This window comes from Bradyrhizobium sp. NC92 (assembly GCF_025200865.1).
GTDB lineage: Bacteria > Pseudomonadota > Alphaproteobacteria > Rhizobiales > Xanthobacteraceae > Bradyrhizobium.
Window position 1 is genome coordinate 1303513 of record NZ_CP104171.1, and the last position, 56657, is coordinate 1360169.

54 protein-coding genes and 1 other RNA gene (2 of these 55 only partly in view) are annotated in these 56657 nt (G+C 65.5%); 28 read left to right on the forward strand and 27 right to left on the reverse strand.

All coding sequences use genetic code 11. The annotated features are described in order from the left end of the window. Nucleotides 1–119, reverse strand: partial view of a lytic murein transglycosylase gene (locus tag N2602_RS06120; RefSeq protein WP_260382063.1) — the 5' end (the start) only. It extends 1264 nt beyond the left edge of the window; only the first 119 of its 1383 coding nucleotides appear in the window; the start codon lies at nt 117–119; its stop codon lies off the left edge, out of view. 207 nt (nt 120–326) lie between these two features. On the opposite strand from N2602_RS06120, the gene N2602_RS06125 reads away from it, so the two are divergent. Then, nucleotides 327–1202, forward strand: coding sequence for a UTP--glucose-1-phosphate uridylyltransferase (locus tag N2602_RS06125; RefSeq protein ID WP_172784861.1), 876 nt, complete (start codon nt 327–329; stop codon nt 1200–1202). A 111-nt stretch (nt 1203–1313) separates the two neighbouring features. Here the strand turns inward: N2602_RS06125 and N2602_RS06130 are convergent, their stop codons facing one another. Continuing rightward, nucleotides 1314–2810, reverse strand: coding sequence for a diguanylate cyclase (locus N2602_RS06130; RefSeq protein ID WP_260382064.1), 1497 nt, complete (start codon nt 2808–2810; stop codon nt 1314–1316). Between the two features lie 146 nt (nt 2811–2956). Between N2602_RS06130 and N2602_RS06135 the strand changes: the two genes are divergently transcribed. Next, on the forward strand, nt 2957–3220 hold the full coding sequence (locus N2602_RS06135; protein ID WP_212254195.1) for a hypothetical protein: 264 nt from the start codon (nt 2957–2959) through the stop codon (nt 3218–3220). A gap of 64 nt (nt 3221–3284) precedes the next feature. Here N2602_RS06135 and N2602_RS06140 read toward each other — a convergent pair whose 3' ends face one another. Together N2602_RS06140 and N2602_RS06145 are read right to left on the reverse strand one after the other, a co-directional pair. Continuing rightward, nucleotides 3285–6161 carry an EAL domain-containing protein gene (locus tag N2602_RS06140; protein WP_172784859.1) on the reverse strand — a complete coding sequence of 959 codons (2877 nt, stop codon included), beginning with the start codon at nt 6159–6161 and terminating at the stop codon, nt 3285–3287. 153 nt (nt 6162–6314) lie between these two features. After that, a complete protein-coding gene (locus N2602_RS06145; protein WP_212254197.1) occupies nt 6315–7313 on the reverse strand; it encodes an NAD(P)H-quinone oxidoreductase in 999 nt (332 codons plus the stop codon). Nucleotides 7314–7431: 118 nt separating this feature from the next. Here N2602_RS06145 and N2602_RS06150 point away from each other — a divergent pair, with 118 nt between their 5' ends. Beyond that, nucleotides 7432–7623: a DUF1192 domain-containing protein gene (locus tag N2602_RS06150; RefSeq protein WP_172784857.1), complete on the forward strand. Its 192-nt coding sequence runs from the start codon at nt 7432–7434 to the stop codon at nt 7621–7623. A gap of 602 nt (nt 7624–8225) precedes the next feature. Next, a complete protein-coding gene (locus N2602_RS06155; RefSeq protein WP_172784856.1) occupies nt 8226–8735 on the forward strand; it encodes a DUF1465 family protein in 510 nt (169 codons plus the stop codon). A gap of 198 nt (nt 8736–8933) precedes the next feature. Here the strand turns inward: N2602_RS06155 and rpmE are convergent, their stop codons facing one another. Continuing rightward, nucleotides 8934–9161: a 50S ribosomal protein L31 gene (rpmE, locus tag N2602_RS06160; RefSeq protein ID WP_027573780.1), complete on the reverse strand. Its 228-nt coding sequence runs from the start codon at nt 9159–9161 to the stop codon at nt 8934–8936. A 198-nt stretch (nt 9162–9359) separates the two neighbouring features. Between rpmE and N2602_RS06165 the strand changes: the two genes are divergently transcribed. After that, nucleotides 9360–11210: an ABC transporter ATP-binding protein/permease gene (locus tag N2602_RS06165; RefSeq protein ID WP_260382065.1), complete on the forward strand. Its 1851-nt coding sequence runs from the start codon at nt 9360–9362 to the stop codon at nt 11208–11210. Between the two features lie 167 nt (nt 11211–11377). Here N2602_RS06165 and N2602_RS06170 read toward each other — a convergent pair whose 3' ends face one another. From N2602_RS06170 to N2602_RS06185, 4 genes are all read right to left on the reverse strand, one after another. Then, complete coding sequence (locus tag N2602_RS06170) at nt 11378–11593, reverse strand: hypothetical protein (RefSeq protein ID WP_260382066.1); 216 nt, start codon at nt 11591–11593, stop codon at nt 11378–11380. Nucleotides 11594–11664: 71 nt separating this feature from the next. Then, nucleotides 11665–12111 carry a GNAT family N-acetyltransferase gene (locus N2602_RS06175; protein ID WP_260382067.1) on the reverse strand — a complete coding sequence of 149 codons (447 nt, stop codon included), beginning with the start codon at nt 12109–12111 and terminating at the stop codon, nt 11665–11667. Then, the gene (locus tag N2602_RS06180; protein ID WP_172784852.1) at nt 12111–13139 is read right to left on the reverse strand and encodes a peptidoglycan -binding protein; all 1029 of its coding nucleotides are present in this window, start codon (nt 13137–13139) and stop codon (nt 12111–12113) included. The genes N2602_RS06175 and N2602_RS06180 overlap by 1 nt, the downstream gene beginning before the upstream one ends. A gap of 147 nt (nt 13140–13286) precedes the next feature. Next, nucleotides 13287–14303, reverse strand: a complete 1017-nt coding sequence (locus tag N2602_RS06185; protein WP_212254200.1) for a flagellar motor protein MotA — start codon at nt 14301–14303, stop codon at nt 13287–13289. 167 nt (nt 14304–14470) lie between these two features. Between N2602_RS06185 and N2602_RS06190 the strand changes: the two genes are divergently transcribed. From N2602_RS06190 to N2602_RS06200, 3 genes are all read left to right on the forward strand, one after another. Continuing rightward, a complete protein-coding gene (locus tag N2602_RS06190; protein ID WP_260382068.1) occupies nt 14471–15490 on the forward strand; it encodes a cyclopropane-fatty-acyl-phospholipid synthase family protein in 1020 nt (339 codons plus the stop codon). Between the two features lie 231 nt (nt 15491–15721). Next, nucleotides 15722–16915, forward strand: coding sequence for an efflux RND transporter periplasmic adaptor subunit (locus N2602_RS06195; RefSeq protein WP_172784849.1), 1194 nt, complete (start codon nt 15722–15724; stop codon nt 16913–16915). Between the two features lie 158 nt (nt 16916–17073). Then, nucleotides 17074–20235 carry a multidrug efflux RND transporter permease subunit gene (locus tag N2602_RS06200; RefSeq protein ID WP_260382069.1) on the forward strand — a complete coding sequence of 1054 codons (3162 nt, stop codon included), beginning with the start codon at nt 17074–17076 and terminating at the stop codon, nt 20233–20235. A gap of 117 nt (nt 20236–20352) precedes the next feature. Here the strand turns inward: N2602_RS06200 and N2602_RS06205 are convergent, their stop codons facing one another. The 8 genes from N2602_RS06205 to tkt all read right to left on the reverse strand — a co-directional run bounded on the left by N2602_RS06205 (nt 20353) and on the right by tkt (nt 29915). Then, nucleotides 20353–21138: an inositol monophosphatase family protein gene (locus N2602_RS06205; RefSeq protein WP_260382070.1), complete on the reverse strand. Its 786-nt coding sequence runs from the start codon at nt 21136–21138 to the stop codon at nt 20353–20355. A gap of 85 nt (nt 21139–21223) precedes the next feature. Further along, nucleotides 21224–22297 carry a tetratricopeptide repeat protein gene (locus N2602_RS06210; protein ID WP_260382071.1) on the reverse strand — a complete coding sequence of 358 codons (1074 nt, stop codon included), beginning with the start codon at nt 22295–22297 and terminating at the stop codon, nt 21224–21226. A gap of 8 nt (nt 22298–22305) precedes the next feature. After that, a complete protein-coding gene (locus N2602_RS06215) occupies nt 22306–23010 on the reverse strand; it encodes a thiamine phosphate synthase (RefSeq protein ID WP_260382072.1) in 705 nt (234 codons plus the stop codon). A 3-nt stretch (nt 23011–23013) separates the two neighbouring features. After that, nucleotides 23014–24039 (reverse strand): class I fructose-bisphosphate aldolase, encoded by a 1026-nt coding sequence (locus N2602_RS06220; RefSeq protein ID WP_260382073.1) that lies wholly within the window; start codon nt 24037–24039, stop codon nt 23014–23016. 282 nt (nt 24040–24321) lie between these two features. Then, entirely contained in the window at nt 24322–25389 is a 1068-nt protein-coding gene (gene fba / locus N2602_RS06225; RefSeq protein WP_025034030.1) for a class II fructose-bisphosphate aldolase, read from the reverse strand. 40 nt (nt 25390–25429) lie between these two features. Then, complete coding sequence (locus N2602_RS06230) at nt 25430–26626, reverse strand: phosphoglycerate kinase (RefSeq protein ID WP_260382074.1); 1197 nt, start codon at nt 26624–26626, stop codon at nt 25430–25432. A 147-nt stretch (nt 26627–26773) separates the two neighbouring features. Then, nucleotides 26774–27781, reverse strand: coding sequence for a type I glyceraldehyde-3-phosphate dehydrogenase (gene gap, locus N2602_RS06235; protein WP_172784841.1), 1008 nt, complete (start codon nt 27779–27781; stop codon nt 26774–26776). A gap of 148 nt (nt 27782–27929) precedes the next feature. Continuing rightward, complete coding sequence (tkt, locus tag N2602_RS06240; protein WP_260382075.1) at nt 27930–29915, reverse strand: transketolase; 1986 nt, start codon at nt 29913–29915, stop codon at nt 27930–27932. A 371-nt stretch (nt 29916–30286) separates the two neighbouring features. Here tkt and N2602_RS06245 point away from each other — a divergent pair, with 371 nt between their 5' ends. The 5 genes from N2602_RS06245 (at nt 30287) to N2602_RS06265 (ending at nt 33040) form a co-directional block, all read left to right on the forward strand. After that, nucleotides 30287–30607 (forward strand): DUF4164 domain-containing protein, encoded by a 321-nt coding sequence (locus N2602_RS06245; RefSeq protein ID WP_020608063.1) that lies wholly within the window; start codon nt 30287–30289, stop codon nt 30605–30607. Continuing rightward, entirely contained in the window at nt 30604–30987 is a 384-nt protein-coding gene (locus N2602_RS06250; protein WP_035998340.1) for a cell division protein ZapA, read from the forward strand. The genes N2602_RS06245 and N2602_RS06250 overlap by 4 nt, the downstream gene beginning before the upstream one ends. A 293-nt stretch (nt 30988–31280) precedes the next feature. Next, nucleotides 31281–31441: non-coding RNA, 6S RNA (gene ssrS / locus N2602_RS06255), on the forward strand. Between the two features lie 200 nt (nt 31442–31641). Further along, entirely contained in the window at nt 31642–32238 is a 597-nt protein-coding gene (locus tag N2602_RS06260; RefSeq protein WP_212254211.1) for a 5-formyltetrahydrofolate cyclo-ligase, read from the forward strand. Beyond that, a complete protein-coding gene (locus tag N2602_RS06265) occupies nt 32216–33040 on the forward strand; it encodes a TIGR00282 family metallophosphoesterase (RefSeq protein ID WP_212254212.1) in 825 nt (274 codons plus the stop codon). Before N2602_RS06260 ends, N2602_RS06265 begins: the two co-directional genes overlap by 23 nt. A 137-nt stretch (nt 33041–33177) precedes the next feature. Here the strand turns inward: N2602_RS06265 and N2602_RS06270 are convergent, their stop codons facing one another. The 7 genes from N2602_RS06270 to N2602_RS06300 form a co-directional block, all read right to left on the reverse strand. Continuing rightward, nucleotides 33178–33318: a hypothetical protein gene (locus N2602_RS06270; RefSeq protein ID WP_260382076.1), complete on the reverse strand. Its 141-nt coding sequence runs from the start codon at nt 33316–33318 to the stop codon at nt 33178–33180. A gap of 190 nt (nt 33319–33508) precedes the next feature. Further along, a complete protein-coding gene (locus tag N2602_RS06275; protein WP_260382077.1) occupies nt 33509–33688 on the reverse strand; it encodes a hypothetical protein in 180 nt (59 codons plus the stop codon). Then, nucleotides 33681–33899 (reverse strand): hypothetical protein, encoded by a 219-nt coding sequence (locus N2602_RS06280; protein WP_260382078.1) that lies wholly within the window; start codon nt 33897–33899, stop codon nt 33681–33683. The genes N2602_RS06275 and N2602_RS06280 overlap by 8 nt, the downstream gene beginning before the upstream one ends. 311 nt (nt 33900–34210) lie before the next feature. After that, nucleotides 34211–35656 carry an IS1182 family transposase gene (locus tag N2602_RS06285; RefSeq protein ID WP_260383615.1) on the reverse strand — a complete coding sequence of 482 codons (1446 nt, stop codon included), beginning with the start codon at nt 35654–35656 and terminating at the stop codon, nt 34211–34213. Between the two features lie 322 nt (nt 35657–35978). Then, nucleotides 35979–37115 (reverse strand): DSD1 family PLP-dependent enzyme, encoded by a 1137-nt coding sequence (locus tag N2602_RS06290; RefSeq protein WP_260382079.1) that lies wholly within the window; start codon nt 37113–37115, stop codon nt 35979–35981. 276 nt (nt 37116–37391) lie between these two features. Beyond that, a complete protein-coding gene (locus tag N2602_RS06295) occupies nt 37392–38816 on the reverse strand; it encodes a methyl-accepting chemotaxis protein (RefSeq protein ID WP_260382080.1) in 1425 nt (474 codons plus the stop codon). Nucleotides 38817–38936: 120 nt separating this feature from the next. Then, on the reverse strand, nt 38937–40685 hold the full coding sequence (locus N2602_RS06300; RefSeq protein ID WP_260382081.1) for a methyl-accepting chemotaxis protein: 1749 nt from the start codon (nt 40683–40685) through the stop codon (nt 38937–38939). 219 nt (nt 40686–40904) lie between these two features. Between N2602_RS06300 and N2602_RS06305 the strand changes: the two genes are divergently transcribed. The 7 genes from N2602_RS06305 (at nt 40905) to N2602_RS06335 (ending at nt 46193) form a co-directional block, all read left to right on the forward strand. After that, complete coding sequence (locus N2602_RS06305) at nt 40905–41651, forward strand: YebC/PmpR family DNA-binding transcriptional regulator (RefSeq protein WP_126261898.1); 747 nt, start codon at nt 40905–40907, stop codon at nt 41649–41651. A 230-nt stretch (nt 41652–41881) separates the two neighbouring features. Then, on the forward strand, nt 41882–42409 hold the full coding sequence (gene ruvC, locus N2602_RS06310) for a crossover junction endodeoxyribonuclease RuvC (protein WP_260382082.1): 528 nt from the start codon (nt 41882–41884) through the stop codon (nt 42407–42409). After that, on the forward strand, nt 42406–43023 hold the full coding sequence (gene ruvA, locus N2602_RS06315) for a Holliday junction branch migration protein RuvA (RefSeq protein WP_260382083.1): 618 nt from the start codon (nt 42406–42408) through the stop codon (nt 43021–43023). Before ruvC ends, ruvA begins: the two co-directional genes overlap by 4 nt. Beyond that, on the forward strand, nt 43020–44078 hold the full coding sequence (gene ruvB / locus N2602_RS06320) for a Holliday junction branch migration DNA helicase RuvB (protein ID WP_260382084.1): 1059 nt from the start codon (nt 43020–43022) through the stop codon (nt 44076–44078). The genes ruvA and ruvB overlap by 4 nt, the downstream gene beginning before the upstream one ends. 129 nt (nt 44079–44207) lie before the next feature. Further along, on the forward strand, nt 44208–45128 hold the full coding sequence (locus N2602_RS06325; RefSeq protein ID WP_260382085.1) for a metallophosphoesterase: 921 nt from the start codon (nt 44208–44210) through the stop codon (nt 45126–45128). A 68-nt stretch (nt 45129–45196) separates the two neighbouring features. Continuing rightward, on the forward strand, nt 45197–45646 hold the full coding sequence (ybgC, locus tag N2602_RS06330) for a tol-pal system-associated acyl-CoA thioesterase (RefSeq protein ID WP_260382086.1): 450 nt from the start codon (nt 45197–45199) through the stop codon (nt 45644–45646). A 79-nt stretch (nt 45647–45725) separates the two neighbouring features. Next, the gene (locus N2602_RS06335) at nt 45726–46193 is read left to right on the forward strand and encodes a nuclear transport factor 2 family protein (RefSeq protein WP_260382087.1); all 468 of its coding nucleotides are present in this window, start codon (nt 45726–45728) and stop codon (nt 46191–46193) included. 195 nt (nt 46194–46388) lie between these two features. On the opposite strand, the gene N2602_RS06340 is transcribed toward N2602_RS06335, so the two are convergent. Both N2602_RS06340 and N2602_RS06345 read right to left on the reverse strand, forming a co-directional pair. Further along, the gene (locus N2602_RS06340) at nt 46389–47102 is read right to left on the reverse strand and encodes a type 1 glutamine amidotransferase (protein WP_260382088.1); all 714 of its coding nucleotides are present in this window, start codon (nt 47100–47102) and stop codon (nt 46389–46391) included. A 27-nt stretch (nt 47103–47129) separates the two neighbouring features. Beyond that, nucleotides 47130–48056, reverse strand: coding sequence for a LysR family transcriptional regulator (locus N2602_RS06345; RefSeq protein WP_260382089.1), 927 nt, complete (start codon nt 48054–48056; stop codon nt 47130–47132). Between the two features lie 151 nt (nt 48057–48207). Here N2602_RS06345 and N2602_RS06350 point away from each other — a divergent pair, with 151 nt between their 5' ends. From N2602_RS06350 to N2602_RS06385, 8 genes are read left to right on the forward strand one after another with little or no spacing between them, the layout of a single operon-like run. Further along, nucleotides 48208–49164, forward strand: coding sequence for an N-carbamoyl-D-amino-acid hydrolase (locus tag N2602_RS06350; RefSeq protein ID WP_260382090.1), 957 nt, complete (start codon nt 48208–48210; stop codon nt 49162–49164). 50 nt (nt 49165–49214) lie between these two features. Further along, complete coding sequence (locus tag N2602_RS06355; protein ID WP_260382091.1) at nt 49215–50042, forward strand: ABC transporter substrate-binding protein; 828 nt, start codon at nt 49215–49217, stop codon at nt 50040–50042. Further along, a complete protein-coding gene (locus tag N2602_RS06360; protein WP_260382092.1) occupies nt 50039–50896 on the forward strand; it encodes an amino acid ABC transporter permease in 858 nt (285 codons plus the stop codon). Before N2602_RS06355 ends, N2602_RS06360 begins: the two co-directional genes overlap by 4 nt. Continuing rightward, nucleotides 50893–51657, forward strand: coding sequence for an amino acid ABC transporter ATP-binding protein (locus N2602_RS06365; RefSeq protein WP_212254225.1), 765 nt, complete (start codon nt 50893–50895; stop codon nt 51655–51657). The genes N2602_RS06360 and N2602_RS06365 overlap by 4 nt, the downstream gene beginning before the upstream one ends. A 16-nt stretch (nt 51658–51673) precedes the next feature. Further along, complete coding sequence (locus N2602_RS06370; RefSeq protein ID WP_260382093.1) at nt 51674–52489, forward strand: ABC transporter substrate-binding protein; 816 nt, start codon at nt 51674–51676, stop codon at nt 52487–52489. Continuing rightward, nucleotides 52476–53360 (forward strand): polysaccharide deacetylase, encoded by an 885-nt coding sequence (locus N2602_RS06375; protein ID WP_260382094.1) that lies wholly within the window; start codon nt 52476–52478, stop codon nt 53358–53360. The genes N2602_RS06370 and N2602_RS06375 overlap by 14 nt, the downstream gene beginning before the upstream one ends. After that, a complete protein-coding gene (locus tag N2602_RS06380) occupies nt 53360–54943 on the forward strand; it encodes an ABC transporter substrate-binding protein (protein WP_260382095.1) in 1584 nt (527 codons plus the stop codon). The genes N2602_RS06375 and N2602_RS06380 overlap by 1 nt, the downstream gene beginning before the upstream one ends. Beyond that, nucleotides 54940–56313 carry an amidohydrolase family protein gene (locus N2602_RS06385; RefSeq protein ID WP_260382096.1) on the forward strand — a complete coding sequence of 458 codons (1374 nt, stop codon included), beginning with the start codon at nt 54940–54942 and terminating at the stop codon, nt 56311–56313. The genes N2602_RS06380 and N2602_RS06385 overlap by 4 nt, the downstream gene beginning before the upstream one ends. Before the next feature lie 187 nt (nt 56314–56500). On the opposite strand, the gene N2602_RS06390 is transcribed toward N2602_RS06385, so the two are convergent. Then, nucleotides 56501–56657, reverse strand: partial view of a LysR substrate-binding domain-containing protein gene (locus N2602_RS06390; protein WP_128264216.1) — the final stretch only. Its footprint extends 743 nt past the window's final position; the window shows 157 of its 900 coding nt (coding positions 744–900); its start codon lies beyond the right edge, outside the window — the gene reads right to left on this strand; it ends in the stop codon at nt 56501–56503.

The following is a 56657-nucleotide window of genomic DNA, read 5'->3' on the forward strand; positions in this document are numbered from 1 at the left end:
CCGCCGAACAGGTTCGACAGGCCGTTCTGTGCCTGCGCTTGCGCGCCGGCCGGCAGCAGCAAAGCGGCCGCAACGACTGCGCCGCCAGCCCGTCTCGCCAGTCCTGCCATTGATTGCATCATATCCCACCCGTCGGCCTGAAAACCCGCCACAGGAGGCCTGGTTAGCGTTGCCAATAGCTTAACAAAGGTGAAATTTTGGTGACGGCCTTTTTCTTAACTCTGTCGGGGCGAGGCCCCACATCCGCCTTTGTTGGCGGCTGCAAACAGGCTAGCAAGAATGCCATTGCTCCCGTCCCATGTGCCCCAAGGTATTCGATCGATCCCATGAAGATTCGCAAAGCTGTATTCCCCGTCGCCGGCCTCGGCACCCGCGTTCTGCCTGCCACCAAGGCAATGCCGAAGGAAATGCTGACCATCGTCGACAAGCCCCTGATCCAGTACGTCTATGACGAGGCGAAGGAAGCCGGCATCGAGCACTTCGTCTTCGTCACCGGCCGCAACAAGGCTGTCATCGAGGATCATTTCGACCGGATGTTCGAGCTCGACGCGACGCTGGCCGCACGCGGCAAGAAAGCCGAGCAGGACATCCTGGCGCAGAACCAGCCGGAAGCCGGCGCGGTCAGCTTCACCCGGCAGCAGGCGCCGCTCGGCCTCGGCCACGCGGTCTGGTGCGCGCGCGACATCGTCGGCAACGAGCCGTTCGCCGTGGTGCTGCCGGACGAGCTCGTGCTCAATACGCCGGGCTGCCTGAAGCAGATGATCGAGATGGCGTCCTCGCTCGGCGAAAAATCCAATCTGGTCGCGGTCGAGGCGGTGCCCGATCATCTGACCCACCAATACGGCATCTGCGGCGTCGGCAAGCGCAACGGCAAGATGTTCGAGGTCGACGGCATGGTCGAGAAGCCGGCCAAGGGCACGGCGCCCTCCAACCTCTCGATCACCGGTCGCTACATCCTGCAGCCGGAGATCTTCAAGATCCTGGAGACCCAGGAGCGCGGCGCCGGCGGCGAGATCCAGCTCACCGACGCCATGATCGGGCTTGCCAAGACGCAGAAATTCTACGGCGTCGAGTTCGAGGGCGAGCGCCATGATTGCGGCTCCAAGCCCGGCTTCCTGCGCGCCAACATCGCCTACGGCTTGAAGCGCCCGGAATTGCGCGACGGCCTGATCGCGGAGATGAAGAAATATCTGGGGCAGTAGCCCGCCGTCGTCATTGCGAGGAGCGAAGCGACGAAGCAATCCAGTGATGTATCCGCGGAGAGATACTGGATTGCTTCGCTTCGCTCGCAATGACTGCGAGAGAACAGCGCCTCACGCCACCAGCGACAGCTGCGGCAGGCTCGCCACCACCGACTGGTTGCGCCCGCCGGCCTTGGCGGCGTAGAGCGCCTTGTCGGCGGCGGCGACCAGCAGCGCCCAGTCCATGCCGGCGGCGGGGACGAGGCTGGCGATGCCGCAGGACACCGTCGACATCGCCTGATCGTCGGACCAGCCCTGCACCTTGAGGCGGATCGTCTCCGCCACCTTGAAGGCATCGGCGGCCGAGGTGTTCGGCAGCAGCACGGCGAATTCCTCGCCGCCATAGCGCGCCGCGCAGTCGCCGGCGCGGCTCACCGAATCGGAAATGCAGATGGCGATGCCGACCAGCACCTGGTCGCCGGCCTGATGGCCGAACGTGTCGTTGTAGGCCTTGAAATGATCGGCATCGATCATGAGCAGCGCGATCGGCGCCTTCTGGCGCATGGCGCGCCGCCACTCGACGTCGATGACGGAATCGAACTTGCGGCGGTTCTTCAGGCCCGTGAGCGCGTCCGTCGTCGCCAACTCCTCGAGCTTGCGCTCGGCCTCGGCGCGCCGGCCGATTTCGCGCGCGAGCACGAGCGTCGATCCCAGCACGAACAGCGCGAGCGCCAGCACCACGGCGCCGATGCGGATCGCCTCCTTCTGCCAGAGCGCGAACACCGCGGCCAAAGGCTTGCCGGCGACCACGAACAGCGGACCATTGTTCTTGCTGCGGACATAGAGTCGCGGCGTCGGATCGACCGGGCCCTGTCCCGAATAGGAGGCGCCGACCCTGAGATTGTCGGCCTTCCAGTTCTGGCGGTCGTTCAGGTTCGTGCCGATGACGTCGAGATCGAATGGCCGCCGCATGATGATGGTGCGGTCGCGCTTGAGCACGGTGATGGTGTCGTCGGGGTCGAGGTTGAGCCGATCGAACAATTCGTGGAAATAGCTGAAGCGGATCGAGCCGGCGACGACGCCCATGAAGCCGCCGTCCGCGTCGCTGATGCGCCGGCTCAGCACGATCGAGTAGGCGCCGCGAAACAGCATGGGACGGCTGATGAACAGCTCCGCGCCGGGATTGTCCCGGTGAACCCTGAAATAGACTTCCTCGCTGCGGTCCTCCGGCAGCGGATCGAGCGTGGAGGCGTCGATGGTCAGCCGGCCCTCGGCGTCGAACACCTGGATGGCGCCGAAATGCCTGGCGGTGGTTGCGTGGTCGAACAGGATCAGGTGACGAATCGGCTTCGAGACCGTCGCCAGCTCGGGCAGCAGCATGTTGCTGGCGACCGCCTTCAGCGACAAATCGTAGATCTCGACGTTGCGGCTGACGTCGGACTCGATCGTGGTCGCAAGGTTTTCCAGCGTCTGGCGGGCGAGCGCCTCCTCGCCGCGGCGCATGTCGAGCATGACGTTGACGCAAATGGCGGAAAAGCCGATCACCGTCACCACGGACGAGATGATCAGCAGCTTCGCCGAAATCCGCCACGGCCGGCGGGCCGCAACGTCGCGCCATCCAGAGAACATTGTTCGCTCCTGTCCATAGTGGATGCGCCCGAAAGCTTGCGTAGTGTTTAAGCCGCGACGGCGCTGCTGCAATGAGTTAAGAATCGGTTTATGCGGCTGACGGTTTTGAGCAGACCTGATCTTCGGCCCCGGACGAGAGGACGAGTGTGAACGACTACGATGCGTTGCGCGATTATCTGCTGCGGCAGAAGCAGGAGGAGCTCGTGCTGAGCTTCGAGCAGATCGAGGAGATCATCGGCGCGGCGCTGCCGCGCGCGGCCCAGCGTGCCTCATGGTGGGACAGCCTGCGCAGCCCCGACATCCAGATGCCGCAACGCGAAGCCTGCCTCGCCGCCGGCTTCGTGGCAACGCGCATGCCGGACGGCCAGAGCGTAAGGTTCAGGAAGCAGAAGAACGAGCGGCGGCGATAGTATCGTAGGGCACGCCGTCCACCCTCCCCTGGAGGGCCCCTGGAGGGGGAGGGTAAGAGAGCAATCAGCTCGCAGCTTCCAGCCGCACTTCCGTGAGCAGCCGCATCGCCGCGTCGGCATCCATCGGCTCGCCGAAGGCAAAACCTTGCGCGTATTCGCAGCCCATCTGGTAGAGCTCGACGGCGTCCGAATCCGTTTCGGCGCCTTCGGCGACGACGTCCATGCCGAGATCGTGGGCGAGCGCGATGATCGACTTCAGGATCACCGGGCGGGTGCCGCGGCTGGTGGTGCGCACGAAGGACTGGTCGATCTTGATGGTGTCGAACGGGAAGCGCTGCAGATAGGCCAGCGAGGAATGGCCGGTGCCGAAATCGTCGAGCGACAGCCCGGTGCCGAGCTCGCGGATCCGGGTCAGCATCTGGGCTGCGTGCTCCGGATTCTCCATCACCAGCGATTCCGTCAGCTCGAGCTTGAGCGTGCCGCGCGCCACCGAGGAGCGCGACAGCACGGTGCGGATGTCGTGGATCAAATCGTGGCGCAGCAGCTGCCGTGACGAGACGTTGACGGAGGCGAAGATCGGCTCGCGCGAGCGCATCGCGCGTTGCCACACCGAAAGCTGCTTGGCGGTCTGGTCGAGCACGAACATGCCGAGGTCGACGATCAGGCCGGTCTCTTCCGCAATCGAGATGAACTCCGAGGGCGCCATGCGTCCCAGCTTCGGATGATCCCAGCGCGCCAGCGCCTCGAAGCCGGCGACGGAGCGATCCTCGAGCCGCACGATCGGCTGGTACAGGATCGTGATCTCCTGGCGCTCGATGGCGCGGCGCAATTCGCTCTCCAGCGTCAGGCGGTCGGTCTTCCGCGCGCGCATCGCCGGCTTGTAGACGTCGATGCGGTCGCCGCCGATGCGCTTGGAATGATACATCGCCAGCTCGGCATCCTTGATGATCTCGTCCGTGAGCTGGGTTTGCGGATCGGACAGCGCGAGGCCGATCGACGCCGTGAGGAAGATCTCGCGATCGTTGAAGGCGATGGGCGCGCGGATGGTCTTGCGGATGGTTTCGGCAAAAGCGGTGATGCGCGCCGGGTCCTGCTCCGACAGCAGGATCAGGCCGAACTGGTCGCCGGCCATCCGGGCCAGCGTGTCCTGCGGCTTCAGGATGCGGGTGAGGCGGCGCGCCAAAGTGAGCAGGATGGAATCGCCGACCGCAATCCCGACGGAATCGTTGACCTGCTTGAAGCGGTCGAGGTCGATCACCATCAGCGTCGGCCGCAGCGTCGGCATGGTCTTGGCGAAATGCGCGACTGCATTCAGCCGGTCCATGAACAGCTTGCGGTTGGGCAGGCCGGTGAGATTGTCATGCACGGAATCGTGCAGCAGGCGTTCCTCGGCATTGCGCAGCTCGGTGACGTCGGTGAGCGTGCCGACCACGCGCGAGACCTCGCCGTCCGAGCCGACCACCGGGCGCGCTTTCAGCGCGAACCACATGAAGTGGCCGTCCGGGGTGCGCAGGCGGAAATCCTGCACCAGACGGCCACGGCGCTGGTCGAGCACGCTGTCGAGCGCGGCGCGGAAACGATCCTGGTCGAGCGGGTGCAGCACCTCGAGCCAGGAGGCGGCGGGCCCTTCCAGCGTGCCCCGCTTCAGTCCCAGCAGGGCTTCGGTCTCGGGGCTGGTGAACACCTTGTCGGCCGAGACGTCCCAGTCCCAGATCAGGTCGCCGGAGCCGGCCAGCGCCAGGGCGCGCCGCTCGATGTCGGAGACGACGCCGGTGCTGGCGCCGCCGCCGGCAAAGGCGTGCTGCATCACCGTGAAGCCGATCAGCATCACGATCAGCACGAGGCCGCCGAGCAGGGCAGGGCCGACGATGTCGTTGGTGACGGAGCCCGCGACCGTCATGCCGGCCGCCACCACCCAGACCACCAGGAGGAACCAGGTCGGGATCAAGAGCACGGCGCGGTCGAAGCCGTGGGTGGAGAGATAGACGATCAGCGCGAAGCCGGCGAAGGCGATCAGCACCAGCGAGATGCGCGCGATGCCGGAGGCCACTGCCGGATCGAACAGGGCGAGCGCCACCAGCGAGCCGAGGAACGCAAGCCAGCCGACCGTGATGTGCGAATAGCGCACGTGCCAGCGGCTGAGATTGAGATAGGCGAACAGGAACACCAAGAGCGTCGCCGCCAGGATCGCCTCACCCGCCGCGCGCCAGATGCGCTCGGCGTTGTTCGACATGTCGAGCACCTTGCCCCAGAAGCCGAAATCGACGCCGATATAGACCAGCACCGCCCAGGCCAGCGCCGCCGCGGCCGGGAACATGATGCTGCCCTTCACCACGAACAGGATGGTCAGCACCAGTGCGAGCAAGCCGGAGATGCCGATCACGATGCCCTGGTACAGCGTGAACGAGTTGACCTTGTCCTTGTAGGCTTCCGGCTCCCACAGATAGAGCTGCGGCAGCTTGTCGGTGCGCAGCTCCGCGACGAAGGTGACGACGGCGCCGGGGTCGAGCGTGATGCGGAACACGTCGGCGGTGGCGCTTTCCTGCCGTTCCGGCCGGTCGCCGATCGAGGGCGTGATGGTCGCGATGCGCGACAGGCCGAGGTCGGGCCACAGCAATCCCGAAGAGACGATGCGGTAATGCGGGGCGACGATCAGGCGGTCGAGCTGGTCGTCGGTGTTGTTGGCGAGCGCGAACACCACCCAGTTCTGGCCGCCCTCGCGGGCGCGCACCTCGATGCGGCGGACGATGCCGTCGGTGCCGGGCGCGGTGGAAACCTGGATGCGATCGGCATCGCTGCGCTGATGCTCGAGCACGCTGGTGAGGTCGATCGCGGGCGCGTCGCCACGGACGCTGACGGCGTCGAGCGCGCGCGCGGGGTACGCGGCGACGAGAATCATGAGGCCCAGCGCGATGGGCGCGAGGCACCTGATCAGACGCAAGGTCAGTTCTCCGCGTTCGACGCAAACTCGTCAGTGCAAGGCGAATCTAGAAGGCGATTTCAGACCGAACCGATGTGGTTCGGTGCGTCGCGATAGATGCCACGAAAGCGAGGAAAATCAAAGGGTTTCCGGCTTGCCCTGTCGGCCGGCAGCCTAGGCCTCCAACACAATTTTGCCAATATGTGCGCTCGTTTCCATGCGCCGGTGGGCGTCTGCGGCCTTTTCCAGCGGGAAAGTGCTGTCCATCACCGGCTTGATGCGGCCTTCGCGCAAAAGCGGCATCACTTTCTGCTCGATCGCGGCCACCATCGCGGCCTTGTCCGCATTACTACGGGGGCGCAAGGTCGAGCCGGTATGGGTCAGGCGCTTGACCATGACCTTGGCGATGTTGACGCTGACCTTGGGGCCGTTGAGGGTCGCGATCTGGACGATGCGCCCGTCCACCGCGGCGGCATCATAGTTGCGGTCGACATAGTCGCCGGCGACCATGTCGAGGATCAGGTTGACGCCGACGTTGTTGGTCTCAGCCTTGATCACGGCGACGAAGTCTTCGCTCTTGTAGTTGATGGCGCGGTCGGCCCCCAGCTTGAGGCAGGCATCGATCTTGTCCTGCGATCCCACGGTGACGAACACTTTTGCACCGAAGGCTTTCGCAAGCTGGATCGCCATGGTGCCGATGCCGGAGGAGCCGCCATGGATCAGCAGCGTCTCGCCGGCCTTGAGGCCGCCGCGCTCGAACACGTTGTGCCAGACCGTCATCAGGGTTTCCGGCAGCGCGCCGGCTTCCTTGATCGACAGCGCCGGCGGCACGCTCATCGCCTGGGCATCCTGCGCAATGCAGTACTGCGCATAGCCGCCGCCGGCGACGAGTGACATCACCTTGTCGCCGACCTTGTGCCGCTTGGCATTGCTGCCGACCGCGACGACTTCGCCCGCGATCTCGAGGCCGGGCAGGTCGCTGGCGCCGGGCGGCGGCGGATAGGCGCCGGAGCGCTGCGCCACGTCGGGCCGGTTGACGCCGGCTGCCATCACCTTGACCAGGATCTCGTCGGGACCGGGCTGCGGAACGCTGCGTTGCTCCGGCACCAGCACTTCCGGCCCACCGGGCTTGGAGATGGCGACCACGGTCATTTGCGCGGGCAGCTTGTCCATGATGTGTCCTTGAGCAAAGGTGCGGGAGGAAACGAGGCCCTTGCTTAGCCAGCGCGGTGCAGGCTGGCAACCGCCTTAGGCCATGTGGTCCGGTCCGCGGACGAGAGGAGGAACGACGATGCCGATGGAAGACGACGACCGCCCGCGCAAGAAGATCAGCCATGAGATTGGACAGGACCTCTCACTCTTGTCAGTGGAGGAACTGACCGAGCGTGTCGCGCTGCTCAAGACGGAGATCGCAAGACTGGAAGAAGCCGCCACCAAGAAGCGCGCCTCGCGCGATGCGGCGAACAGTATTTTCAAGTCGTAGGGGTCACCACAGAACCGACTGTCGTCCCGGACGCGTGGGCCGAACTTTCTCCGCCTCATCATTCCGGGGCGGCGCGTCAGCGCCGAGCCCGGAATCCATAGCCACAGGCCGTTGATACGGGCACGCTGATCGTGGCCGGCTACTCCATCCGCCTGTGGTTATGGATTCTCAGATGCGCAATTGCGCATCGTAGCTCGCGACTTCGTCGCGCCCCGGAATGACGGCTGAAGATTGTTCCGCACTTCATTCGGCCACTGGCCGACATGGCTAACGAAATCCCAAAAAATTAGCTTGTTTACTTCGGATTAAGCTTTCGGGTTTATGACTGGAACTGTCCTCGTTTGGACACCGAGTGGCTCCTGTCCACTCTGTTTGACGCCTCCCTGTTATCAACTTTCAAAGCCGCCGGTCTCCGGCGGCTCTTTTTTTGCTTCCGCTCCCGCTGTCTAGCATCCCCGTCCGGTTGCATTCCGAAGGATTGACCCGCGGAAACCATATCCGCGCTTGTCACTGGACTCCGCCTCTCGCCCGCGCAATGATTTGTTCATCATAAGCCGGCGCCAAAGCCGGGCAGTCAAACAGTTGCGTAAGAGGCGTTAACCATGGAACGTTTGCAGGCCGAAGGCGCTCTCGTTCAGCTCAGCGAGCGATTCACCAATTCTGCGGCGTTCGGCAGCCTGTTCCGGGAGGGCATGGACCTCGTCGAGGAAACCGCCGCCTATCTCGACGGCGCTGGCCGCGTCGAGGCCAAGGCGCTCGACCGCGCCGTCAGCCTCACCTACGCGACCGAGAGCATGCGCCTCACCACGCGCCTGATGCAGCTCGCCTCCTGGCTGCTGCTGCACCGCGCGGTGAAGGAAGGCGAGATGACGCTGAGCCAGGCCAACCGCGAGAAGACCAAGGTCAAGCTCACCGCCGCCGATCCCGGCCCGGCCGACACCATCGAGAAGCTGCCGGCGCAGCTTCAGGACCTGATCCATCGCTCGATGAGCCTGCAGACCCGCGTCCGCCGCCTCGACAGCACGATCCACACCCCGCCGGCCGAGCAAGCCGCGATCGGCAATCCGTTGGTGCCGCACCTCAACGCGCTGAAGGCCGCGTTCGAGCGGTAGGTCGCACCGGTGCCGTAAGGGTGGGCAAAGGCGCAGAGCGCCGTGCCCACCATCTCTCTCTTGGGATCACAATAGAGGTCGTGGGCACGCTTCGCTTTGCCCACCCTGCGAGTCCTCGGCCTTGGCCGACGACCGGCCCCAAAACAAAAACGCCCCCGGTCTCCCGGGGGCGTTTCCATGTCCAGCCTTGCGGCCGGCTCAATCCTTCTTGAGGAAGCCCGAAAACTTCTTCTGGAAGCGCGAGACGCGGCCGCCGCGGTCCATGATCTGGGCGGAGCCGCCGGTCCAGGCCGGGTGCGACTTCGGGTCGATGTCGAGGTTCAGCGTGTCGCCTTCCTTGCCCCAGGTGGAGCGGGTCAGGTACTCGGTTCCGTCGGTCATGACGACCTTAATCGTATGATAATTCGGATGAATTTCGGCTTTCATGGCAATTCCTCGGCGCTCCGGCGCCTTCTTGGGTGGCTCGCGAATGACGGATTTGGGCGGCTCTATACCTCACGAAACCCGGCAAAACAAGCCATGCTGCCGCGGTGAACCGGGGGTTTGCCCTAAGGGACTTCCCGGATTTGCCACTACTGATGCACCGGCCTATTGGGAGCAAACGAATGCAATGGGTCGGATCTCATGAGCGCAGTGGAACGGCTTGATGACCAATATCTCGATCAGCCCGCAATGAACGCCGCGGACACCCCCTCGATCGAGGCCGAGCTGATCGAAGCGCCGGCCAAGGGCCGCGCCAAGCTGCGGCCGCTGCTGGCGCTCGCGCCCTATGTGATCCGCTATCGCGGCCGCGCGGCGCTGGCCTTCGTCGCGCTCACGATCGCCGCGCTGACCACGCTGCTGGTGCCGGTCGCGGTGCGCAGGATGATCGATTTCGGCCTGACGCCCGAGGGCATCGAGCTGATCAACAGCTACTTCTCGGTCATGCTCGCGGTCGTTGCCGTGCTCGCGATCGCCAGTGCCGCGCGCTACTACCTCGTGATGACGATCGGCGAACGCATCGTCGCCGATCTCCGGCGCGACGTCTTCGCCCATCTGCTGTCGCTGTCCCCCGCCTTCTTCGATTCCGCGCGCAGCGGCGAACTGATCTCGCGTCTCACCGCCGACACCACCCAGCTGAAATCGGCCGTCGGTGCCTCCGTCTCGATCGCGCTGCGCAACCTTATGATGTTCCTGGGCGCGACGGCGATGATGGTGATCACGAGCCCGAAGCTCTCCGGCTTCGTGCTGCTCGCCATTCCCCTGATCGTGCTGCCGCTTGTGGCGTTCGGGCGCTGGGTGCGGCGCCTGTCGCGCAACGCGCAGGACACGCTCGCCGATGCCTCCGCCTATGCGGGCGAATTGGTCGGCGCGATCCGCACCGTGCAGGCCTATACCAGCGAGGGCTTCGCCGAGAAGCGTTTCGGCGGCGAGGTCGAGCAGGCCTATGAAGCCGCGCGCACCTCGACCCAGGCCCGCGCCGTGCTGACGGCGATCATCATCTTCATCGTGTTCGCAAGCGTGGTCGCCATCCTCTGGATCGGCTCGCATGACGTGCTCACCGGCGCGATCACGCCGGGCCGGCTCGGCCAGTTCGTGCTGTATGCGGTGTTTGCCGCAGCCGGCCTCGGCCAGCTCAGCGAGGTCTGGGGCGAGGTCTCGGCCGCATCGGGCGCAGCCGAGCGCCTGTTCGAGATCCTCCACGTCCAGCCCGAGATCGCCGCGCCTGCGGCGCCGCTTGCGCTGCCGGTGCCGGCGCGCGGCGAGGTCGGCTTCGATCGGGTCAGCTTCGCCTATCCCGCACGCTCCGACGTCAAGGTGCTCGACGCGGTGTCGTTCACCGTGCGCCCCGGCGAGAAGGTCGCGATCGTCGGTCCCTCCGGCGCCGGCAAGAGCACCATCTTTCATCTGCTGCTGCGCTTCTACGATCCGCGCAGCGGGTCGATCTCGCTCGACGGCGTGCCGGTCAAGTCCGCCGACCCCGGGGATTTCCGTGCGCGCATCGCACTGGTGCCGCAGGACTCCGTGGTGTTCGCCGCGAGCGCCCGCGAGAACATCCGCTTCGGCCGGCCCGGTGCGAGCGATGCCGAGGTCGAGCGCGCCGCCGAGCTCGCCCATGCCGCCGAATTCATCCGCCGCCTGCCCGAAGGTTTCGAGACCGCGCTCGGCGAGCGCGGCGTGACGCTCTCCGGTGGTCAGCGCCAGCGCATCGCGATCGCGCGCGCCATCCTGCGCGACGCGCCGCTGTTGCTGCTGGACGAAGCCACCTCCGCGCTCGACGCCGAAAGCGAGACGCTGGTGCAGACCGCGCTGGAAGAGCTGATGCGCCACCGCACCACGCTGGTGATCGCCCATCGCCTCGCCACGGTGCTCTCCTGCGACCGCATCCTGGTGATGGACCAGGGCAAGATCGTCGAGCAGGGCACGCATGCCGAGCTCGTGGCCGCGAACGGGCTCTACGCCAGGCTGGCGAGGCTGCAGTTCGAGGGGGCGTGAGGCGCCTCAACGCAGCCGCACTTGCGACAGTGAGAGTATTGCAAGCGCGTTCTACAATCTCGTCATTGCGAGCGCAGCGAAGCAATCCAGACTGTTTCCGCGGAAAGACTCTGGATTGCTTCGTCGCAAGAGCTCCTCGCAATGACGTGTGGAGGGAGCTTCGCACGTTACCGGCACTTCGGTGACAGCGCCGGCACGTTCGGCCAGGGCCAGTTCTTCCAGCTGCCGTCCGCTTCGACGCAGGCTGATCCCTCAGGGCTGTTCGTCTGCGCAGGGGCGCTCGATGTCGCAAAGCGCTGGTCGACATAGGTCGTCGACACATAGCCGGCGACGATGACGCCCAGCATCACCGAGGACCCCTTGGCCAGCTCGTTCAGCTTCATCGATCGTCTCCATCGGCCATGCCTTGAGACAACGAATAACCGGCGCCTTGGGATCCCCGATGTGACAGGCCTCACGCCCGCCACACCATCTTCAACACCGGCCGGCCCGAGGTCGGATTCACGTCGTCACCGGCATGGGCAAAGCCATTGCGCTCGTAGAAGCGGATGGCGCGGGCATTGTCCTTGTTGACGAGCAGCGTGACGCCCGACGGTGACAGGCGCTTGGCCTCGTCCACCAGCAGCCTTGCCGCATCCGAGCCCCAATGCGCGGGATCGACCACCAGCTGGTCGAGATAGCCGTCGTCGTCGATGGTGACGAAACCGGTCAGCGCGCCGTCCTGTTCCGCCACCACGATCTGGGCCTTCGGCACCAGATCCCTCAGCCAGCGCTCGCGCCACCAGTCCAGCCGCGCCGCGAAGTCGATCTGCGGATAGGCCTGCTGCCAGGTGCGATGCCAGAGATCGATCGCGGCGGCCTCGTCGGAGGCCGCGTAGGGGCGGAGGTGGAGCGCGCTCACTACCGCTCCGTCAGTTTCAGCTCGATGCGGCGGTTGCGCTTGTAGGCCTCTTCCGTGTTGCCGGTATCGAGCGGCTGGAACTCGCCGAAGCCGGCGGCGACGAGGCGCTGGGCGGGCACGCCGAGCGAGACCAGATATTGCACCACCGAGATCGAGCGCGCCGCGGACAGGTCCCAGTTCGACTTGAAGTTCGGACCGTTGACGGGGCGCACGTCGGTATGGCCGTCGACGCGCAGCACCCAGGGAATGTCGCTCGGGATCTTCTTGTCGAGCTCGATCAGCGCGGCCGCCAGGGTGTCGAGCTCGGCGCGGCCCTCGGGCAGCAGCACCGCCTGGCCGGTGTCGAAGAACACTTCGGACTGGAACACGAAGCGGTCGCCGACGATGCGGATGTCGGGGCGGTTGCCGAGGATGGCGCGCAGCCGGCCGAAGAATTCCGAGCGGTAGCGCGACAATTCCTGCACGCGCTGCGCCAGGGCGACGTTCAGGCGAGAGCCCAGGTCGGCGATGCGGTTCTGCGATTCCTTGTCGCGCTTCTCGGATGCATCGAGCGCCTCTTCCAGCGCCGCCAATTGCCGGCGCAGCGCGCTAATCTGCTGGTTCAACACCTCGATCTGCGCCAGCGCCCGCGCCGAGACCGCCTTCTCGGAATCCAGCGCCTTGCCGAGCTCGGCGGTCTTGCCTTGCGCGTCGTTGCCGGCGGCGGCGAGACCGTCATAGAGCCCCTTGATGCGGTCGCGCTCGGTCTCGGCCGAGGCGAGCCCGGCCTTCAATTGCGAGACCTGGTCGTCGAGCGTGAGCTTGCCGAGCTTCTCCAGCGACAACAGCTCGTTGAGCTGGGCGATCTTGGCGTTGAGCTGCTCCAGCGCCTTGTCCTTGCCGGTGACCTCCTGCGACAGGAAGAACTGCACGACGAGGAACACCGACAGCAGGAAGACGATGGACAGCACCAGCGTCGACAGCGCATCGACGAAGCCGGGCCAGTAATTGAAGGCGCCTTCGCTGCGGCGGCCGCGCGCTAGAGCCATTAACGTCTCCGTTTCTTTCGTGTCCCGGACGCGATGCAGCGTGCAACGCTGCTTCGCAGAGCCGGGACCCATATTGTCCCTGACGCTGGGCCCCGGCTCAGCGACGCATCATTTCATGCTGCGTCGCGTCCGGGGCACGATACCGTCTCAACTCTTCTCGGGCTGGCGCGCGATCCGCTCCAACAGGCGGCGGATCTCGCGGTTCTGCTCGCCCTGGCCGTCGGCCCATTCGCGGATCATCTGCTGCTCGGTGCGCATGTGCGAGACCAGCGCCTGGATCGCTTCGGCAAGGCTCGCCATCGCCGCCGTGGTGCCGCGGCCGGCGCTGCCTTCCTCGAACACGGAACGCAGGCGTTCGACCGCGGCCTGAAGCTCCCCGCTGGCGACACCGCCGCCGGAGGCGGCGGCGGGCACCTCGCCATTGCCGTATTCGCGCACGGTGGTGGCGAGCCAGTCTTCGAGGTCGGTGTAGAAGCGGTTCTGCGCCTGGCTCGATTGCAGATCGAGGAAGCCGAGGATCAGCGAGCCGGCGAGGCCGAACAGGGAGCTGGAGAACGAGATGCCCATGCCGCCGAGCGGGGCGGCGAGGCCCTCCTTCAGCGTGTCGAACAGCGCCCCGGAATCGCCTCCGACCTTGAGCCCGTCGATCACCTTGCCGACCGAGCCGACCGTCTCGATCAGGCCCCAGAAGGTGCCGAGCAGGCCGAGGAACACCAGCAGGCCGGTCATGTAGCGGGAGATGTCGCGGGCCTCGTCCAGGCGGGTCGCGATCGAATCGAGCAGGTGCCGCATGGTGGTCTGGGTGATGGTCATCCGCCCCGAGCGCTCTCCGCCCAGGATCGCCGCCATCGGCGCCAGCAGCTTGGGGTGACGGGACGGCGCCAGGCCGGGATCGGCGACGCGGAAATTGTTGACCCAGGAGACTTCCGGATAGAGCCGGATGACCTGGCGGAAGGCCAGGATGATGCCGATGAACAGCACGCCGCCGATCAGGGCATTGAGGCCGGGATTGGCGAAGAAGGCCTGGATGATCTGCTTGTAGAGCACCACGCCCACCAGCGTGCACAGCACCAGGAAGACCAGCATCCGCACCAGGAAGACGCTGGGCGAGGACAGTTTCGTGTACTCGATGTCCATGGTTGATCGGGAAGTGCCAGACCGCATGCCAGTATCATCCGTTACGTAAGCTTGCTTGCGGCGCGCACTATGGCACAGCGCCGGCCCAAAAAAAGCGCCGGATGCGCCGATTTCGGGGACAGCTCGGGGAACCCGGACCGGAAGCGGCGCTTTGATAAGCAGGTCTCTGCAGAATTTCGCCATTCGGGGGGCGCATGAGCGTCGTTTCCGCGATCATCGGGACTGCCGAGCGTGTGCCGCTGCCGGACGTGGTGATCCGCGCCGCGATCCAGCGCCTGTGCTCCCGCATGGCGACGCGCCTGTCCGCCCTGGGCGCCGGCGACGATGCCGCCTTTGCCGGCCGGATGATGCTGCGGCCGATCGCCGACGGTACAGGTGCCGGGCATGACCAGGTGCCTGCCGCCTTCTTCGCCGATTTGCTCGGTCCCAACCGTAAATTCTCCTCCTGCTTCTACAAGACCGACGCGACCACCTTGCGGGAGGCGGAGGAGGAGGCGCTGCGCCAGACCGTCGAGCATGCCGGCCTGGCCGACGGCCAGGCCATCCTCGAGCTCGGCTGCGGCTGGGGCTCGCTGTCCCTGTGGATGGCGCGGCAGTTTCCGCACGCCAGGGTGACGGCGGTCGCGACCTCACAGGCGCAACGCGCCTATGTCGAGGAGGAGGCGCGGCTGCGCGGATTGCTCAATCTGCGCGTGGTCACGGCCGATATGAACGTGTTCGCGCCCGAGGGGCAGTTCGACCGCATCGTCTCGGTCGAGATGTTCGAGCAGATGCGCAACTGGCGCAAGCTGATGACGCGCGCGCGGTCATGGCTCACGCCGGAGGGGCGGTTCTTCATGCACGTCGTCACCCACCGTTCCGGCTCGCATCTGCTTGACCCCGCCGATCGCGACGACTGGATCGCGCAGCATCTCTATACAAGCGGGTTGATGCCGAGCCATCACCTGGTTAGGCAGTTCGACGATATCTTCGCGGTCGAGAAGGAATGGTGCTGGAGCGGGACGCATTACCAGCGCACCGCCAACGACTGGCTCGCCAATTTCGATGCGCATCGCGAGGCCATCGAGGCCGCCTTGCGCAGGGTCTATGGCGAGGAGGCCGCTCTCTGGATGCGTCGCTGGCGCTGGTTCCTGCTCGCGACATCGGGCCTGTTCGGCTACGCCGATGGAACCGAATGGGGCGTCAGCCACTACCGGATGAAGGCCGCCGAGTAATTGCGATGTTCCGTCGCAGCACGCGCCGGTGGACCCCGACTCACAATCAAGTGACACCGTAAAAGCCTTCTGATCTCAGCAGCATAAGCTGTGTGACAATGAGCCGCCCGCGCCATGCGTTGCATCGCAGCAGATGCATTCTATTTTGGCGGCATCAGTCGCGTGTAAAAGGTCCAGAACGGGCCGCGCGCGAGCACGATCAGTTTCAACAACATCGGGGCACCCCACTTCATGTCCGGACTTCGCGCGCGATCGGCATGCGTTGCAATGATGCTCGCGGCCCTTGCGCCGCTTCTGGCAGGCTGCGACGAATCCAGCTCCGCGGTGTCCGCCGCCCAGCCACCCGCTCCTGACGTCAGCATCGTCGTCGTCAAGCCGCAGTCCCGCGCCGTGGTGCGCGAGCTGCCGGGCCGGATCGCGCCGACGCGGGTCTCCGACGTGCGGCCGCGCGTGTCCGGCATCGTGGTCGAGCGCCTGTTCCGCCAGGGCAGCGAGGTGAAGGCCGGCGATCCGCTCTACCGCATCGATCCGCGCCCGTTCGAGGTCGAGGTGATGGCGAATGAGGCCGCGCTGGCCAAGTCCGAAGCGGCTTTGATGCAGGCCAGGCAACAGGCGCATCGTATCGCCACCCTGACCAGGGATCGCGCCGCCCCCGAAGCCGAGAACGAGAAGGCGATCGCGGCCGAACGCCAGGCCCATGCCGAGGTCGAAGGCCGCAAGGCCGAGCTCGCGCGGGCCAAGCTCAATCTCGACTATGCCACCGTTCGCGCGCCGATCGACGGCGTGGTCGGTGCGGCCCTCGTCAGCGAGGGCGCGCTCGCCGTGCAGAACGAGACCAATCTCGCCACCATCCAGCAGCTCGACCCGATCTATGCCGACTTCACCCAGTCGGTGACCGAGCTCAACCAGCTCCGCCGTGCCTTCGAGACCGGCGACCTCGAGCGCATCGCCGCCGATGCCGCCAAGGTGCGCCTCGTGCTCGACGACAACACCATCTATTCGCTCGACGGCAAGCTGCTGTTCTCCGACGCCAAGGTCGACGCCCACACCGGGCAGGTGACGTTGCGCGGCGAGTTCCGCAATCCCAAGCGCGAGCTGCTGCCGGGCATGTATGTGCGGGTTCGGATCGATCAGGGTCTCGATTCCGACGCGATCGCGGTGCCGCAGCAGGCGATCCAGCGCAACGGCGGCGGCGGCAGCGAGGTGTTCGTCGTCAAGGACGACAACCACATCGCGGTGCAGCCGGTGCGCACCGGATCGGTGCAGGACGGTCTCTGGTTCGTCACCGAAGGCCTGAAGGCCGGCGACAAGGTCGTGGTCGAAGGCTTCCAGAAATTCGCGGCTGGCGACAAGGTCCAGCCGCAATCCTGGTCCGAGGCGGACGCGACCGCGGACAACCGGCACGCCCTTAAGCTCACGCGGTAACCGGACGGCTTTGCAAGTGTCGTCCTCATCCTGAGGAGCCCGCTGGAAGCGGGCGTCTCGAAGGATGGCCGGGAGAGAGCCGGGCCTTCATGGTTCGAGACGCGCGTTCCGCGCTCCTTACCATGAGGATCTAACGAAACAACGAGGATAAACGGCCAATGCCGAGTTTCTTCATCGACAGGCCGATCTTCGCCTGGGTGGTCGCGCTGTTCATCTGCTTGATCGGTGCGATCGCGGTGCCGCTGCTGCCGATCGCGCAATATCCGATCATCGCGCCGCCTTCGATCTCGGTCTCGACCAGCTATCCCGGCGCCTCGCCTGAAAACCTCTACAACAGCGTCACGCGGCTGATCGAGGAGGAGCTCAACGGCGCAGCCAACATCCTCAACTTCGAATCGACCAGCGACTCGCTCGGCCAGGTCGAGATCATCGCCAACTTCCAGCCGGGCACCGATACCAGCGCCGCCTCGGTCGAGGTCCAGAACCGCATCAAGCGCGTCGAGGCGCGCCTGCCGCGCGCGGTGATGCAGCAGGGCATCCTGATCGAGGAAGCCTCCAGTGCGGTGCTGCAGATCATCACGCTGAACTCGACCGACGGCAGCCTGGATGAAGTCGGCCTCGGCGACTTCATGATCCGCAACGTGCTCGGCGAGATCCGCCGCATTCCCGGCGTCGGCCGCGCCACGCTCTATTCGACCGAGCGCAGTCTTCGTGTCTGGGTCGATCCCGCAAAACTCGTCGGCTACGGGCTGACCGCCGACGATGTCAACAAGGCCATCACCGCGCAGAACGCGCAGGTCGCCTCCGGCAGCATCGGCGCCGAACCGTCGACGTCGAACCAGCGCACCTCGGCGTTGGTGCTGGTCAAGGGCCAGCTGTCGTCGCCGGACGAGTTCGGCGCCATCATCCTGCGCGCCAATGCCGACGGCTCGACCGTGCGCCTGCGCGACGTCGCGCGCATCGAGGTCGGCGGCCTCAGCTATCAGTTCAACACCCGCCTCGATGGCAAGCCGACCGCCGGTCTTTCGGTGCTGATGTCGCCGACCGGCAACGCGCTGGCCACCGCGAGCGCGGTCGAAGCCAAGATGAAGGAGCTGTCGCGCTTCTTCCCGGCCAACATCAGCTACGAGATCCCCTACAACATCACGCCCGTGGTCGAAGCCTCGATCAAGAAGGTGCTGTCGACGCTGGTCGAGGCCGTGGTGCTGGTGTTCGTGGTGATGTTCTTATTTCTCCAGAACATCCGTTACACCATCATTCCGACCATCGTGGTGCCGGTGGCGTTGCTCGGCGCCTGCTCCACGCTGCTGCTCGCCGGCTACTCCATCAACATGCTCTCGATGTTCGGCATGGTGCTCGCGGTCGGCATCCTCGTCGACGACGCCATCGTGGTGGTCGAGAACGTCGAACGCATCATGGCCGAGGAGGGCCTGCCGCCGAAGGAAGCGACGCGGAAAGCCATGTCGCAGATCACCGGCGCCATCATCGGCATCACCCTGGTGCTGATGGCGGTGTTCGTGCCGATGGCGTTCTTCCCGGGCTCGGTCGGCATCATCTACCGCCAGTTCTCGGTCACCATGGTCGCCGCGATCGGCTTCTCCGCCTTCCTGGCGCTATCGTTGACGCCGGCGCTGTGTGCGACCCTGCTCAAGCCCGTCGAGGCCGGCCACGGTCATGCGAAGAGAGGCGTGTTCGGCTGGTTCAACCGCATGCTCGAAGGCGGCAAGGAGCGCTATTCGCGCACCGTCGGCTTCTCGCTGAACCGCACCGGCCGCCTGATGCTGGTCTATGCCGCGCTGCTGGTCGGCCTGTCCTGGGCCTTCGTCAATCTGCCCGGCGGCTTCCTGCCGGTCGACGACCAGGGCTTCGTCACCACCGACGTGCAGACGCCCTCGGATTCCTCCTACGCCCGCACCGAGGCCGTGATCGAGAAGGTCGAGAAATATCTGGCCGCGCGGCCGGGCGTCGACAACGTCACCTTCCTCACCGGCTTCAGCTTCTCCGGTCAGGGCATGAACACCGCGCAGGCCTTCATCACGCTGAAGGACTGGTCGGAGCGCGGGCCGAATGACTCGGCTGCTGCGATCGTCAACGACATCAACCGCGACCTGGGCTCGTCGATCCGCGACGCAAAGATCTCGGCGTTGCAGCCGCCGCCGATCGACAATCTCGGCAACTCCTCCGGCTTCTCGTTCCGCCTGCAGGACCGCGGCCAGAAGGGCTATCAGCAATTGATGCGCGCCGCCGACCAGCTGATCGCGGAGGCCAATGCCAGCCCGGTGCTGCAGAAGGTCTATATCGAGGGCCTGCCCGAGGCGGGCGTGGTCAATCTCATGATCGACCGCGAGAAGGCCGGCGCGTTCGGCGTCACCTTCGAGGACATCAACAACACCATCTCGACCAATCTCGGCTCGAACTACATCAACGACTTCCCGAACCGCGGCCGCATGCAGCGCGTCGTGGTGCAGGCTGACGCGCGCGACCGCATGCGGACCGAGGACATCCTCAATTACAACGTCAAGAACAGCCGCGGCCAGCTGGTGCCGTTCTCGTCCTTTGCCACGGTGGAATGGGCGCGCGGCCCGACGCAGATCGCCGGCTTCAACTATTATCCGGCGGTGCGCATCTCCGGTGAAGCCAGGCCCGGCTTCACCTCGGGCGACGCCATTTCGGAAATGGAGCGGCTCGCCGGCAGACTGCCGCGCGGCTTCGGCTATGAATGGACCGGACAGTCGCTGCAGGAAAAGCTGTCGGGCTCGCAGGCGCCGTTCCTGCTCGCACTGTCGGTGTTCGTGGTGTTCCTGTGCCTCGCCGCGCTCTACGAGAGCTGGACCATTCCGCTCGCGGTGCTGCTCACCGTGCCGCTCGGCATCGTCGGCGCGGTCGCGGCTGCGACGCTGCGGAGCCTGCCCAACGACGTCTATTTCACCGTCGGCCTGATCACCATTATCGGCCTTGCGGCCAAGGACGCGATCCTGATCATCGAGTTCGCGAAAGACCTGCGGAAGGAAGGCAAGCCGCTGGTCGAAGCCACCATCGAAGCCTGCCGCCTGCGCTTCCGCCCGATCCTGATGACCGGCCTCGCCTTCATCTGCGGCGTGCTGCCGATGGCCATCGCCCACGGCGCCGGCGGCGCCAGCCAGCAGGCGCTCGGCTCAGTCGTGATGGGCGGCATGATCGCCGTGGTGATTCTGGCGCTCTTGATGGTGCCGGTGTTCTTCGTCTCCGTGCAGCGCGTGCTGGCGGGGGATCGCGAGCCAGCGCCGGCGCGGGAAGCTGAAGCGCACGGCCGGCCGGCGCCAGCGTCGCAGGGCCACTGAAGCTGTCATTCCGGGGCGCGCGTAGCGCGAGCCCGGAATCCATCAAGCCGCAATCACAGTCGATGAATGGATTCCGGGCCCGCGCCGAGAGGCGCGTCCCGGAATGACGAGCGGAGATTACCTCCGCAAGATCCTCACCAGCTCCCCGTGCACGTACTCATTGCCGCACACGACGTGCCCCGTGACCAGCGGGTCGCCCGGCGTGGCGATATCGCTCACGGTACCGCCCGCTTCGCGCACCATCAGCATACCGGCGGCGATGTCCCAGGATTGCAGATCGCGCTCCCAATAGCCGTCGAGGCGGCCGGCGGCGACGAAGGCGAGGTCGAGCGAGGCGGCGCCGAAGCGGCGGAGGCCGGCGACGCGGTCCTGGATCGCGGTCATCTCGCGGCGGAATTCCTCGTGATCGCCGCGGCCGATATGGGGCAGGCCGCAGGCCACCACGCATTCGCTCAGCTGGCGGCGGCCGGCGACGCGCAGGCGCTGGTCGTTGAGGAAGGCGCCCTTGCCGCGCTCGGCGATGTAGAGCTCGTCATTGGCGGGGTTGTAGATCACGCCGGCGATCACGGTGCCTTCGCGGGCGAGGCCGATCGAGATCGCAAACTGCGGGATGCCGTGCAGGAAGTTGGTGGTGCCGTCCAAGGGATCGACGATCCAGGTGTGGCTCTTGTCGGTGCCCTCGCGCTGTCCCCCTTCCTCGCCGATGAAGCCGTAGCCGGGCCGGGCCTTGGCGAGGTCCTGGTAGAGGATCTCCTCGGCGCGCTTGTCGGCGAGCGAGACGAAATTGGCCGGCCCCTTCAGCGAGACCTGGAGATGCTCGATCTCGCCGAGATCGCGCTTGAGGCTGCGGCCGGCGCGGCGCGCGGCCTTGACCATGACGTTGATAGTGGCGGAATACAGCATATGCTTCTGGTCTTGATCGGGGAGAGGGGCGCGGAAACACGCCTGTTTGGGGGACTGGGTGCCCCGTGAGGGGCCCCGCGTCAAGTCATTTGGACCCGAGCCACTTCCTGGCGGCGGCCTCGGCCTTGGCGCGGTCATCGGCCGGCAGATCCGAGAGCTGCTTGTCGAGCTCGGGGTCGCCCTTGCCTGATGTCTTGGCCACCAGGTGCCATTTGAAGCCCTCGATCTTGTCCACGGACGTGCCCACGCCGTTGATCAGCACCCATGCGAGGCGGTTCTGCGCGATCGCGCTGCCCTGGCGGGAGGCCTTGCGGAGCAGGGCGACGGCGGCCGGCTGGTTCTTCGGCGTGCCGGTGCCGTTGAACATCGCGATGGCATATTCGACCTCGGCATCGACATTGTCGGCGAGCGAGGCGGCCTGCAGCAGCCGCACCGCGCGCTCGGGGTCCTTCGGCACGCCGGTGCCTTCCTTGTAGAAGGTCGCGAGCGCGTATTGCGCTTCGGGCAGGCCCGCATCGGCGGCCTGGCGCAGCAGCTCCGCCGAACGCCGGATGTCCTGCGGCAGCGTCTGGCCGTCCAGATAGAGCAAAGCGAGGTTATAGGCCGCCTTGGGCTCGCCGAGCTTGGCGGCGGAGGCCATCAGCCTGACCGCCTCGCTTTTGTCGACCGGGCCGCCGCGGCCGGAGATGCGCAGCATGGCGAGTGCGAACATCGCCTCGCGATCGCCGGAATCGGCGGCGCGCTTGTACCATTCGGCCGCCTTGGCGTAATCGCGCCTTATGCCCATGGCGTTGGAATAGAGCTCGCCGAGCATGGTCATCGCCTTGGCATCGCCCGCTTGCGCCCGCGCGGTGGCGAGCTCGAACGCCGTCTTGTATTGGCCGCGCTGATAGGCGCCGAACACCAGATCGACGTTGGGATCGTCGGACGGCGGCGCGGGGATCACGGTTGCCGGCTTGGGCGAGGCGGACGGCTTTGGAGATGAAGAGGGCTTCGGCGCCGGCGCGGCCTCCTTCTTCTTGGCCGGCGCGGGCGGCTTCGGCTTCTGCTTCTCTGCCGGTGCGCTCGGCGTCGTCGCCGGCGGGGTGATCTGCAGCTGCGCGGCCGCAGGGACGGTCAGCAGCAGCGTGGCCAGCATGGTGATGCACGGGAGCTTCATGTCGGGCGCTAGCCGTGCTCCTGGCGCGCAGGATCTTGGCTCGCAGGATCTTGGCCGGCCAGCGCCGTCGCATGGGCCTTCTTGATCGCGGCGTCGACCTCGATCAGCGCGGCCTTGGGCCCGCGCGGATCGGCCCAGATGAAGTCGCCGACCAGCACGAAATCGGCGCCGCTAAGGGCGAAATCGTGGGCCTCGTCCAGCGAAATGGCGAAGCCGACGCAGGGCGGCTCGAACAGCTCGGCCCACCAGTCCAGCCGCTCGGCGATCGCCTGTGCCGAGGGACGCTGGCCCTTCGCATCGGGCTCGCCGAACAGCAAATAATCCGCGCCCATCTCGCCCGCATCCATGGAATGGTGTCGCGTCGTCAGCCCGCCGACACCGGCGATGCGATCTGGCTTGAGCGACGGCAGCGCCTCCTTCAGCGCGGCGATGCCGGGCAGGTGCGCGCCGTCGGCGCCGCCGCGGGCGACGATATCGGGGTGGCCGTCGACGAGGAGTGCCGCGCCCGCCTTCTGCACCGGCGGCGCCAATGCCTTGACGCGCGAGGTCATGCTGCGCTGATCGGTTTCCTTCAGCCGCAGCAGCACGGCGGCGACGTCGGCGGACGCGATCAGCTCGGGCAGCGCGGCGATCAGCGCCGCGGGATCATCGACGACGGGCGTCGCGAGATAGAGACGCGGCGCCGGGCGCGGCGGAAGCGGTTTGTTCGACAAGGTCTAGGCTGCCTTCTGTTCCAGGCTGCTTTGCCATTCGCCCTTGGAGGCGAGGCCGTTCATGCGGGCGCGATGGCTGAAGGCGCGCTGGCCGGCCGCGACGTTCTCAGGCCTCCCGGACCAGGCCTTCTGCGGCGCGGCCTGCAGCGCGCGGCCATAGGAGAAGGTCAGGTCCCAGGGCAGCGGACCGAGCTTGTGCATGGCGTTGAGATGCGCGGTTGCCTCCTCGTCCGACTGGCCGCCGGAGAGGAAGGCGATGCCGGGCACCGCCGCCGGCACGCAGGCCTTCAGCAGCCGGATCGTCTTCTCCGCGACCTCCTCGACGGAGGCCTGCTTTGCGCATTTCTTGCCAGAGATCGCCATGTTCGGCTTCAGCACCATGCCTTCCAGCGCGACGCGCTGCACGCGCAGCTCCTGGAAGGTCTTGTTGAGCACGCGTTGCGTCACCTCATCGCAGCGCTCGATGTCGTGGTCGCCGTCCATCAGCACCTCAGGCTCGACGATCGGCACGATCTGCGCCGCCTGGCACAGCGCGGCATAGCGCCCCAGCGCGTGGGCGTTGACGCTGATCGCGGTCATCGAGGGGATGCCGCTGCCGATGTCGATCACCGCGCGCCATTTGGCGAAGCGCGCGCCGCGCTCGTAATATTTCTTCAAGCGATCGGCGAGCTTGTCGAGCCCTACGGTGACAAGCTCTCCCGGGCACATCGGTAAGCCTTGCGTGCCTTCGTCGACCTTGATGCCGGGGATGGCGCCAGCCTGCTCGATCAGCTTGACCAGCGGCGTGCCGTCCTTGGCATTCTGCCAGATCGTCTCGTCATAGAGGATCACGCCGGAGATGTATTGGCTCATGGCGTCCTTGGAGCGAAACAGCATCTCGCGATAGTCGCGGCGGTTCTCTTCCGTCGATTCCACGCCGATGGCGTCAAAGCGCTTCTTGATGGTGCCGGAGGATTCGTCGGCGGCAAGGATGCCCTTGCCCGGCGCGACCATGGCGGTCGCGATTCTGTTGAGCTCAGTCAGATTCATCGAGAGGTCCTCCCAAAACGATTCTGCCCTTGCCCGTGAAAATAGACCGTTCTCGGGCAATTGCCGAGTTATCGTTCGTCGCAGGGTAAAGGGGGCGGGAGGCGGGGGGCTTCGCCTCTCCCCGCTTGCGGGGAGAGGCCGGATTTTGCGCGCAGCGTAAAATCCGGGTGAGGGGGACTCTCCGCGAGTCCGTCTGTCACCAATTATGCGGAAACAGCCCCTCACCCCGCCCTCTCCCCGCAAGAGCGGGGCGAGGGGGACGAGAGAGCGTGCACGTGGCCCTCAAGCCACCTTGGGATCCAGCTCGCCCTTGGCGTAGCGCTTGGCCATCTCGGCGGTGGTCAGCACCTTCTTGATCTTGGAGGCCTGGCCTGCGGTGTTGAACTCCTGCAGGCGCTGCTTGCACAGCTTGGTCATCGCCTCCATCGCCGGCTTCAGGTACTTGCGCGGATCGAACTCTTCCGGGTTGTCCTTCAGCACTTTGCGGATCTGGCCGGTCATGGCCATGCGGTTGTCGGTGTCGATGTTGATCTTGCGCACGCCGTTCTTGATGCCGCGCTGGATCTCGGCCACCGGCACGCCCCAGGTCGGCTTCATCTTGCCGCCATAGGCGTTGATGATGTCCTGCAGGTCCTGCGGCACCGAGGAGGAGCCGTGCATGACGAGATGCGTGTTCGGCAGCTTGCGGTGGATCTCCTCGATCACATTCATGGCGAGGATGTCGCCGTCGGGCTTGCGGGTGAATTTGTAAGCACCGTGCGAGGTGCCCATCGCGATCGCGAGCGCGTCGACCTTGGTCTCCTGCACGAACTTCACGGCCTCGTCCGGATTGGTCAGCAGCTGGTCGTGGCTGAGCTTGCCTTCGGCGCCGTGGCCGTCTTCCTTGTCGCCCATTCCGGTTTCGAGCGAGCCGAGCACCCCGAGCTCACCCTCGACCGAGATGCCGCCGAGATGGGCCATGTCGGTCACGGTCTTGGTGACGCCGACATTGTAGCCCCAGTCGCCGGGGGTCTTGCCGTCGGCCTTGAGCGAGCCGTCCATCATGACGGAGGTGAAGCCGGCCTGGATCGCGGTCATGCAGGTCGCGGGCTCGTTGCCGTGGTCGAGATGCACGCAGACCGGAATGTGCGGATAGATTTCGGTCACCGCGTCCATCATGTGCTTGAGCATGACGTCGTTGGCGTAGGAGCGCGCACCGCGCGAGGCCTGGATGATGACGGGCGCATCGACCTGGTTGGCCGCGTCCATGATCGCCAGCGCCTGCTCCATGTTGTTGATGTTGAAGGCCGGTACGCCGTAATCGTTCTCCGCCGCGTGGTCGAGCAATTGACGTAACGTGATCCGAGCCATCTGTCTTTGTCTCCCGTTGGGGCCTGCAAGGGCCGCTTGATTACTTGCTACGCAGAACTTCAACGCCGGGCAGGGGCTTGCCTTCCATCCATTCAAGGAACGCGCCACCGGCGGTCGACACATAGGTGAAGTCACCGGCCACGTGGGCCTGGTTGAGTGCTGCGACGGTGTCGCCGCCGCCCGCGATCGAGATCAGCTTCTTGGCCTTGGTGCGTTCGGCGGCGTGCTTGGCGGCCGCGACCGTGCCGCGGTCGAACGGCTGCATCTCGAACGCGCCCAGCGGTCCGTTCCAGACCAGCGTCGCCGCATCGTCGATCGCGGCGTGGACGCGCGCAATCGATTGCGGGCCGACGTCGAGGATCATGCCGTCGGTCGGGATCGCGTCGAGCCCATAGGCATGCGACGGCGCGTTGGCGGCGAAGTGGTAGGCGACGGTGGCGTCGACAGGGAGGATGATGGCGCAATTGGCGGCGTCAGCCTTCTCCATGATGCGCAGCGCGGTCGGTGCGAGATCCTTCTCGGCCAGCGACTTGCCGACCGCAACGCCCTGCGCGTGCAGGAAGGTGTTGGCCATGCCGCCGCCGATCACGAGCGCGTCGACCTTGGTCACGAGGTTTTCCAAGAGGTCGATCTTGGTCGAGACCTTGGCGCCGCCGATGATGGCGATGACAGGCTTGGTCGGCGAGCCCAGCGCCTTCTCCAGCGCGTCCAGCTCGGCCTGCATGGTGCGGCCGGCATAGGCCGGCAGCTTGTGGCCGAGGCCTTCGGTCGAGGCGTGGGCGCGGTGCGCGGCCGAGAACGCGTCATTGACCCAGATGTCGCCGAGCTTAGCGAGCTCCGCGACGAAGCCGGGATCGTTCTTTTCTTCCTCTTTGTGGAAGCGGGTGTTTTCCAGACACAGGATGTCGCCGTCCTTCAGGTCGGCAACCGCCTTGGCCGCGGGCTCGCCGATGCAATCCTCGGCAAACGCAACGGGCTTCTTCACCACCTTCGCCAGCGCCTCGGCGACGGGCCTCAGCGAGTCCTTGGCGTCGCGGCCCTTCGGCCGGCCGAAATGCGCGAGCAGGATGACCTTGCCGCCCTTGTCCGCGATCTCGGTGATGGTCGGCGCAACGCGCTCGAGCCGGGTGGCGTCGGTGACGCGCCCGTTCTCCATGGGCACGTTGAGGTCGACGCGCAGCAGCACGCGCTTGCCCTTCACGTCGACGTCATCGAGGGTACGGAATTTGTTGGTCATCTCTCTTGTCCCGGGCGCTGCGATAGCAGCGGAGCGATGCGCTGCAGAACCGGGACCCACATGACAGCGAGTCCCGCGGTTGAATGGGCTCCGGCTTTGCGGAGCAGCGCTTGCGCGCTGCACCGCAGCCGGGACACGAGACCCTGATCAGATCACCTTCGCCAGCGCGACGGCGGTGTCCGCCATGCGGTTCGAGAAGCCCCACTCGTTGTCGTACCAGGACATCACGCGCACCAACGTGCCGTTCTGCACCTTGGTCTGGTCCTCGTGGAAGGTCGAGGAGTGCGGGTCGTGGTTGAAGTCGATCGAGACGTTGGGCGCGCTGGTGTAGCCGAGGATGCCCTTGAGCTGCTGCTCGCTGGCGCGCTTCATCGCCGCGTTGACTTCCTTGGCGTCGGTTGAGCGCTTGGCGACGATCTTGAGGTCGACGACCGAGACGTTCGGGGTCGGCACGCGGATCGCGACGCCGTCGAGCTTGCCCTTCAGCTCGGGCAGCACGAGGCCGATCGCTTTCGCGGCACCGGTCGAGGTCGGGATCATCGACATCGCAGCGGCGCGGCCGCGGTAGAGATCCTTGTGCAGCGTGTCCAGCGTCGGCTGGTCGCCGGTATAGGCGTGGATCGTGGTCATGAAGCCAGTCTCGATGCCGACGAGATCGTTCAGCACCTTGGCAACCGGCGCAAGGCAGTTGGTGGTGCAGCTGCCGTTGGAGACGACCAGATGATCCTTGGTCAGCGTGTCGTGGTTGACGCCGTAGACGATGGTGGCGTCGGCGCCGTCGGCGGGGGCGGAGACCAGCACGCGCTTGGCGCCGGCGGTCAGATGCGCGCTAGCCTTGTCCTTCGAGGTGAAGATGCCGGTGCATTCCAGCGCGATGTCGACGCCGAGATCCTTCCAGGGCAGCTTCGAGGGATCGCGCTCGGCGGTCACCTTGATCTTGCCGTTGCCGAGGCTGATGGAATCGCCATCGACGGTGACGGTGCCGGGGAAGCGGCCATGGACGCTGTCGAAGCGGAGGAGATGGGCGTTGGTCTCGACCGGGCCGAGGTCGTTGATGCCGACGACCTCGATATCCTTGCGGCCTGACTCGGCGATAGCCCGCAGGACGTTGCGGCCGATGCGGCCAAAACCGTTAATTCCGACGCGGACTACCATGTTTCGTCTCCTTCAATGACCGTTGTCATCCCGCACAACGCGCTATACGCGCCTGCGAGGGTTTTTTAGGGGCGGACGCCCGGTTCGGCCGGGCGGTGCTTGATCATATGGGAGATTAGGTAGTCCTTTTTTGCGGCAAGCTCAACTCTCAGGAAACGCGCTTCAGCACAGCGTTAACCGCGGCCTCGGCAGTAATGCCGAAATGCTTGTAAAGCTCCTTTGCGGGGCCGCTTTCGCCGAACGAATGCATGCCGATGAATTCGCCATCCTGGCCGATCACGGCATCCCAGCCCCAGCGCACCGCGGCCTCGATCGCAATCTTCACCGGCGCGTCGCCGATGATGGCGGCGCGCTTCGCCTCTGGTTGCGCTAACAACAGCTCGAGCGAGGGAACGGAGACAACGCGCGAGGCGACGCCGCGTTCCGCCAGCTGCTTCTGGGCCGCAACCGCGATCTCGACCTCGGAGCCGGAGGCGAACAGCGTCGCCTTGGCTTCGCCCTGGGCGGCGACCAGTTCATAGGCACCGGCCGCGCAAGGGTTATCGTTCGGTGCGGTGGTCCGCAGCTGCGGCAGGTTCTGCCGCGTGAGCGCCAGCACGGTCGGGCCGTCGACGCGGTTGAGCGCGAGCTCCCAGCACTCGGCGACTTCCATCGCATCGCAGGGACGGAACACGCGCATGTTGGGAATGGCTCTGAGCGCAGCGAGATGCTCGACCGGCTGATGGGTCGGGCCGTCTTCGCCGAGGCCGATCGAGTCATGGGTCATGACGTAAACGACGCCGGAGCCCATCAAGGCGGCAAGGCGCATTGCAGGCCGTGCGTAGTCGGTGAACACCAGGAAGGTCGCGCCGTTGGGCGCGAAGCCGCCATGCAGGAAAATTCCGTTCATCGCGGCGGCCATGCCGTGCTCGCGGATGCCGTAATGGATGAAGCGGCCCTTCGGCGTCTTGGCCGAGAAGGCGGTCGCCGACTTCGCCTTGTTGTTGTTGGAGCCGGTGAGGTCGGCCGAGCCGGCCAGGAATTCCATCGGCATGGCGCCGGCGATGACTTCGATCACGGCTTCCGAGGATTTGCGGGTTGCCGCAATCATCGGCTTTTCCAGCAGCTCCTTCTTGTAAGCGCGCACGGCCTTTGCCAGCGAGGCCGGACGCTCATGACGCAGGCGACGCTCGAACTCGGCGCGCTTGCGGCTGCCGAGTTCGCCGAGGCGTGCTTCCCATTCCTGCCGCGCCGCGGCGCCGCGGTCGCCGGCTGCGCGCCAGGCCTTCAGCACGTCGTCGGCGACCGCGAACGGCTCGAGCGCGATGCCGAGATTTTCCTTGGCGGCCTTGAGCTCGTCGGCCCCGAGCGCCTCGCCGTGCACCTTGGAGGTGCCGGCCTTGTTCGGCGCGCCGAAGCCGATCGTGGTGCGGCAGGCGATCAGCGTCGGCTTGTTGGATTTCTTCGCGCGCGTGATGGCGTCGGCGATCGCCGCCTGGTCCTGGCCGTCGATCTTCTCGGCAGCCCAGCCCGCCGACTTGAAGCGCTTCACCTGGTCGACGGAATCGGCGATCGAGGTCGGGCCGTCGATCGAGATGCCGTTGTCGTCATAGAGCACTATCAGCTTGTTGAGCTTCCAGTGGCCGGCCATCGCGATCGCTTCCTGCGATACGCCTTCCATCAGGTCGCCGTCGGAGGCGAGCACATAGGTGTGGTGGTCGACGATCTTCTTGCCGAACTCGGCCGCCAGCATCTTCTCGGCCAGCGCCATGCCGACCGCCGTCGAGATGCCCTGGCCGAGGGGGCCGGTGGTGGTCTCGATGCCGTTGGTGCGGAAGTTCTCGGGATGGCCGGGGGTCAGCGAGTCGACCTGGCGGAACTGCTTGATCTGGTCCAGCGTCATCTCGGCATTGCCGGTGAGATACAGCAGCGAATAGAGCAGCATCGAGCCGTGTCCGGCCGAGAGCACGAAGCGGTCGCGGTCCGGCCAGGCGGGCGCGGCGGCATCGAATTTCAGGAACTGCGTGAACAGCACGGTGGCGATGTCGGCGGCGCCCATCGGCAGGCCGGGATGGCCCGATTTCGCCTTCTCGACAGCGTCCATCGAAAGGCCGCGGATCGCGTTGGCCATACGGGTGTGATCGACCTGCGTCATGTCTGAAAATCCGTCTGAAAAGAGGCGCTTGGCGATGGTTGCCCGCGCGGGGAGGAGCCTGGCGGCCACTGAAGGTCGGGGCTGGGATAGCACCTCGGTTCCGGGAGTCCAAGGCAATCAAACGCCGGTTTGGCCGCAAAAGTTGCCCATGTGGACATCGGTTTCCGCTCGGATCGCGCCGGGCGGAATGGACGGATCATCACGATGTCATCCCGATAGATCGGTGCATAGTTTTGCGGCGGCGTTGCGCTTGGCTAGCTTGCCACGTAAATTTCTGCTTCTAACCGCTTGCCGAACCGAGTCTTTTGCCGGACGGCAAGCTCCAGGGAAAGGCCACTGGGCAAAGGCCGCCAGGTTCCGCCGCTAGCTGCATGAACGATCGCGTATCCAACAGTTCCGCCATGACGGAGTCTTCCGCCGTCGAGATCGAGATTGCGACCCGCAGACTGATGGCGGCGCTCGACGCGCTCGAAAGTGCGGTGGAGCGGCGGCGCGACGCCGATCGCGACGAGAACGAGCTTGCGGCGCGAATCCAGGCGCTCGGCGCGGATCGCTCGCGTCTTGCCGACGAGCTCGACGGTGCGCTGGTGAAGGCACGCAAGCTCGAGCGCACCAATCGCGAGATCTCCGACCGGCTGGATTCCGCGATCGTCACGATACGCTCGGTGCTCGATACCGGAGAGGACGGATGAGCCACATCAACGTCACCATCAATGGCCGGCAATACCGCATGGCCTGCGAGGAGGGCCAGGAGGTACGGCTGCTCAAGCTCGCCGAAACGCTGGAGACGCGTATCCAGTCGCTGCGCGGAAAATTCGGCGAGATCGGCGATGCGCGGCTCACCGTGATGGCCGCGCTGACCGTCTGCGACGAGCTGATCGACACCACCAACCGCGTCCGCACCCTCGAGCAGGAATTGACCGAGCTCAGGGATTTCCGCAACGCCGCCGTCGAGCGCGCCCGCATGACGCAGACCGCGGTGGTGAACGCGCTCAATGCCGCCGCCGAGCGCATCGAGAAGTCGACGCAGGTGCTGAACCGGACGGTAGGCAACGGCATCGCGATCGGCTGAAGCTCTTCGGAAGACTCGACCAAATTGTTAGGCTCGACGGGGCCGCGCGCCTTACCCTCCCCTGGAGGGGGAGGGTCGATCGCGCGCAGCGCGAGCGGGGTGGGGTGATCTCTCCCCACGGGCACTGTTCGAGTGGAGAGACCGTCACCCCACCCCGTCTCACATTTCGCTGCGCTCCATGTGAGCCGACCCACGGGCGAGCTTCGCTCGTCCCGGACCCCTCCAGGGGAGGGTAAGAAAGCCCCCCGCTCGTCGCACTGGCGATTCGTCAGTATCGTTGTTACATTGGCGGCGCGAGGCTGCGACGTGCGTCAGGAGCCATATATCCCCGGGGCCTTATCGATCCTTTAGGGAACTGTCCCTGGCCGGGCCCGTGGGCTCGGACATATGGTGCCCACCTACTTTCGTAGGGAACTCCGGGATCGAGTGCTTCAACGGCGTCCGCGGCTTCGCACTTTTGTTTGCTTGGTTGCCTGTCGATTCGTGCCTGTCGAAATGACTGCGGCAAATCAGTAGGTGTCATGCCCCGCGCAGGCGGGGCATCCAGTACGCCGCGGCCTTTGTGTGAATCACCACTGCCTCTGGAATACTGGATCACCCGCACCAGTGCGCAAGGGCGCACAAGGCGGGTGATGACGTGGGGGACCAAAGCGCATGTCGAACTCCAAAGCCGAGCTCCGAGCCAAGGCCCTCGCCAAGCGCGATGCGCTGAGCGAGAAGAAGCGCGCCACTGCCGCCGCAAAGCTCGCCAAGCGCGGGCTGCCGTTCACGCTGCTGCCGGGCAGCATCGTCTCCGGCTATTCGCCGATCCGCAGCGAGATCGATCCGATGCCGCTGCTCACGAAGCTCGCGGAAGAGGGCGCCAGGCTGGCGCTGCCCTGCGTCACTGCGCGCGGCCAGTCGCTGATCTTCCGTCTCTTCCATCCGAACGACCGCCTGATGCTCGGCCCGCTCGGCATTCCCGAGCCGTCGCCGGCAGCAGCCGAAGTCATTCCCGACATCATGCTGACGCCGCTCGCCGCCTTCGACCGCCTCGGCCATCGCATCGGTTATGGCGCGGGCCATTACGATTTCACCTTCGCGCATTTGCGCAAAGCCAAGCACATCGTCGGCATCGGCCTTGCGTTTGCAGCGCAGGAGATCGAGGCGGTTCCGGCACTATCCCACGACGTGGCGCTGGATTATGTGCTAACGGAATCGGACGTGTTCGATTTCCGGAGTTCTGAAGTTGCGAATTCTCTTCGTGGGTGATGTCGTCGGCCGTAGCGGGCGCGAGGCCGTCTCCGAATATCTGCCCGGCATGGTCAAGGACTGGTCGCTCGATCTCGTCGTCGTCAACGGCGAGAATTCGGCCGGCGGCTTCGGCATCACGGAAGCGATCTACCGGGAGTTTCTCGAGGCCGGCGCCGATGCGGTGACGCTCGGCAATCACTCCTGGGACCAGCGCGAGGCCCTCGTCTTCATCGAGCGCGCCGACCGCCTGGTGCGCCCCGCCAACTATCCGCGCGGCACGCCCGGCCGCGGCGCCGCCTTGGTCGAGACCAAGAACGGCAAGCATGCCCTCGTCGTCAACGCGCTTGGCCGCGTCTTCATGACCCCGTTCGACGATCCCTTCGCCGCGCTCGAGCGCGAGTTGGGGGCCTGTCCGCTCGGTGTGGCCGCCGACGCCATCGTCGTCGATTTCCATTGCGAGGCGAGCAGCGAGAAGCAGGGCATCGGCTTCTTCTGCGACGGCCGCGCCAGCCTCGTCGTCGGCACGCACACCCATGTGCCGACCGCCGACCACCAGATCCTCGCAGGCGGCACCGCCTACATGACCGACGCCGGCATGACCGGCGATTACGATTCCATCATCGGCATGCAGAAGGAAGAACCGCTGCGCCGGTTCACATCAGGAATTCCGTCGAGCCGCTTCGAGCCCGCCGCAGGCGCCGCGACGCTCAGCGGCGTCGCCGTGGAGACGGATGATGCGACGGGGCTCGCGCTGAAGGTCGCCCCGGTGCGCGTCGGTGGAAGGCTGGAGCCGACAACGCCGAAGTTCTGGTTGAGTTGAAGCGCGAAGCCAAATCACACGGTGTCGTCCCCAAACGATTATATCAACTTTGCCCTCAGCAGCGGACATCGACGGGCAACCAAGGGGCATCCGCTTTGGGCCAGCAGCGGACTCTCGCGCCGAACTGAGGCAGTCCTCTAGTTCATGTTGGATTTTAGCTTTTCAACGAGCTCGCGTTGCTCCTCGATGTCCGCACGGATCATCTCACGCATCTCCTCTAGCGGAGAGAGCTTGTTGTTGTCGGCAATCGGCTTCTTTGGCGGCCGCTTTTCGATCATGGAAAACCCTTTACGCTTACTTCGCCTTTACGTTCCGAGCCAGGTCGTCCTGGCCTTCCGCTAGCTTGTCATAAGCGTCGGCCATCCGGCTATATTGAGCACTCGTCTCCGGGTCTTTCATCAGATCGCTCTTGGCTCGGAATTCTTCGGCTTGGTCGCGGTACCGCTTTGCGTTCGCTGAATAGTCCATCTAATCGCGATCTTCCCGGTACGCTTTGCTTTCCGTCCGATACATCGCGTTCTCCATCACGCTGAGGCGAAGTGCCTCGCGACGATGCAGCTGTTCGGCCTGCAAGTCGAGCTTTGTCTTTTGAAGAGCTTGGCTCTCTTCGATGGCTAGCTGAGCACGATCAAACAGCGGATCATTCATCCCGAGACAATGCCTGCGGCAAACTTCCGTTGCTATGTCCTATGTTATCTTCCTTATTTTGTCTCGGAAAAGGCTTGTAGGTCTCACGGCCGAGGAAGGTATCGGGCGTCGACTGCCTCAACACCTCCATAGCCTCGCGAACGGCCTCTCGCGCCATTTCGATGTGCGCGGCATCGCTTTGCAATGGGTAATGAACTCGACGGATCGGCATGGCGTGCTCCCTGTCTTGCAGGCGGGAGCACAGAAGCGTCTCTCAGCCATCGACGCCTACGGGCAGAGCCACGGCCGATGATGGGGAACAATTATCATAGCGGCCTAAAGGTTCCACGGAATCTCTATCCGGCACGGCCGAATCACGGCGTATTCCGCTTGGGGTCTTGGTTGTGTGCAAACGGATGGTCGGCACGCGGCCGTGGTCGCCAATCACTGCAGGCGGCTGAGGTTCTCGCGTCGGATCGCCCAATGACGGCCAAAGCGGGCATCGCGAGGCGGTATTGCGCTTTTGGACGTACTTTCCGGCCTTCAGACGGCGCGGATGGCTGCAATCAGGCGCGGTTTGCCGACGATGTTCATCACCCGCGTGAGGTTATAAGCGAGAACATGCAGCGCCATCTCAGCGGCAACATTCCGTAAGCGCTTCATCAGGAAGTGGGTCGCACCCATACGGGCTTTGATCGTGCCGAAGGGATGCTCGACCGTCTCGCGCCGCGTCCGCATGGCTTTGGGATTGGAATCGAGCCGTCTCTGGACCTCCTCGACTACATGTTCATGCTCCCAACGAGTGATGCGGCGCTCCTTGGATGGCGTACATTGGCTCTTGATTGCGCAGCCTTGGCACGCTGCTGTCGACCAGTAACGGCGCAGCGTCATTCCATGCTCGATGTTGGTATAGCGATAGGGCAGCAGTTGATCGGACGGGCAGCGGTAGACGTCCTCATCAGACAGGTAGGCGAAGTCCTGTTTGCCGAACCGACCCTCCGCCTTGGCGTTCGACGTCATGGGCTTGGGCAGCGTGACTACAACGCCAGCCTCTTCGCAGGCCAATATCTCCTCTCCGTCGAAGTAGCCACGGTCGGCGACCGCCTCGAGTTTGTCCACTTCGAGCACTTCTTTGGCTTGCTTCGACATCCGAGCAAGCTGCCCACGGTCATTGCCGACGTTTATGACCTCATGCGTAACAATCAGATGGTGTTCGGTGTCCACCGCGACCTGGACATTGTAGCCGACGACACCCGATCCGCGTCCGCTGGTGGCCATCGAACGGGCATCCGGATCGGTCAGCGATATCTGTTGATCCGGCGTCTTGCGCATCTGCGCGTCAAGCACTTCCAGGCGGCTCATCTCCTGCTTCAGTCGAGCGATCTTTTCCTTGATCCTCGGTGTCTTGATGCTGATCGCTTCCGATGGCTCCTGCCGATCGGCGCTATCCAGTTGACGCAGATATCGCCCGACGCTTTCCTCGATTTGCGCCATCCGCCTCGCCATCTTGGCATGCGTGAAGTTGCGATCGCGGTTGTTCACTGCCTTGAACTTGCTGCCATCGATTGCGACGCTTGGGGTCTGCAACAGGCCCATTTGCCGGCATAGCGCAACGAACTTCGCACAAACCTTCCGAAGCGCCGCACCATTGTCCTTCCGGAAATCGGCGATCGTCTTATGATCGGGAGCCAGGCGGCCGATCAGCCACATCACCTCGATATTGCGGCACGCCTCACGTTCCAGGCGGCGACTGGATTGCACCCGATTGAGATAACCGTAGATGTAAAGCTTCAGAAGGACTGCTGGATGATAGGAAGGCCGGCCCGTCTCCTTGGCGATCACACGCTCAAATCCCATTCCATGCAGGTCGAGCGCCTCGACAAACACGTCGATCACATGGACCGCATTGCCCTCGTCTACCCAATCCTCCAGACATTCCGGCAAGAGCGTCAGCTGGGATCTGTCCGCGCCTTCAACGAAGCGTCCCATCCGTATCCCCCCATTAGGAAACGGAGGAATCGTAACCGACTCGCGGCTTTTCACACAGCCAGGGTCATTTGCAGACGTTCCCAGCTGGGCAGGCCACGTCTGCTCGTCCTCGGAAACGGGCAGTCCCGAAATATGAGTGTACGCCTTGGTCCGCAATTGCGAACGAGGGGCCAGAACCCATAACCCCAAGCGCGTAGTTGCTTCGCAAAGCTTGTCACTCCGCGTCTTCGCCAAACCGATGCTGTGGCGTATGGGTCTCGGATCTGCGCTTCGCTTGTCCGTGGCGACGGCGGAGATCGTCGCGCGAAATCACGCGTCAATCTCAGGTGACCGCGCCCCGCGCCGCGACTGGCCAGAGTGCCTCCACGCGGGCATCCGGCGTGTTGAAGCCGCGCACACCGACATACCAGTCGTAGAGATTGACGGTCGGGTCGCAATGGCCGGGGATCAGCGTCACCTTGTCGCCGATCGCCAGTCGCGACGAAGCGCTGTCGAAATCGAGCAAGCCATGCTCGTCGGAGGGCCGATGATAGCGCAGGTCGGGCCGGCCCAGCACGACCGGAAATCCGCTGTCGTTCGAAAGGGCCTTGTGGCCGGCATCGATGACCGAGTGTTCGCCGGCGGCGGTGCTCATCACCGTCGCGATCACGAACAGCGCATGCTCGAACGGATTGGCGTTGCGTGCCCCGTCCGCGAGGTTCTTGGCGTAGTCGGCGTCCATGAAGATATAGGAGCCCGCCTGCAATTCGTTCCAGATGCCGCTCGCGCCTTCGAGCTCGAATGTGCCGGTTCCCGCACCTCCAATCGTCCGGCAGTGAAAGCCCGCGTCCTTGAGGACGCGCAGTGTCTCCGCGGTCGCGTTCGCGGCACCGGCGATGGCAGCGCGCCGCTCCTCCGGCGTGCGCAAATGCTGGGCAGAGCCGTGATAGGCCTGCAGGCCGCCGAACGACAGGAAGCGTGAAGCCGCCACCTGCCGCGCCAGGGTGGCCGCCGCCGGTCCCGGCCTGACACCGCAGCGACCGGCGCCGACGTCGATTTCGACCAGGACTTCGATTTGCGATCCTGCCCGCTCCGCGGCGTGCGATAGTTGCTCGACCATAATCGCATCGTCGACGCAAACGCTGATGCGTGCGTGGCGCGCGAGGCCTGCGAGCCGTTCCAGCTTCCGCAGGCCCACCACCTCATTGCTGACGAGCACGTCGCTCACCCCGCCCGCAACCAGGATCTCGGCCTCGGCGACCTTCTGGCAGCACATGCCGATTGCGCCGCGCGCGATCTGCTTGGCCGCTATGATCGGTGATTTGTGGGTCTTCGCATGCGGACGCAAGCGAACGCCGAGCTTGCCCACTGCCGCCGCCATCGTGTCGAGATTGCGCTCGAAGGCGTCGAGGTCGATGATCAGCGCCGGTGTATCGATCTCGGAAAACGGCGCGCCGATTTGGGCGGGTGGACAGGACATCGAAAAGCCAGCTTGCTGTGTTCGGGTTCGCGCGAATGCGCGGCGGCATTTCTACGGCAACGTCGGCCGCCGCACCAGTGCTGTCGGCTTTTGTGCTCGGCAGGCGGCGGGGAGAATCGCATCACAATTTCGGAATAATAGCATTCTACCCTGTTTTGCCCGACGAGTCAACGCGCGCCATGGCCTGCCGGCATAAGCCATTGATTCCGCCCACCCCGGCTACTGTGCATGGGGTTGTTTTCGAGCTTTTTGTTTTGAGGACGCCGGAGGCCCTCGTCAGCCCTGCCGAAAGCCCATCCGGAAGGCGCCCCAGTGCTTGCCGCGGATCATGATTGGCGAGGACAGGTCCTTCATCAGCACGAACTGCCCGCCGCCCATGTCGCGGCGGTAGGTTTGCAGCAGGAACGGCTTTGTGCTCGCTGCGACATTCTTCACCGCGCGGTCGGTGAACAGGCGGCGGTTGCGGCAATTGGCGTTGTTCCAGACCGGGTCCTTGCCCTGCGGCAGGCGGTAGTTCGGATTGTGCGTCGGCAGATAACCGCTCCTGGCCCAGGCGACGCAGAACACGATGCGCGGATCGGACTTCTGGATCGGGTCCTGGATCGCGGGCAGCACGCGGTCGGTGAACTCGACGTAGGCGGTGAGGTACTGCTTTGGATCGGTGCCGGGAATCTCGCGGTAGGTCTCGTCCATGAGCTGGTCGAGCGTGATCTCGCCGCGGTCAATCGCGGCCTCGAATTCCGCCGAGATCCGCTTCGCGGTGTCGATCACGACGCGGATCAGCGGTGCGTCCGACGTCTCCACGCCGCTGTCGGCGATCAGCGCGATCAGGCCTTCGGAGGTGTCGAGCAGCTTCGCCACCCGCTCGTCGGCGCTTCGGAGGTCGCGCGAGGAGAGGTCGACGCCCTTGGCGAGCTCATTGAGCTCGCTGATCACGGTGTCGCAGTGTCCGAGGTTCGAGGTCGCCGCGCGCGCGACGCCGTCGATCTCCGCTTCGACCGAGGCGAAGCCCTGCTGGACCCGCGAGATGATGCCGGAGATCGCTTGCGCACCTTCGCCGGCGGTCTTGGCGCGCTGCGAGGCGTCGCTGCTCTCGCCGATCAAGCCTTCGATCTGGCCGTCGAGATCGCGCACGGTGTCGGAGATCTCATGCGTGGCCTGACGCGTGGCCTCCGCGAGGTTCTTGACTTCGCTTGCGACCACCGCAAAGCCCCGGCCGGCAGTGCCGGCGCGCGCCGCCTCGATGGTGGCGTTGAGCGCAAGCAGATTGGTCTGCTTCGCGATCGCCTCGATCGAGCCGGAGACCTTCGTAACTTGCGCCAGCGCCGCGCCGACGGCGCTGAGGCGGGCCTCGATCCGCTCCACCGCGGCGACGAGCTCGGAGATGTGGCTGACCGCGGTGTCGACGGCGCCGCGCGACTGTGCGATCTCGCCGACTGCAGCCGACGTCGTGCTTTGCACCGCCTGCGAGGCGTTGGCGATGTCGTGGTTGGCCGAGACCATCGTCTCGGCCGTCTTCTGCAGATGGTGAAACCGTTCCGACTGGCTCGCGACGCGGTTGGCGACTTCCTGGACGTTGCCGGCGATATCGGCGAGCTCGACGCCGAGACCGCCGATGCGGTCGGCGAGCTGGTCGATCAGGCGTTCGGCGAGCGTCCGGTTGGACGCAGTGTCCAACACGGCAAGTTGGGCAAAGGACATGTACGGGCTCTCTCCAGTCGGAGCCGTTGATCGGCTCCTTGGCGGCATTCCGATTCCTAGCTCCGACCTTAGAGGATGATTCGCGCCCGGCGTCTTGCCCAGGAGTGCAGGCGCGGGGGGTTATAGCTTGTAGGCCGTGCGGAAGCCGCCCCAGTGCCGGCCCTGCACGCGGATCGGCACGTCGATCTCGCGCATCATCACCGTGTTGCCGTTGCCCATGTCGCGCGCATAGCTCTGGACCAGGTACGATCGCAGGTTGCGTGCGGCAGCTAACCCCGCCGGATCGTTGAAGATGCGCCGGTTGCGGCTGTTGGCCGTGTTCCAGGCGACGTCGCCGGGCCGCTGCGGATGCGAATAGATCTTGTTGTGCACCGGCAAAAAGCCGTTGCGGTCGACCATGGCGCAGAACGCCATCCGCGACTCCCTCGCCAGGAAGGCTTCCTGGAACGGCGGCAGGGCGCGGTCGGCCCAGTCGAGATATTTGGTGCGGTATTGCTGCGGGTTGGTGCCGGCAATCTCCACGTAGTCGGTGTCGAAGAGGTCTTCGATCTTGACCTCGCCGCGCGCAACCGCCTGCTCGAATATCTTCGTCAGCGCATTGCCTGCTTCCATGGCACGGGTGACGAGCTCGGTGTTCTCCTCATGGATCGACCAGAGCTTGTCCTCGATCTTCTCGTTGAGCGCGGCGGTGGCGCCGACGAATTGCGCGCGGGCGCCGGCCTTGGATTGCTCGACCACGCGCAGGCGGCAGGCGCCGATGTCCTCTAGGCTGCCTTCGACCGTGGCTTGCGTCGCGAGCCGGCTTGCGTCCGCGCCGCCGATCAGCACGCCCTCCATCGCGATTTCATAGACCGGCATCACGCTGCGCGCGGTCTCGAATCTGAGATGGCAGGGCAGCCGCTCGGTCTTGCGGCGGTCGTCGTGCTCGCTCTGGCGCAGCAGCACGGCGCAGCGCGATTTCAGCTTCTGGGCGAAGGTGGTGACGGCCTTGCCGGCGCTGGCGACGCTCTCGCCATGGGTCTCGGCAGCCTTGGTCGCCGCGTCGATCTCGGCCGCGCTCTCGCCGACCGAGATGATGAACTCGGAGGCGCTGGCGGCATTGCCCGAGACTTCGCTGGTGGTGGCGTTCTGCTCGGCGACCGCGCCGTTGACGGTGTCGAACACCGGGCGGATCGCCTCGATCGCCTGCGAGATGCGGTGCACCGCATCCGCCGAGCCGGCGGCGTCGCGCTGCAGCGCGTCGATCTTCTTTGTGATCTCCTCCGTCGCGCTCTGGGTCTGCACCGCGAGCGCCTTGACCTCGGTGGCGACGACGGCAAAGCCTTTTCCCGCGGCGCCCGCGCGCGCGGCCTCGATGGTCGAGTTGAGCGCGAGCAGCGTGGTTTGCCGCGCGATCTGCGCGATCAGGTTGACGACGTTGCCGATGGCGGCGGAGGATTCGCGCAGGCGGTCGACATTGGCGCGGGCTTCCTGCGCGGCGGCGCTGGCCTCGTCGGCGAGCTTGCCGGCCTCGCGGACCTGCGCGCCGATGCCTTGCGCGGATTGGGTGAACTTGTCGGCGGCATGGGCGAAGGTAGAGGCGGTCGATTGCGCCGCGTTGGTCCGGCCGGTCAGGGCGTCGGTGCGGTCGCGAATGGCGGCGAGCGTCGCGGCGGTCGCATCGGCTCCGCCGGCGACGGAATTGGCGGCGCGCTCGAGCTGGCGGATCATGGCGCCGAGCTCGAGTTCCAGCAATTCCAGGATTTCCCGGGCCGAATCACTTTCGGCGGTCGGGGCGGGTGCGGCAGGGGCCGCCGGCTGCGCAGCCTCCGGGGCTCCCGCGGGCGCGGCCGTGTCCGGCAGACGCTTCCGAAATAGTCCGAACGCCATCAGCTCTCTCTTGTCGGGGAACGGTCGGGCGCTATTTTCGCAAGTCGGAATGAAATCAGGGTTAACGGTGCCCGACGTCTAGGCAGGCGCCATTACGGCGGCTACCTTTACAGGGCTACCTTAGGAGCAGCCGAGCCCTTTGATTCCGGTGGGTTGGCGGCCTATAAGGCCGCGCTTCCCGCACTCACCTTGACGCACGCTTCCTTCACGAGACCAAGCATGGCCGGACATTCCCAATTCAAGAACATCATGCACCGCAAGGGGCGGCAGGATGCCCAGAAGTCGAAGCTGTTCGGCAAGCTGGCGCGGGAAATCACCGTCGCCGCCAAGCTGGGCACGCCCGACCCTGCCATGAACCCGCGCCTGCGCGCCGCCGTGATCGCCGCGCGCCAGGAGAACATGCCGAAGGACAATATCGAGCGCGCCATCAAGAAGGCGCTCGGCAGCGATGGCGAGAACTATGACGAGATCCGCTACGAGGGCTATGGCCCGGGCGGCGTCGCCGTCATCGTCGAGGCGCTGACCGACAACCGCAACCGCGCCGCCTCCGACATCCGCTCCTTCTTCACCAAGTCCGGCGGCAATCTCGGCGAAACCGGCTCGGTCTCCTTCATGTTCGACCGCACCGGCATCATCGAATACGACCGCAGCGTCGCCTCCGACGACGCGGTGCTGGACGCCGCGATCGAGGCCGGCGCAGACGACGTCGTTTCCGGCGAGGGTGGCCACGAGATCTACGCCTCGACCGAAGGCTATCGCGACGTTGCCAAGGCGCTGGAAGCCAAGTTCGGCGAGCCGCGCAAGGCCGCGCTGATCTGGAAGCCGCAGAACACGGTTGCGGTCGACGACGAGACCGGCGAGAAGCTCTTGAAGCTGATGGACCTGCTCAACGAGCACGACGACGTCCAGAACGTCTACGCCAATTTCGAGGTGTCGGACGCACTGATGGCGAAGATGGGCGGCTGATACCTCGCTCCGGATTCTGCTGTCGTCGCCCGGCTTGACCGGGCGACCCAGTATTCCAGAGACGCCAGAGGGATACGGATAAGCCGCGGCGTACTGGATACCCCGCTTTCGCGGGGTATGACGACGGAATGTGGAGTGGGCGGCGGTGCTCACCCGAGATACCCCACTTCCCCTGTTACTTCCGTTCTGTTTCTGTTTCCCCCGCCGCGGCCAGCCGCTATCACTGGCCCATGACTGCGCTCCCGATTCGTGGCCCCGTTCGCATCATCGGCATCGACCCCGGCCTGCGCCGCACCGGCTGGGGCGTGATCGAGGCTGAGGGCAATCGCCTGATCTACCTCGCCTGCGGCTCGGTGGAACCGCCGGACGATTTGCCGCTGGCGAGCCGGCTGCTCGCGATCCATGAAGGGCTTGCTTCCGTCCTCTCCAGCCACCAGCCGATGGAAGCCGCGGTCGAGCAGACTTTTGTCAACAAGGACGGCGTTGCGACGCTGAAGCTTGGCCAGGCCCGCGGCGTCGCCATGCTAGCGCCCGCAATGTTCGGCATTTCTGTCGCCGAATACGCGCCGAACCAGGTCAAGAAGACCGTGGTCGGCGCCGGCCACGCCGACAAGCAACAGATCGCGATGATGCTGAAGATCCTGCTGCCGAAGGCCGAGCCGCCGTCCGCGGACGCCGCCGACGCGCTCGCCATCGCCATCACCCACGCCCATCACCGCCAGAGCACCGCGCTGCGGCTGAAGGTGGTGGGGATATGATCGGCAAGCTGAAGGGGCTGATCGATTCTTACGGCGAGGACTTCGTCATCCTCGACGTCGGCGGCGTCGGCTATCAGGTGCACTGTTCCTCGCGCACTTTGCAGCATCTGCCCTCGCCAGGCGAAGCCGCGGTGCTGTCGATCGAGACCTATGTCCGCGAGGATCAAATCAAACTGTTCGGCTTCCGCACCGATCAGGAGCGCGAATGGTTTCGCCTGCTGCAGACCGTGCAGGGTGTCGGTGCCAAGGTCGCGCTCGCCGTGCTCGGCACGCTGTCGCCGGCCGATCTCGCCAATGCCATCGCGCTGCGCGACAAGGCCGCGGTGGCGCGCACGCCCGGCGTCGGCCCCAAGGTCGCCGAGCGCATCGTCACCGAATTGAAGGACAAGGCGCCGGCTTTTGCCAATGTCGATCCCGCCGTCGTGCATCTCGCCGGTGCCGTCGACGACCAGCGCGCGCCGCGCCCCGTCGCGGATGCGATCTCCGCGCTGATCAATCTCGGCTACGGCCAGCCGCAAGCCGCCGCTGCGATCGCCTCGGCCTCGCGCAGTGCGGGTGAGGGCGCCGAGACGGCGCAGCTGATCCGGCTCGGGCTGAAGGAGCTCGCGAAGTGAGCGACCCCAAAGCCAGCCGCATGGTTTCGCCCGAGCGCCGCAGCGACGATGTCGGCGACACCGCGCTGCGGCCGCAATCGCTGTCCGATTTCGTCGGCCAGCAGCAGGCGCGCAAGAATCTCTCGATCTTCATCGAGGCCGCGCGCAAGCGCGGCGAGGCGCTGGATCACGTGCTGTTCGTCGGTCCCCCCGGCCTCGGCAAGACCACGCTGGCGCAGATCGTGGCGAAAGAGCTTGGCGTCGGCTTTCGTGCCACATCGGGGCCGGTGATCGCCAAGGCCGGCGACCTCGCCGCGCTCCTCACCAACCTCGAAGAGCGCGACGTGCTCTTCATCGACGAGATCCATCGCCTCAGCCCGGCGGTGGAAGAGGTGCTCTATCCCGCGATGGAGGACTTTCAGCTCGACCTCATCATCGGCGAGGGCCCGGCAGCGCGATCGGTGAAGATCGAGCTGTCGAAATTCACCCTGGTCGGCGCCACCACGCGCGCCGGCCTTCTCACCAATCCCTTGCGTGACCGCTTCGGCATTCCGGTGCGGCTGAATTTCTATACGATCGAGGAATTGGAGAGCATCGTCAGCCGCGGCGCGCGCGTGCTCAACGTCGGCATGAGCGCGGACGGCGCCAACGAGATCGCGCGCCGCGCCCGCGGCACACCGCGCATCGCCGGCCGCCTGCTCCGCCGTGTGCGCGACTTCGCCTCCGCGGCCGATGCCGACAAGATCGACCGCAAGATCGCCGACCACGCGCTGAGCGCGCTCGAGGTCGATGCCGCCGGCTTGGACGCCATGGATCGCCGCTATCTCACGACCATCGCGCTCAACTATGGCGGCGGCCCGGTCGGCGTCGAAACCATGGCCGCGGCCTTGTCGGAGCCGCGCGATGCCATCGAGGACATCATCGAGCCCTATCTGATCCAGTGCGGCTATCTGCAGCGCACCCCGCGCGGCCGCCTGCTGACCTCGCACGCCTTCCGTCATCTCGGCATCGCCGAACCCTCGCGCGATGCGGCGGCGCAGTTCGGTCTGTTCGGCGCGGATGACAGCGACGAGTGATCTGCTGAACCGCGCGCCGTTCCGGCTTTGATGAATTTCCGTTAATCTCGTGCAAACGATCTGCACGAACGCACCCCAATTCCGCTCCAATCGGATATCATCAAGACGTCGCATCATCATCGGGCTTCCATGATCACGCGCCGTCATCTCATTCGTTCCATCGGCGGCCTGTCCGCCCTCGGCGTCTCGACTGCAGCCTATGGCGTCGGCGTCGAGCCGGTGCTGCGGCTGCGCGTCACGCGCTATCATCCCACGCCGCGGCAGTGGCCGGCGGATTTTCCGCTGAAGATTGCGGCCATCGCCGACATCCATGCCTGCGATCCCTGGATGTCGCTGGAGCGTATCGAGGGCATCGTCGACCGGACCAATGCGCTCAACGCCGATCTCATCGTGCTGCTCGGCGACTATGTCGCCGGCCTTCACCACGTCACGCGCTTCATTCCGTCGCACGAATGGGCGAGGGTGCTGGCGCGCCTGAAGGCGCCTCTCGGCGTCCATGCCGTCATGGGCAATCACGACTATTGGGACGACAGGACCGTGCAGCAGGCAGGGCACGGGCCGACCATCGCGCATCGTGCGCTGGAGGCGGCCGGCATCCCCGTCTACGAGAACGACGTCGTGCGCCTTGTCAAGAACGGCCGTCCGTTCTGGCTCGCGGGGCTCGGCGACCAGCTCGCCTTCCTGCCGGCGCGGCGCTTCCGGAGCATGGCGCATTTCGGCGCCGACGATCTCAACGCCACGCTGACGAAAATCACCGACGATGCGCCCGTCATCCTGCTCGCGCATGAGCCCAACATCGCGCCGCTCGTGCCCGCGCGCGTCGCGCTGCAACTGTCCGGCCATACCCATGGCGGCCAGGTTCGCCTGCTCGGCTGGTCGCCGGCGGTTTCGCCCAAGAACGGCCTGCGGCTCGCCTATGGCCACTTCCGCCTGAAATGCGATCTCATCGTCTCCGGCGGCCTCGGTTGCAGCATCATGCCGCTCCGCGTCGGCGTGCCGCCCGAGATCGTCGAGGTGACGCTGGGGCGGGCAGGGCTGGTTGTGTCCTAACACGCTTGCGCGTCCAGCTGTTTTTGCGCAAAACGAGCCGGTTACCGACAAGCGAAGAGGCTCGCGACGTGACAGCTCATCTCGACGGCGAGATCCGCGACGGCCGCCACCACATGCAGGTCCGCGTCTACTACGAAGACACGGATTTTTCCGGCATCGTCTATCACGCCAATTACCTGCGCTACATGGAGCGCGGACGCACCAATCATCTCAGGCTGATGGGCGCCGAGCAGCAGGCGCTGTTCGAGCAGACCGAGACGGAAGGCACGGGCTTTGCCTTCGTGGTGCGCTCGATGCATCTGGACTTCTTGAAGCCCGCGCGAATGGACGACGTGCTCGATGTCGTGACCTGGCCGGTTGCTGTGAAGGGGGCGTCCATCATGCTGGCGCAGGAGGTGCGACGCGGCGACGATGTGCTGGTGAAAGCCGAGGTCCGCGTTGCCTTCGTCAGCGGCGGCCGCGCCCAGCCGATTCCGAAGTCGATCCGCCAGCTGATGAAGGCCGATCTGGTTTCGTGATCGCTCGATCGGCGATGGCCTATCGACTCTGCCGATTGCGACGATACATTCGCGGTCCCGATCAACCGATGAGGCCATCATGTCGCGCCCGCCGCTTCCACCCTTCACCCGCGAGACCGCCGCGCAAAAGGCCCGCATGGCCGAGGACGCCTGGAATTCCCGCGATCCGGTGCGGGTCTCGCTCGCCTATACCGAGGACAGCCGCTGGCATAACCGCTCCGAAGTGTTTCAGGGCCGCGAGGCCATCGTCGCCTTCCTCACCCGCAAATGGGAGAAGGAGCAGGACTACCGCCTGATCAAGGACCTCTGGGCCTTCGACGAGAACCGCATCGCGGTGCGCTTCCAGTACGAATGGCACGATGCAAGCGGGCAGTGGTACCGCTCCTACGGCAACGAGCAGTGGGAGTTCGACGAGCACGGCCTGATGAAGCGCCGCGAGGCGTCGATCAACGACATCGCGATTGCAGAGAAAGACCGCCGCTTTCACTGGGCGGCGCCGGGCCCGCGGCCGGCCGATGTGCCGGGGTTGGGAACGGATCCGTTCTAAATTCTCACCAGCGGAGCTGCTTCACCCTCTCCCCTTGCGGGAGAGGGTGGCTCGCCGCGTAGCGGCGAGACGGGTGAGGGGTATCTCTCTGCTCGTGAACATCTTGTTGGTGGAGGGAGACCCCTCATCCGGCGCTTCGCGCCACCTTCTCCCGCAAGGGGAGAAGGGAAGAGTCGCCGTGGTGATTGTTGCGAACTAAGGCGCCGCGCGCCTTGCCAGAAACCGCGTAATCGCTCCGCCGAGCCTCGCGCTGTCCATCGGCTGCGCCAGCGACGCCCGCGCCGTGGCAACGACTTCCTCCGGCGCCTTGCCGTCGCGCAGGTCGCAGCACACTTGCGCAAACCCCACGTCGAATTCCGGGTGCGGCTGCACGGTCAGCGTTGCGCCGTTGGCATAGAGCAGGCCGGCATGCGGGGTGAAGTCGGACGAGAGGATCGTCAGCGCGTCGTTCGGCGGCTCGATCACCTGATCCTGATGCGAGGCGGCGATCGCGACCGCTTCGCCGTCGACCACTCCGTTCTCCGGCAGCACCTGATAGACGTGCCGGCCGATGCCCCAGCCCTTCTCCGACTTGCGCACGGTGCCGCCGAGCGCCTGCGCGATCAGCTGGTGGCCGAAGCAGACACCGACCATCGGAGTCTTGTTGGCGTAGGCCGTCCGCACGAAATCTTCCAGCAGCGCGATCCAGTCGAGCCCGTCATAGACGCCGACAGCCGCGCCGGTGATCAGGACGGCCTCGAGGTTGCCCGGATCGGGAAGCGCATGGCCGTTGGGGATGCTGACGACCTCGACTGTCGCGGCCGGATCTTCGGCGCGGATCATGCGCGCGAACATGTCCGGAAATGAACCGTGGCGCTCGCGGTATTTTTGCGGGACCTCTCCGGTCTCGATGATGGTGATGCGTGCCATGGGCCTCCAGGCAAAAGGTTGCGAAGCTCAGCCGCTTTCTGCCCCATGTTGCTGGTGCGGCGCTGTGCGCTCGAGCAGAGCGCTCTCCTTGCGGATCTCGTTGAGAAAGGCCTTGGCCAGACGCGACAGCGGCTCGGCTTCCGACCATAGCATGTAGGCGACCGCCTGCGTCGTCGGCGTGAACGGACGGACGACGAGGCCGCTGCCGCCGTTCTGCCGCGGCGAGAAGGGATCGACCACCGCGGCGCCGACGCCGGCGGCGGCGAGCACGCAGGCCGTGTTGCAATAGCGCACCTCGACCGTCGGCCGGAACGGCGCGCCGCCCCGGGCAAAGCTGTCGCGCACGGCTTCGCCGAGCCGCGTGCCGCGTTCGAGCCCGATGAAGGGCACGCCGGAGAGATCAGCGGCCGTGATCACCGGTCGTTCCGCGAGGGGATGCTGCGGCGGCAGCACGCAGACCATCTCGCCGGTGTGCACCACCTCATGCGCGATGCCGGGATGGTGCGTCAGTCCGAGCGCGAAGCCGAGCTCGGCGACACGGCTCAGCACGCCCTCGATGATGCCCTCATAGCGCCGCACGTCGAAGAACACCCGCGTCTCCGGTCGGCGGCGCAGGAAGCCGGACAGCGCGGACGGAATGATGCTGTAGGCGAGCGGCGGCGTCGCCACGATGGCGAGATGACCGGAGCGGTTCTCGCGCAGATCGCGCACGCGGTTCTCGAGCTTGGCGTGCAGCGCAAAGATCGCCTCGCTCTCCTTGTAGAGCGCCATCGCTTCGGCGGTTGGAAACAGCCGGTTGTTGACGCGCTCGAACAGCGCAAAGCCGGCCTGCGTCTCCATCGTCTTCAGCGCATTGCTGACCGCGGGCTGCGACAGCGCAAGCTCGTCCGCCGCCGCCACCGTGGTGCGGTGCCGGATGACGGCGCGCAGGATCTCGAGCTGACGCAGGTTCATATCACTACCGATTATAGTCTGAGCCAAAACATCATAGCAAAGCGAATTGATTTTGCAGCAGCGCTTCCCCGTAATGGCAGCAGATTTGCACGTCGCATCAAAGGGTTCGCTCGCCCATTGAGGCGGCACTGCGCACAGATTGGAGGCAATCTTGGTTCGTGTCCTTCGCGCCGCCGCCGCTCAGATGGGGCCGACGCAAAAAGCAGACAGCCGCGAGCATACGTTGTCGCGGATGCTCGACATGCTGGAGGAGGCGGCCGGTCGGGGTGCGAGCCTTGTGGTGTTTCCGGAACTCGCCTTCACCACCTTCTTCCCGCGCTGGCTGCTCGAGGGCGAGGCGCTCGACCGGTATTTCGAGCGCGGCATGCCGAACTCCGCTGTGGCAAAGCTGTTCGACCGCGCCCGTGCGCTGCGCGTCGGCTTCTATGTCGGCTACGCCGAGCTGACGCCGGAGGGCCGGCGCTACAATTGCTCCATCCTGGTCGATCGCGACGGCGAGGTTCTCGGCCGCTATCGCAAGGTGCACCTGCCGGGCTCGGTCGAGCCACGTCCGGGCGCGCGCTACCAGCAACTCGAGAAGCGCTACTTCGACTATGGCGACCTCGGCTTTCCCGCCTTCCGCGCCGGCTCGTCCTGGGCCCACGCCATCATGGGCATGATGATCTGCAACGACCGCCGCTGGCCGGAATCCTGGCGCGTGCTCGGTCTGCAAGGCGTCGAGCTCGTCTGCATCGGCTACAATTCGGCGGCCTACGATCCCAACGGCGGCACGACCGAAGACGGCGCCTTGCGCACCTTCCACTCGACGCTGGTGACGCAGGCCAACGCCTACATGAACGCGACCTGGGCGATCTCGGTGGCGAAGGCGGGCGAGGAGGACGGCTCCGGGCTGATCGGCGGCTCCTGCATCGTCGATCCCAATGGCCGCATCGTGGCGCAGGCGCAGACGCTGGCCGACGAGGTGATCGTCGCCGACATCGATCTCGACCTCTGCCGCCAGGGCAAGGACAAGATGTTCAACTTCGCCGCCCACCGGCGGCCCGAGCAATACAGGGTGATCACCGAGCGTGCCGGCGTCATCGAGCCGGCCGTTCTCGATGCCGACTGACAAGTGGCACGGCGCTGGCAAAGGAAGCTGACATGGGCAAAGGAGCTGACATGACACGCCTCTCATTATCTTTCGCTGTTGCTGCGCTGGCTGCGGTAACCTCCGCGCGAGCCGCCGAGCTGCCGGCGGAGATCAAGCAGGCGGGCGCGCTCAAGCTCACCGTCAACTCCACTTACGCGCCGATGGAACATCGCGATCCCGCGACCAACGAGCTGGTCGGGCTCGACATCGATCTCGCCAATGAGCTCGCCAAGCGGCTCGGCGGCCTCAAGATCGTCTGGAGCGAGACGCCGTTCGCCGAGCTGATCCCCTCGCTCCAGACCAAGCGAGCCGACTTCATCATCAGTGGCATCCAGGATCGCAGTTCGCGGCGTGAGACGGCGGATTTCGTCGACTACCTGACCACTGGTCCGCAATTCTTCGTGCTGACCGAGAATGCGGCGAAGGTCGCCACCGATCTTTGCGGCAAGAAGGTCGGCACCACCCGCAGCACCGCATTTCCGATCGAGATCGAGAAATGGAGCAAGCAGAAGTGCGAGGCGGTTGGCAAGCCTGCCATTCAGTATGTGCCCGGCGAGAATTCGATCGACGTGCGTAATCAGCTCAAGCAGGGCCGCATCGATGCCGCGGTTCAGGGCAGTGAAACCTTGCCCTACGCGCAAACGCAGGAAGCCGGCAAGTACCGCGTCATTGGTGAGCAATTGTCCACGGGCTATCAAGGCATCATGTTCCGCAAGGACGATGCGGCCTTGCGCGAGGTCGTGACGGAGAAGCTCGCGGCCATGATCGCCGACGGCTCGTACAAGGCCATTCTCGACAAATGGGGCTTAGGGGCCAATGCGGTCGCCCAGCCCATGCTGAACGCGGCGCCGCAATGAAGCCGACGCCAGCACTCGCGCAAGGCTTTCCCGATCTGTCGGGCATGCGGATCGCGCGCGAGCCGCACTGGTTTCGCTGGATCAGCGCGGCCCTGATCGTCCTCGTGCTGGCGGCGATCGCGCGCGCCTTTGCGAACGGCCAGATCGAATGGTCCTATGTCAGCCGCTTCCTGACCGCAAAGGTCATCCTCGAAGGCATCGTCAACACCATGGTGATGGCGGTGCTGGCGATGATGCTCGGCATCTTTCTTGGCATCGTCGTCGCGATCATGCGGCTGTCGCCCAATCCGGTGCTGAAGTCGGTCGCCGCCGGCTACACCTGGCTGTTCCGCGGCACGCCGCTGATCCTGCAGCTGCTGCTGTGGTTCAACCTCGCGCTGGTGTTTCCGACCATCGGCATTCCCGGCCTGTGGTCCGCGCGCGCCGTCGACGTCATGACGCCGTTCCTTGCCGCGCTGCTTGGGCTCGGCATCAACCAGGGCGCCTACACCTCCGAAGTCATGCGCGCCGGCATGCTGTCGGTCGATATCGGACAGTATGAGGCGGCGCAGGCGATCGGCATGGGACGGCTGCGCGCGCTGCGGCGGATCGTGCTGCCGCAGGCGATGCGCGTGGTGATCCCGCCGCTCGGTAACGAGTTCATCAGCATGGTGAAGGCGACCTCGCTCGCCAGCGTGATCCAGTATCCGGAGCTGCTGCACAATGCCGAGAACATCTACTACGCCAATTCGCGCGTGATCGAGCTCCTGATCGTCGCCGGGCTCTGGTATCTGCTCGTGGTCTCGATCCTGACGCCGCTGCAGATGCTGCTCGAACGCCGCTTTGCACGCGGCACATTGCGGCTGGCGCGATGACAAAACCCCTCGTCGCCATCCGCTCCGTCAGCAAAAACTTTGGAGAGTTTCAGGCTCTCAACAACGTCTCGCTCGACGTCTGGCCCGGCGAGGTGATGTGCCTGATCGGCGCCTCCGGCTCCGGCAAGACCACGCTGCTCCGCTGCATCAACCAGCTTACCACCATCGATGCCGGCGGCATCTGGCTCGACGGCGAGCTTCTGGGCGTGCGCGAGCACGGCGGACGGCTCCATCGCCTCAGCGAGCGCGAGATCGGACGGCAGCGGCTGAAGACTGGCATGGTGTTCCAGCGTTTCAACCTGTTTCCGCACAAGACCGCGCTGGAGAACATCACCGAAGGCCCCACCCAGGTTCAGGGGCGCAAGCTGGACGAGGTGCGCGCCGAGGCGACCGAGCTGCTTCGTCGCGTCGGGCTGGCGGCGAAGGCGGATTCCTATCCGGCGCAGCTCTCCGGCGGCCAGCAGCAGCGCGTCGCGATCGCGCGGGCGCTCGCCATGAAGCCGATGTTGATGCTGTTCGACGAGCCGACCAGCGCGCTCGATCCCGAGCTCGTTGGCGAGGTGCTCGCTGTCATGAAGGAATTGGCGAAGAGCGGCATGACCATGATGGTGGTGACGCACGAGCTCGGCTTCGCCCGCGAGGTGGCCGACCGCGTCGTCTACATGGACCATGGCGCGATCGTCGAGCAGGGCCGCGCCTCCGACGTGTTGGGCGCGCCGCGCGAGGAGCGCACCAAGGCATTTCTTTCGGCAGTGATCTGACATTGGGGGTATGGCGATGAAGAGATTTTTGCTTGCGGCGGCGTTCCTGGGCGCCATGAGCGCGTCGGCGATGGCGGCCGAATTGCCGCCTGACATCGCAAAGCGCGGCAGCCTCAAAGTGGCGATCGTGCCGAACTATCCGCCAATGGAGTTCCGCGATCCCGCCACCAACGCGCTCTCCGGTTTCGACGTCGATCTTGGCGAGGCGATCGGCCGCAAGCTCGGCCTCAAGATCGAATGGACAGAGACCAGCTTTGCCGAATTCATGCCGTCGATTTCGACGGGGCGGGTGGATGCCATCCTGTCTGGTTTCACCGACTATGCGAGCCGGCATGAGGTCGCCTCTTTTGTGGACTATTTGCGCAGCGGCCCGCAGTTCTTCGTGCAGGCGTCACGCAAGGCGGAATTCAAGGATGCGACGTCGCTGTGCGGCAAGAAGGTCGGCTCCAGCCGCCGCACCATGTTCCCGGCGCAGATCGCGGCGTGGAGCGAGAAGAACTGCGGCAGCAATCCGATCCAGGTCATCGGCACCGACGGCTCGGCCGACGCGCGCACCCAGCTGCGGCAAGGCCGCATCGATGCCGCGGCCCAGGGCAACGAGACGCTGCCCTACATCATGGACCTAGAGCCCAACACCTATGCGACCGTGGGCGAGCCCATCGCGCAGCAATTCACCGGCATTGCTCTGCCGGTGAAGGAGAAGGCATTGCAGCAGGCAATGCTGGAGGCGGTCGACGCGCTGATCGCGGACGGCACCTACAAGACGCTGCTGGCGAAGTGGAAATTGAGCGACAACGCAATCGAGAAGGCGACCATCAATGCTGGACAGTAAGGCACTCCAGAGCATTCCGCTCGTTCCGGCCAACACCGCGGATCCCGCGCCCGAATATCCCTGGCCGAAGCCGTACAATTCCGCGATGTTCCTGTCCTTCGACGTGGACGCGGAGAGCGCCTGGACCAGCAAGGATGCGGTGCATGCGCAGCGGCTCATCACCATGAGCTATGGCGGCTACGAGGCGCGCGTTGGCACGCCGAAGCTCTTGGAGCTGCTCGACCAGCTCGATCTCAAGGCGACGTTCTTCGTCACGGGGTGGTCGGTCGACGCGCATCCGGCGATGGCGGAATCGATCCTGAAGGCCGGCCACGAGATCGGCCATCACGGCTATCACCATCTGTTGCCGGATCCCGGCGATCCCTGGATCGAGGAGGAGCTGGAGCGCGGCTTCGAGGCGCTGAAGCGCCGGCTCGGCGTCAAGCCGACCGGCTATCGCGCGCCCTATGGCGAGTTCACGGAGGAGCTGCGCGTCGCGCTGGTGCGCCACGGCATCGTCTATACGTCTTCGTTCCGCGACGACGTCAGGCCCTATCGCCATCGCCTCGCCGACGGCAAGCCCGGCACGATCGAGCTGCCGGTGACCGCGAGCTATGACGACTGGATGCACGGCCTCTCCGCGCGCTTCAGCCCGCGCTCGATCTTCCCCAAGGAGCACGTGCTCTCGATGTGGAAGGACGAGCTGGACGAGGTCCGCGACTGGGGCGCGATGGTGACGACCGTGCTGCATCCGCAATGCAGCGGCCGTCCGATGCGGCTGCGTCTGCTGCGCGAGTTCCTCACTTACGCAAAATCGTGCCCGGATGTCTGGATCACCACCGGCGAGAAGATCGCGGAGAACTTCCTGCGCCACGAGGCCGGTCGCCGCTAATGTCCATTTCCCGCCGTTCGCTCCTGAAGGCTGGCGCGGCGCTGCCGGCGCTGTCGCTGCCCGGCATCGTCCGCGCTGAATCGCGGTCCACGCTGCGCTTCATCCCGGTCATCGACCTCGCTTTCGTCGACCCCATCTATTCGACCGCGCAGGTGTCGCGAAACCACGGCTTCATGGTCTACGACACGCTCTACGGCATGAGCTCCTCGCTCCAGGTTTCGCCGCAGATGCTGTCGGGCCAAGCCATCTCTGGCGACCAGCTGCAGTGGGACCTCACGCTTCGTGATGGTCTGTTCTGGCATGATGGCGAGCGCGTGCTGGCACGCGATTGCGTCGCCAGCATTCGCCGCTGGGCCGCGCGTGACGGCTTTGGCGGCGAGCTGATGGAGGCGACCGCCGAGCTCTCGGCCGTCGACGACCGCACCATCCGCTTCCGTCTGAAGCGTCCGTTCCCGCTGCTGCCGCAGGCGCTCGGCAAGGCCGCGATCAATGCCTGCTTCATGATGCCGGAGCGGCTGGCGAGCCAGGATCCGTTCAAGCCGCTGACCGAGGTGATCGGCAGCGGCCCGTTCCGCTATGTCGCCGACGAGCGCGTGCAGGGCGCGCGCAACGCCTATGCCAAGTTCGAGCGCTACCAGCCGCGCACCGACGGCAAGCCGGATTGGACCGCCGGGCCGAAGATCGTGCACTACGACCGCGTGGTCTGGACAACCACGCCTGATGCCGGCACCGGCGTCGCCGCGCTCCAGACCGGCGAGCAGGATTGGCAGGAAACCACGCCGCACGATCTGCTCCCGGTGATCAAGGCGGCCGGCGATATCGAGACGCGAATCCTCGATCCCAGAGGCTACGCCTGCATGCTGCGCCTCAATCACCTGCAGCCGCCGTTCGACAATCCCGCCATCCGCCGCGCGCTGTTGGGGGCGATCGACCAGTCCGCGTTCATGACGGCCGTCGCCGGCACCGATCCGGCGTTCCAGGTCTCGCCGATCGGCTATTTCGCACCCGGCACGCCGATGGCAAACGACGTCGGCCTCGACGTGTTCCGCGGCCCGCGCAACTACGACAAGGTCAAGGCTGACCTCAAGGCCGCCGGCTATAACGGCGAGAAGATCGTGCTGCTCGTGCCCACCAACTCGCTGGCGCAAAAGCCGCTCGGCGAGATCGCGGTGGGCTCGTTGCGCAAGGCCGGCATGAACGTCGAATATGCCGGCCTCGATTTCGCCGTGGTACTGCAGCGCCAGCTGAAGAAGGATCCGCTTCCGCAGGGCGGCTGGAGCGCCGCGGTCGGCAACTGGCAGGGCATCGACTGGCTCAACCCGGCCGGCAACACCAACATCCGCGGCGAAGGCAAGGTCGCCGGCTGGTATGCGAGCACGAAGATGGGCACGTTGCGCAGCCAATGGCTGGCGGCCTCCGAGCTCGCCGAGCAACAGCGCATCTGCCGCGAGATCCAGGCGGTGGCGTTCGAGGAAATCCCTTATATTCCGATCGGCCTGTACAAGCAGCCGACTGCCTATCGCAAGGCGATCACCGGCATTCTCGACGGCACCGCCGTGTTCTGGAACGTGCGCCCCGCATGAGCACAACAGCGATCTTCGGCAGCTACGTGCTGTCACGGAAAGACGGCGTGCAGGACGTGCTGCGCGACCACTGGGTTCTGGTCGAAGGCAAGAAGATCGCGGCAGTCACGCGCGACAGACCGAGCGCGGATCAGGTCTATGACCGCCCGGGCCGCTTCGTGCTGCCCGGTCTGCTCAACCTGCACAATCACTGCTTTTCGGAAGCAGTGGCGCGCAGTCACACCGAGGACGGCAACGGCCGCAAGAACAACCAGAGCATCGTCTACACGGTGCTGCTGCCGCTGACCAAGCGCGGCGCCGACATCCTGTCGGCGGAGGAACGGCTCGCGGTGGCGCGGCTCGGCATCCTCCAGCTGCTCAAGGGCGGCGCCACCACCGTGATGGAGCCGTTCCGCAACTCGATCCCCGAAATGTTCGACGCGGCGGAGGAGATGGGCATCCGCTTCTACGGCGCGCCCTATCTGTTCTCGACCTCCGATGCCAAGGCTGGCCCGGACGGCGTGGTGCAATATTCCGGCGATGACGGCGCCGCGGACATGGCGACATGGGATGCGCTCTATCAGCGCTGGAACAATCGCGGCGACGGCCGCATCAGCCTTGCCATGAGCCCGCATGCCACCGACACCTGCGGCCCCGATCTCCTGAAGGCTTGCGCCACGCGGGCGCGCGAGCTCGGCGTTCCCATCACCACGCACATGGCGCAGAGCCGCGCCGAGGTCGAGACCATCGGCAAGCGCTATGGCGGCCGCACCCCGGCAGAATATCTGGATTGGCTCGGCCTGCTCGCGCCCGATCTGATGGCGGCGCATTGCATGTTCTCGAGCGACGACGATCTCAAGCTCATGGCTGCGCGCGGCATGACCGTCTTGAACTGCCCGCGCGTATTCGCGCGTGCCGGCATCACCGCGGCGTTCAGCCGCTTCGCCGAGCACGGCGTGCGCACCGTGGTCGGCACCGACGGCTACAACATGGACCTGCTCGGCGAGCTCAATGCGGCCTCGCTGATCTCCAAGATCACTTCGGCGCGCCCAGATGTCGCGAACTCGCCCGAGCTGATCGAGGCGAACACGACGGTCGCCGCCGATGTCATCAAGCGCCCGGATCTCGGCCGTATCGAGCCGGGCGCGACCGCCGATCTCACCGTCGTCGATCTCACCCATCCGCATCTGCAGCCGCTGTTCGATCCGCGCCGCGCGCTGATCGCGCTCGCCAACCGTGCCAATATCGATCAGGTCGTGGTCGATGGCCGCGTGCTGGTCGATGAGGGACGCTATCTCGGTACGGATGAAGCCGCGATCATTGCGGCCGGCACCGCCGCCATCGGCAAAATCTGGGATTTGCCGGAGGCGCAGGCGGCGTTCAACGGCTGAGCGCTGCTGACGCCACGACGACGGTGCGCTCCCTCTCCCGCTTGCGGGAGAGGGCGGGGGAGAGGGCTCTCTCCTCATAGGACACTCTCAGTGTGGAGAGAGCCCTCTCCCGGCGCTACGCGCCGACCTCTCCCGCAAGCGGGAGAGGCTGCAGCGAGCCTGTAGCTGCACTGTTCAAATCCAAGCCCTAATCCTCAAACTCCACCAGCGCCTTGCGCATGGTCTCGACCAGATCCAGCGCGACCGGCGAGGGACTGCGCTGCGCCGGAAAGACCGCGGAGAATTCGAAATCGATGCGCGGCAGGAAGCGGCGAACGACGACGCCGCGCGTTGCGAATTCCTGC

Bases quoted from the DNA above. Each gene is read 5' to 3' on its own strand.
- N2602_RS06370 (WP_260382093.1), top strand. From the start codon at position 51,674: ATGAAGAGATTTTTGCTTGCGGCGGCGTTCCTGGGCGCCATGAGCGCG.
- N2602_RS06300 (WP_260382081.1), bottom strand. From the start codon at position 40,685: ATGGCGTTCGGACTATTTCGGAAGCGTCTGCCGGACACGGCCGCGCCC.
- N2602_RS06290 (WP_260382079.1), bottom strand. From the start codon at position 37,115: ATGTCCTGTCCACCCGCCCAAATCGGCGCGCCGTTTTCCGAGATCGAT.
- N2602_RS06375 (WP_260382094.1), top strand. From the start codon at position 52,476: ATGCTGGACAGTAAGGCACTCCAGAGCATTCCGCTCGTTCCGGCCAAC.
- N2602_RS06155 (WP_172784856.1), top strand. From the start codon at position 8,226: ATGGAACGTTTGCAGGCCGAAGGCGCTCTCGTTCAGCTCAGCGAGCGA.
- ruvC (WP_260382082.1), top strand. From the start codon at position 41,882: ATGACTGCGCTCCCGATTCGTGGCCCCGTTCGCATCATCGGCATCGAC.
- N2602_RS06285 (WP_260383615.1), bottom strand. From the start codon at position 35,656: ATGGGACGCTTCGTTGAAGGCGCGGACAGATCCCAGCTGACGCTCTTG.
- N2602_RS06130 (WP_260382064.1), bottom strand. From the start codon at position 2,810: ATGTTCTCTGGATGGCGCGACGTTGCGGCCCGCCGGCCGTGGCGGATT.
- N2602_RS06385 (WP_260382096.1), top strand. From the start codon at position 54,940: ATGAGCACAACAGCGATCTTCGGCAGCTACGTGCTGTCACGGAAAGAC.
- N2602_RS06210 (WP_260382071.1), bottom strand. From the start codon at position 22,297: ATGAAGCTCCCGTGCATCACCATGCTGGCCACGCTGCTGCTGACCGTC.
- N2602_RS06260 (WP_212254211.1), top strand. From the start codon at position 31,642: ATGTCGAACTCCAAAGCCGAGCTCCGAGCCAAGGCCCTCGCCAAGCGC.
- N2602_RS06230 (WP_260382074.1), bottom strand. From the start codon at position 26,626: ATGACCAACAAATTCCGTACCCTCGATGACGTCGACGTGAAGGGCAAG.
- N2602_RS06340 (WP_260382088.1), bottom strand. From the start codon at position 47,102: ATGGCACGCATCACCATCATCGAGACCGGAGAGGTCCCGCAAAAATAC.
- N2602_RS06365 (WP_212254225.1), top strand. From the start codon at position 50,893: ATGACAAAACCCCTCGTCGCCATCCGCTCCGTCAGCAAAAACTTTGGA.
- N2602_RS06270 (WP_260382076.1), bottom strand. From the start codon at position 33,318: ATGATCGAAAAGCGGCCGCCAAAGAAGCCGATTGCCGACAACAACAAG.
- N2602_RS06180 (WP_172784852.1), bottom strand. From the start codon at position 13,139: ATGGCTCTAGCGCGCGGCCGCCGCAGCGAAGGCGCCTTCAATTACTGG.
- N2602_RS06335 (WP_260382087.1), top strand. From the start codon at position 45,726: ATGTCGCGCCCGCCGCTTCCACCCTTCACCCGCGAGACCGCCGCGCAA.
- N2602_RS06185 (WP_212254200.1), bottom strand. From the start codon at position 14,303: ATGCGGTCTGGCACTTCCCGATCAACCATGGACATCGAGTACACGAAA.
- N2602_RS06345 (WP_260382089.1), bottom strand. From the start codon at position 48,056: ATGAACCTGCGTCAGCTCGAGATCCTGCGCGCCGTCATCCGGCACCGC.
- N2602_RS06200 (WP_260382069.1), top strand. From the start codon at position 17,074: ATGCCGAGTTTCTTCATCGACAGGCCGATCTTCGCCTGGGTGGTCGCG.
- N2602_RS06245 (WP_020608063.1), top strand. From the start codon at position 30,287: ATGAACGATCGCGTATCCAACAGTTCCGCCATGACGGAGTCTTCCGCC.
- N2602_RS06195 (WP_172784849.1), top strand. From the start codon at position 15,722: ATGTCCGGACTTCGCGCGCGATCGGCATGCGTTGCAATGATGCTCGCG.
- N2602_RS06150 (WP_172784857.1), top strand. From the start codon at position 7,432: ATGCCGATGGAAGACGACGACCGCCCGCGCAAGAAGATCAGCCATGAG.
- N2602_RS06325 (WP_260382085.1), top strand. From the start codon at position 44,208: ATGATCACGCGCCGTCATCTCATTCGTTCCATCGGCGGCCTGTCCGCC.
- N2602_RS06305 (WP_126261898.1), top strand. From the start codon at position 40,905: ATGGCCGGACATTCCCAATTCAAGAACATCATGCACCGCAAGGGGCGG.
- N2602_RS06205 (WP_260382070.1), bottom strand. From the start codon at position 21,138: ATGCTGTATTCCGCCACTATCAACGTCATGGTCAAGGCCGCGCGCCGC.
- tkt (WP_260382075.1), bottom strand. From the start codon at position 29,915: ATGACGCAGGTCGATCACACCCGTATGGCCAACGCGATCCGCGGCCTT.
- N2602_RS06165 (WP_260382065.1), top strand. From the start codon at position 9,360: ATGAGCGCAGTGGAACGGCTTGATGACCAATATCTCGATCAGCCCGCA.
- rpmE (WP_027573780.1), bottom strand. From the start codon at position 9,161: ATGAAAGCCGAAATTCATCCGAATTATCATACGATTAAGGTCGTCATG.
- N2602_RS06145 (WP_212254197.1), bottom strand. From the start codon at position 7,313: ATGGACAAGCTGCCCGCGCAAATGACCGTGGTCGCCATCTCCAAGCCC.
- N2602_RS06355 (WP_260382091.1), top strand. From the start codon at position 49,215: ATGACACGCCTCTCATTATCTTTCGCTGTTGCTGCGCTGGCTGCGGTA.
- N2602_RS06360 (WP_260382092.1), top strand. From the start codon at position 50,039: ATGAAGCCGACGCCAGCACTCGCGCAAGGCTTTCCCGATCTGTCGGGC.
- ruvA (WP_260382083.1), top strand. From the start codon at position 42,406: ATGATCGGCAAGCTGAAGGGGCTGATCGATTCTTACGGCGAGGACTTC.
- N2602_RS06170 (WP_260382066.1), bottom strand. From the start codon at position 11,593: ATGAAGCTGAACGAGCTGGCCAAGGGGTCCTCGGTGATGCTGGGCGTC.
- N2602_RS06125 (WP_172784861.1), top strand. From the start codon at position 327: ATGAAGATTCGCAAAGCTGTATTCCCCGTCGCCGGCCTCGGCACCCGC.
- N2602_RS06280 (WP_260382078.1), bottom strand. From the start codon at position 33,899: ATGCCGATCCGTCGAGTTCATTACCCATTGCAAAGCGATGCCGCGCAC.
- N2602_RS06250 (WP_035998340.1), top strand. From the start codon at position 30,604: ATGAGCCACATCAACGTCACCATCAATGGCCGGCAATACCGCATGGCC.
- N2602_RS06220 (WP_260382073.1), bottom strand. From the start codon at position 24,039: ATGAATCTGACTGAGCTCAACAGAATCGCGACCGCCATGGTCGCGCCG.
- N2602_RS06380 (WP_260382095.1), top strand. From the start codon at position 53,360: ATGTCCATTTCCCGCCGTTCGCTCCTGAAGGCTGGCGCGGCGCTGCCG.
- N2602_RS06190 (WP_260382068.1), top strand. From the start codon at position 14,471: ATGAGCGTCGTTTCCGCGATCATCGGGACTGCCGAGCGTGTGCCGCTG.
- gap (WP_172784841.1), bottom strand. From the start codon at position 27,781: ATGGTAGTCCGCGTCGGAATTAACGGTTTTGGCCGCATCGGCCGCAAC.
- N2602_RS06275 (WP_260382077.1), bottom strand. From the start codon at position 33,688: ATGAATGATCCGCTGTTTGATCGTGCTCAGCTAGCCATCGAAGAGAGC.
- N2602_RS06295 (WP_260382080.1), bottom strand. From the start codon at position 38,816: ATGTCCTTTGCCCAACTTGCCGTGTTGGACACTGCGTCCAACCGGACG.
- fba (WP_025034030.1), bottom strand. From the start codon at position 25,389: ATGGCTCGGATCACGTTACGTCAATTGCTCGACCACGCGGCGGAGAAC.